The organism is Kribbella sp. NBC_01245 (assembly GCF_036226525.1).
GTDB lineage: Bacteria > Actinomycetota > Actinomycetes > Propionibacteriales > Kribbellaceae > Kribbella.
The window spans coordinates 3,279,828-3,336,825 of record NZ_CP108487.1; the positions used below are offsets into that span (position 1 = coordinate 3,279,828).

51 protein-coding genes and 2 tRNA genes (2 of these 53 only partly in view) are annotated in these 56,998 nt (G+C 67.6%); 22 read left to right on the forward strand and 31 right to left on the reverse strand.

The window, feature by feature from the left end; translation table 11 throughout:
* The 3 genes in view from OG394_RS14420 to OG394_RS14430 are tightly spaced (at most 13 nt apart) and all read right to left on the reverse strand, a layout consistent with a single transcriptional unit that may run on beyond the window.
* Positions 1 to 153, reverse strand: the 5' end (the start) of a protein-coding gene (locus tag OG394_RS14420) for a saccharopine dehydrogenase NADP-binding domain-containing protein (RefSeq protein ID WP_328995848.1). Its footprint begins 861 nt before the window's first position; 153 of the gene's 1,014 nt are visible here — the first part of the coding sequence; its start codon is at positions 151 to 153; its stop codon lies off the left edge, out of view.
* The gene (locus OG394_RS14425) at positions 150 to 7,343 is read right to left on the reverse strand and encodes a non-ribosomal peptide synthetase (RefSeq protein WP_328995849.1); all 7,194 of its coding nucleotides are present in this window, start codon (positions 7,341 to 7,343) and stop codon (positions 150 to 152) included. Before OG394_RS14425 ends, OG394_RS14420 begins: the two co-directional genes overlap by 4 nt.
* Positions 7,344 to 7,356: 13 nt before the next feature.
* Complete coding sequence (locus OG394_RS14430; protein ID WP_328995850.1) at positions 7,357 to 8,037, reverse strand: thioesterase II family protein; 681 nt, start codon at positions 8,035 to 8,037, stop codon at positions 7,357 to 7,359.
* Between the two features lie 344 nt (positions 8,038 to 8,381).
* Between OG394_RS14430 and OG394_RS14435 the strand changes: the two genes are divergently transcribed.
* From OG394_RS14435 to OG394_RS14455, 5 genes are all read left to right on the forward strand, one after another.
* Positions 8,382 to 9,920 (forward strand): ABC transporter substrate-binding protein, encoded by a 1,539-nt coding sequence (locus tag OG394_RS14435; RefSeq protein ID WP_328995851.1) that lies wholly within the window; start codon positions 8,382 to 8,384, stop codon positions 9,918 to 9,920.
* Positions 9,917 to 10,885 (forward strand): ABC transporter permease, encoded by a 969-nt coding sequence (locus OG394_RS14440; RefSeq protein WP_328995852.1) that lies wholly within the window; start codon positions 9,917 to 9,919, stop codon positions 10,883 to 10,885. Before OG394_RS14435 ends, OG394_RS14440 begins: the two co-directional genes overlap by 4 nt.
* A 146-nt stretch (positions 10,886 to 11,031) precedes the next feature.
* Complete coding sequence (locus tag OG394_RS14445) at positions 11,032 to 11,691, forward strand: ABC transporter permease (protein ID WP_328995853.1); 660 nt, start codon at positions 11,032 to 11,034, stop codon at positions 11,689 to 11,691.
* Positions 11,688 to 13,202: an ABC transporter ATP-binding protein gene (locus tag OG394_RS14450; RefSeq protein WP_328995854.1), complete on the forward strand. Its 1,515-nt coding sequence runs from the start codon at positions 11,688 to 11,690 to the stop codon at positions 13,200 to 13,202. The genes OG394_RS14445 and OG394_RS14450 overlap by 4 nt, the downstream gene beginning before the upstream one ends.
* A 167-nt stretch (positions 13,203 to 13,369) precedes the next feature.
* The gene (locus tag OG394_RS14455) at positions 13,370 to 14,365 is read left to right on the forward strand and encodes an asparaginase (protein WP_328995855.1); all 996 of its coding nucleotides are present in this window, start codon (positions 13,370 to 13,372) and stop codon (positions 14,363 to 14,365) included.
* 306 nt (positions 14,366 to 14,671) lie between these two features.
* Here the strand turns inward: OG394_RS14455 and OG394_RS14460 are convergent, their stop codons facing one another.
* Positions 14,672 to 15,910 (reverse strand): MFS transporter, encoded by a 1,239-nt coding sequence (locus OG394_RS14460; RefSeq protein WP_328995856.1) that lies wholly within the window; start codon positions 15,908 to 15,910, stop codon positions 14,672 to 14,674.
* Positions 15,911 to 15,981: 71 nt separating this feature from the next.
* On the opposite strand from OG394_RS14460, the gene OG394_RS14465 reads away from it, so the two are divergent.
* Entirely contained in the window at positions 15,982 to 16,668 is a 687-nt protein-coding gene (locus OG394_RS14465; RefSeq protein ID WP_328995857.1) for a TetR/AcrR family transcriptional regulator, read from the forward strand.
* Here OG394_RS14465 and rodA read toward each other — a convergent pair.
* Genes rodA through OG394_RS14490 form a run of 5 tightly spaced genes read right to left on the reverse strand, consistent with a single transcriptional unit; the run spans position 16,665 to position 22,356 of the window.
* Positions 16,665 to 17,828, reverse strand: coding sequence for a rod shape-determining protein RodA (gene rodA / locus OG394_RS14470; RefSeq protein WP_328995858.1), 1,164 nt, complete (start codon positions 17,826 to 17,828; stop codon positions 16,665 to 16,667). The two genes, OG394_RS14465 and rodA, sit on opposite strands and share 4 nt — an antisense overlap.
* On the reverse strand, positions 17,825 to 19,870 hold the full coding sequence (mrdA, locus tag OG394_RS14475) for a penicillin-binding protein 2 (protein WP_328995859.1): 2,046 nt from the start codon (positions 19,868 to 19,870) through the stop codon (positions 17,825 to 17,827). The genes rodA and mrdA overlap by 4 nt, the downstream gene beginning before the upstream one ends.
* Positions 19,867 to 20,391, reverse strand: coding sequence for a rod shape-determining protein MreD (mreD, locus tag OG394_RS14480; RefSeq protein ID WP_328995860.1), 525 nt, complete (start codon positions 20,389 to 20,391; stop codon positions 19,867 to 19,869). Before mreD ends, mrdA begins: the two co-directional genes overlap by 4 nt.
* Complete coding sequence (mreC, locus tag OG394_RS14485; RefSeq protein ID WP_328995861.1) at positions 20,391 to 21,320, reverse strand: rod shape-determining protein MreC; 930 nt, start codon at positions 21,318 to 21,320, stop codon at positions 20,391 to 20,393. Before mreC ends, mreD begins: the two co-directional genes overlap by 1 nt.
* Positions 21,321 to 21,330: 10 nt before the next feature.
* Positions 21,331 to 22,356, reverse strand: coding sequence for a rod shape-determining protein (locus tag OG394_RS14490; protein WP_328995862.1), 1,026 nt, complete (start codon positions 22,354 to 22,356; stop codon positions 21,331 to 21,333).
* Positions 22,357 to 22,584: 228 nt separating this feature from the next.
* On the opposite strand from OG394_RS14490, the gene OG394_RS14495 reads away from it, so the two are divergent.
* Positions 22,585 to 23,361, forward strand: a complete 777-nt coding sequence (locus tag OG394_RS14495) for a hypothetical protein (protein ID WP_328995863.1) — start codon at positions 22,585 to 22,587, stop codon at positions 23,359 to 23,361.
* Between the two features lie 9 nt (positions 23,362 to 23,370).
* Here OG394_RS14495 and ndk read toward each other — a convergent pair whose 3' ends face one another.
* Entirely contained in the window at positions 23,371 to 23,781 is a 411-nt protein-coding gene (gene ndk / locus OG394_RS14500; protein ID WP_328995864.1) for a nucleoside-diphosphate kinase, read from the reverse strand.
* Between ndk and OG394_RS14505 the strand changes: the two genes are divergently transcribed.
* The 3 genes from OG394_RS14505 to OG394_RS14515 all read left to right on the forward strand — a co-directional run bounded on the left by OG394_RS14505 (position 23,780) and on the right by OG394_RS14515 (position 26,724).
* Positions 23,780 to 24,730 carry a hypothetical protein gene (locus OG394_RS14505; protein ID WP_328995865.1) on the forward strand — a complete coding sequence of 317 codons (951 nt, stop codon included), beginning with the start codon at positions 23,780 to 23,782 and terminating at the stop codon, positions 24,728 to 24,730. The two genes, ndk and OG394_RS14505, sit on opposite strands and share 2 nt — an antisense overlap.
* A gap of 104 nt (positions 24,731 to 24,834) precedes the next feature.
* Entirely contained in the window at positions 24,835 to 25,833 is a 999-nt protein-coding gene (locus OG394_RS14510) for a hypothetical protein (protein WP_328995866.1), read from the forward strand.
* Positions 25,834 to 25,950: 117 nt separating this feature from the next.
* The gene (locus tag OG394_RS14515) at positions 25,951 to 26,724 is read left to right on the forward strand and encodes a hypothetical protein (RefSeq protein WP_328995867.1); all 774 of its coding nucleotides are present in this window, start codon (positions 25,951 to 25,953) and stop codon (positions 26,722 to 26,724) included.
* A gap of 9 nt (positions 26,725 to 26,733) precedes the next feature.
* Here the strand turns inward: OG394_RS14515 and OG394_RS14520 are convergent, their stop codons facing one another.
* Both OG394_RS14520 and OG394_RS14525 read right to left on the reverse strand, forming a co-directional pair.
* Positions 26,734 to 27,063, reverse strand: coding sequence for a DUF4233 domain-containing protein (locus OG394_RS14520; RefSeq protein WP_328995868.1), 330 nt, complete (start codon positions 27,061 to 27,063; stop codon positions 26,734 to 26,736).
* Complete coding sequence (locus tag OG394_RS14525; protein ID WP_328995869.1) at positions 27,060 to 28,400, reverse strand: bifunctional folylpolyglutamate synthase/dihydrofolate synthase; 1,341 nt, start codon at positions 28,398 to 28,400, stop codon at positions 27,060 to 27,062. The genes OG394_RS14520 and OG394_RS14525 overlap by 4 nt, the downstream gene beginning before the upstream one ends.
* A 63-nt stretch (positions 28,401 to 28,463) precedes the next feature.
* Here OG394_RS14525 and valS point away from each other — a divergent pair, with 63 nt between their 5' ends.
* Together valS and OG394_RS14535 are read left to right on the forward strand one after the other, a co-directional pair.
* Positions 28,464 to 31,025, forward strand: a complete 2,562-nt coding sequence (valS, locus tag OG394_RS14530) for a valine--tRNA ligase (RefSeq protein ID WP_328995870.1) — start codon at positions 28,464 to 28,466, stop codon at positions 31,023 to 31,025.
* Positions 31,026 to 31,185: 160 nt separating this feature from the next.
* Positions 31,186 to 32,304 carry a hypothetical protein gene (locus OG394_RS14535; RefSeq protein WP_328995871.1) on the forward strand — a complete coding sequence of 373 codons (1,119 nt, stop codon included), beginning with the start codon at positions 31,186 to 31,188 and terminating at the stop codon, positions 32,302 to 32,304.
* 68 nt (positions 32,305 to 32,372) lie between these two features.
* Here the strand turns inward: OG394_RS14535 and OG394_RS14540 are convergent, their stop codons facing one another.
* The 8 genes from OG394_RS14540 to OG394_RS14575 form a co-directional block, all read right to left on the reverse strand.
* Positions 32,373 to 34,031, reverse strand: coding sequence for an alpha/beta fold hydrolase (locus tag OG394_RS14540; RefSeq protein WP_328995872.1), 1,659 nt, complete (start codon positions 34,029 to 34,031; stop codon positions 32,373 to 32,375).
* 168 nt (positions 34,032 to 34,199) lie between these two features.
* The gene (gene clpX / locus OG394_RS14545; RefSeq protein ID WP_328995873.1) at positions 34,200 to 35,495 is read right to left on the reverse strand and encodes an ATP-dependent Clp protease ATP-binding subunit ClpX; all 1,296 of its coding nucleotides are present in this window, start codon (positions 35,493 to 35,495) and stop codon (positions 34,200 to 34,202) included.
* A gap of 179 nt (positions 35,496 to 35,674) precedes the next feature.
* On the reverse strand, positions 35,675 to 36,286 hold the full coding sequence (locus tag OG394_RS14550) for an ATP-dependent Clp protease proteolytic subunit (RefSeq protein WP_328995874.1): 612 nt from the start codon (positions 36,284 to 36,286) through the stop codon (positions 35,675 to 35,677).
* Positions 36,287 to 36,314: 28 nt separating this feature from the next.
* Complete coding sequence (locus tag OG394_RS14555; RefSeq protein ID WP_328995875.1) at positions 36,315 to 36,938, reverse strand: ClpP family protease; 624 nt, start codon at positions 36,936 to 36,938, stop codon at positions 36,315 to 36,317.
* A 79-nt stretch (positions 36,939 to 37,017) separates the two neighbouring features.
* Positions 37,018 to 38,322: a hypothetical protein gene (locus tag OG394_RS14560; protein WP_328995876.1), complete on the reverse strand. Its 1,305-nt coding sequence runs from the start codon at positions 38,320 to 38,322 to the stop codon at positions 37,018 to 37,020.
* Positions 38,323 to 38,332: 10 nt separating this feature from the next.
* Positions 38,333 to 39,268, reverse strand: a complete 936-nt coding sequence (locus OG394_RS14565) for a hypothetical protein (RefSeq protein ID WP_328995877.1) — start codon at positions 39,266 to 39,268, stop codon at positions 38,333 to 38,335.
* 120 nt (positions 39,269 to 39,388) lie between these two features.
* The gene (tig, locus tag OG394_RS14570; RefSeq protein ID WP_328995878.1) at positions 39,389 to 40,774 is read right to left on the reverse strand and encodes a trigger factor; all 1,386 of its coding nucleotides are present in this window, start codon (positions 40,772 to 40,774) and stop codon (positions 39,389 to 39,391) included.
* Positions 40,775 to 40,854: 80 nt separating this feature from the next.
* Positions 40,855 to 40,927, reverse strand: a tRNA-Pro gene (locus OG394_RS14575).
* 107 nt (positions 40,928 to 41,034) lie between these two features.
* On the opposite strand from OG394_RS14575, the gene OG394_RS14580 reads away from it, so the two are divergent.
* A tRNA-Gly gene (locus OG394_RS14580) sits at positions 41,035 to 41,105 on the forward strand.
* 36 nt (positions 41,106 to 41,141) lie between these two features.
* On the opposite strand, the gene OG394_RS14585 is transcribed toward OG394_RS14580, so the two are convergent.
* Positions 41,142 to 41,639, reverse strand: coding sequence for an AAA family ATPase (locus tag OG394_RS14585; protein WP_328995879.1), 498 nt, complete (start codon positions 41,637 to 41,639; stop codon positions 41,142 to 41,144).
* Between the two features lie 73 nt (positions 41,640 to 41,712).
* Here OG394_RS14585 and OG394_RS14590 point away from each other — a divergent pair, with 73 nt between their 5' ends.
* The 6 genes from OG394_RS14590 (at position 41,713) to OG394_RS14615 (ending at position 45,012) form a co-directional block, all read left to right on the forward strand.
* A complete protein-coding gene (locus tag OG394_RS14590; RefSeq protein WP_328995880.1) occupies positions 41,713 to 42,342 on the forward strand; it encodes a class I SAM-dependent methyltransferase in 630 nt (209 codons plus the stop codon).
* A 9-nt stretch (positions 42,343 to 42,351) separates the two neighbouring features.
* The gene (locus OG394_RS14595) at positions 42,352 to 42,819 is read left to right on the forward strand and encodes a nuclear transport factor 2 family protein (protein WP_328995881.1); all 468 of its coding nucleotides are present in this window, start codon (positions 42,352 to 42,354) and stop codon (positions 42,817 to 42,819) included.
* A gap of 24 nt (positions 42,820 to 42,843) precedes the next feature.
* A complete protein-coding gene (locus tag OG394_RS14600; protein WP_328995882.1) occupies positions 42,844 to 43,662 on the forward strand; it encodes an alpha/beta fold hydrolase in 819 nt (272 codons plus the stop codon).
* Between the two features lie 22 nt (positions 43,663 to 43,684).
* Complete coding sequence (locus tag OG394_RS14605; protein WP_328995883.1) at positions 43,685 to 44,227, forward strand: YciI family protein; 543 nt, start codon at positions 43,685 to 43,687, stop codon at positions 44,225 to 44,227.
* Positions 44,228 to 44,234: 7 nt separating this feature from the next.
* The gene (locus tag OG394_RS14610) at positions 44,235 to 44,621 is read left to right on the forward strand and encodes a hypothetical protein (RefSeq protein ID WP_328995884.1); all 387 of its coding nucleotides are present in this window, start codon (positions 44,235 to 44,237) and stop codon (positions 44,619 to 44,621) included.
* A gap of 100 nt (positions 44,622 to 44,721) precedes the next feature.
* Entirely contained in the window at positions 44,722 to 45,012 is a 291-nt protein-coding gene (locus OG394_RS14615; RefSeq protein ID WP_328995885.1) for a hypothetical protein, read from the forward strand.
* 37 nt (positions 45,013 to 45,049) lie between these two features.
* Here the strand turns inward: OG394_RS14615 and OG394_RS14620 are convergent, their stop codons facing one another.
* The 4 genes from OG394_RS14620 to OG394_RS14635 all read right to left on the reverse strand — a co-directional run bounded on the left by OG394_RS14620 (position 45,050) and on the right by OG394_RS14635 (position 48,538).
* Positions 45,050 to 45,652 (reverse strand): dihydrofolate reductase family protein, encoded by a 603-nt coding sequence (locus OG394_RS14620; RefSeq protein ID WP_328995886.1) that lies wholly within the window; start codon positions 45,650 to 45,652, stop codon positions 45,050 to 45,052.
* A gap of 174 nt (positions 45,653 to 45,826) precedes the next feature.
* The gene (locus OG394_RS14625; protein ID WP_328995887.1) at positions 45,827 to 47,053 is read right to left on the reverse strand and encodes a choice-of-anchor P family protein; all 1,227 of its coding nucleotides are present in this window, start codon (positions 47,051 to 47,053) and stop codon (positions 45,827 to 45,829) included.
* Between the two features lie 227 nt (positions 47,054 to 47,280).
* On the reverse strand, positions 47,281 to 47,688 hold the full coding sequence (locus OG394_RS14630; protein ID WP_328995888.1) for a hypothetical protein: 408 nt from the start codon (positions 47,686 to 47,688) through the stop codon (positions 47,281 to 47,283).
* Positions 47,689 to 47,752: 64 nt separating this feature from the next.
* Positions 47,753 to 48,538: a purine-nucleoside phosphorylase gene (locus tag OG394_RS14635; protein WP_328995889.1), complete on the reverse strand. Its 786-nt coding sequence runs from the start codon at positions 48,536 to 48,538 to the stop codon at positions 47,753 to 47,755.
* Between the two features lie 137 nt (positions 48,539 to 48,675).
* On the opposite strand from OG394_RS14635, the gene OG394_RS14640 reads away from it, so the two are divergent.
* Entirely contained in the window at positions 48,676 to 50,463 is a 1,788-nt protein-coding gene (locus OG394_RS14640) for an ABC transporter ATP-binding protein (RefSeq protein ID WP_328995890.1), read from the forward strand.
* Positions 50,460 to 52,286: an ABC transporter ATP-binding protein gene (locus OG394_RS14645; RefSeq protein ID WP_328995891.1), complete on the forward strand. Its 1,827-nt coding sequence runs from the start codon at positions 50,460 to 50,462 to the stop codon at positions 52,284 to 52,286. Before OG394_RS14640 ends, OG394_RS14645 begins: the two co-directional genes overlap by 4 nt.
* On the opposite strand, the gene OG394_RS14650 is transcribed toward OG394_RS14645, so the two are convergent.
* A complete protein-coding gene (locus OG394_RS14650; RefSeq protein WP_328995892.1) occupies positions 52,283 to 52,774 on the reverse strand; it encodes an NUDIX domain-containing protein in 492 nt (163 codons plus the stop codon). The two genes, OG394_RS14645 and OG394_RS14650, sit on opposite strands and share 4 nt — an antisense overlap.
* A 45-nt stretch (positions 52,775 to 52,819) precedes the next feature.
* Here OG394_RS14650 and OG394_RS14655 point away from each other — a divergent pair, with 45 nt between their 5' ends.
* Complete coding sequence (locus tag OG394_RS14655) at positions 52,820 to 53,998, forward strand: AAA family ATPase (protein ID WP_328995893.1); 1,179 nt, start codon at positions 52,820 to 52,822, stop codon at positions 53,996 to 53,998.
* A 158-nt stretch (positions 53,999 to 54,156) separates the two neighbouring features.
* Here OG394_RS14655 and OG394_RS14660 read toward each other — a convergent pair whose 3' ends face one another.
* From OG394_RS14660 to OG394_RS14680, 5 genes are all read right to left on the reverse strand, one after another.
* Complete coding sequence (locus OG394_RS14660; protein WP_328995894.1) at positions 54,157 to 55,047, reverse strand: hypothetical protein; 891 nt, start codon at positions 55,045 to 55,047, stop codon at positions 54,157 to 54,159.
* Between the two features lie 3 nt (positions 55,048 to 55,050).
* Entirely contained in the window at positions 55,051 to 55,800 is a 750-nt protein-coding gene (locus OG394_RS14665; RefSeq protein WP_328995895.1) for a CDP-alcohol phosphatidyltransferase family protein, read from the reverse strand.
* Positions 55,801 to 55,886: 86 nt separating this feature from the next.
* On the reverse strand, positions 55,887 to 56,327 hold the full coding sequence (locus tag OG394_RS14670) for a nitroreductase family deazaflavin-dependent oxidoreductase (RefSeq protein WP_328995896.1): 441 nt from the start codon (positions 56,325 to 56,327) through the stop codon (positions 55,887 to 55,889).
* Between the two features lie 64 nt (positions 56,328 to 56,391).
* On the reverse strand, positions 56,392 to 56,859 hold the full coding sequence (locus OG394_RS14675; RefSeq protein WP_328995897.1) for a nitroreductase family deazaflavin-dependent oxidoreductase: 468 nt from the start codon (positions 56,857 to 56,859) through the stop codon (positions 56,392 to 56,394).
* A gap of 51 nt (positions 56,860 to 56,910) precedes the next feature.
* A protein-coding gene (locus OG394_RS14680) for a hypothetical protein (RefSeq protein WP_328995898.1) crosses the window boundary here: on the reverse strand, positions 56,911 to 56,998 show its end. It continues 101 nt past the right edge of the window; the window shows 88 of its 189 coding nt (coding positions 102-189); its start codon lies off the right edge, out of view; it ends in the stop codon at positions 56,911 to 56,913.

The following is a 56,998-nucleotide window of genomic DNA, read 5'->3' on the forward strand; positions in this document are numbered from 1 at the left end:
GATGACGGTGCAGCCCTCGACAAAACGGTCTAGGGACTCTTCGTCAGTGACGTCGACGCCCGTGGCGCGGCTGCCAACGCGAAGGTCGTGCGCGGACAGCACCGCCGCAGCGGATTGGCCGACTTCGCCGGTGCCGCCGAGGATGCCGATCACAGGACGCCCTCCTCGGTGTCGTCGCCGAGCAACTCGGCGAAGGCCGCCGCGACGGCCGCGAGGGTGCGGGCCGTGAACATCTCGCGCAACGGCAGTTCCACGCCGAGGCGCTGACGGGCGTTCTCGATGAAGCGAGTGGCCTGCAGGCTGTCGCCGCCATGGTCGAAGAAGCTCTGCTGCCGCCCGAAGCTGGTGACGCCGAGCAGCTCGCACCACAGGGCAGCGATGGTCTGCTCGAGTTCACCCACCGGCTCGTCGATCGTCGCCTCCGGGCCCGGCTCGTCGGCCCAGAGCGCGGCGACGGCCGAGCGGTCGACCTTGCCGTTGGCGCTGAGCGGCAACCAGGACAGCACCTCGACGACCTCGGGCACCATGTGGGCGGGCAGCCTGGCGGCGACGTGTTGCGTGAGGCAGTCCAGCCTTACTGAGTGCGACTTGGTCGCTGCCAGCGTGACCAGGAACGAGTCGGCGATCGACTCGTGCCGGGCGTCGGTCCAACCGGCCTCGGCCAGCCGGTCGATCCAGCCCGCGCCGGGCAGCATCGCCGTACGGCCACGGTCGAGCAGGGCCGCGGTGAGCATCGCGACCGGGGTGAGTTCGACCCGCTCGACGCCAAGCAGGCGGCCGCCGGGTTTGACCAGGAGGGACGCGAGCGCCGGACCCTGGCTGTGATCCGGATAGCGGTGCAGCGCGTTCGCCACAATGACCGCGTCGAACGAGTGCAGCAGCTCCGCCGGCACGCGTCCATCCGTCTGGACGTGCGCCACGTCGTACCCCAAGGCCCCGAGCGCAGCCGCCGTACGCCCGTCGCCGTCGAGCTCAGCGATCACGTCGGACCGGTCCAGCTCCGTGGTCAGGTAGTCGACGAATGCCTCGGCGCCCTGGTCGGCCGCCGCGAGGTTCGACGGCGCGAGGATGTCGTCGTCCAGCAGGATCGACGCGTCCACGCGGCCCGCGAGGATGCCGCGGTAGTCGTCCAGCCGTTCCAGCAGACGCCGGTGCGCGCGGCCGATCAGACCTGCGTAACCGCCGACCGCCAGCGTCACCTCAGTGGCGCCGAGCTCCGGGCCCTCCGAGTAGACGTCATCCCCGTAGCTGAGCACCTTGCGGTTGACGAGCCAGTCCAGCCACATCCGCAGGACGGGTTGGAACTCCTCGATAGCGGTCGACGGCGCCGGCAGCTCGAGCATTTGAACCAGCACGTCTTCGACCGCACGAGCCTCCAACTCGCGAGCGGTCGAACGCCACGCCTCGGTCTTGCCCGACGCCTCGGTACCGCCGGCGGGCAGTGCCGGAGCGACAGCCGGTACGACGGCCGCGGCCAGGCGCCGAGCCGAACCCGTACCCGCCACGGTCACGACGGCCGAACCGACGGCCGGGTGATCGACGAGCGCCGCCTCGATTTCGCCGAGCTCGATCCGGTGGCCGCGGATCTTCACCTGCTGGTCGACCCTGCCGAGGAACTCCAGCGTGCCGTCCGGCCAATACCGACCGAGATCGCCGGTGCGATACCACCGACCGTTGTCCACGGCAACGAACTGCCGGGCCGTCTGTTCCGGGGCGCCGCGATACCCCTCGGCCACACCCGCGCCGCCGATCCAGAGCTCGCCCGCTACCCAGTCCGGGCAATCGCGACCGTCCGGCCCGACAACGCGGAAGGCTTGATTGCGCAGCGGGAAGCCGTACGGGATGGAGGGCCAGGCGGGATCGACCTCGTCCACCTCGAACGCGTTCGACCAGATGGACGCCTCGGTCGCGCCACCCATCGCGATGAACCGGCAGTCCGGCCAGAGCGCGTGCAACCGGCCGGGCAGGTCGAGCCCGACCCAGTCGCCGGAAACCAGTACGACTCTGAGGCGCGCGCTGTCGGCGTCGGCGACGACCAGCAGCATGTCGAGTAAGGCGGGCACGCTGTTCCAGATGGTGACGCCATGCCGGCTGACCAGGTCGAACCAGCGCCGCGCGTCGCGACGGCCGTCCTCCTCGATCGTGACCAGTCCCGCACCGGCCGAGAGCGGCCCGAAGATGTCGTAGACGGACAGGTCGAAGTCCAGTGCCGAGACGGCCAGAATCCGGTCGGCCGGCCCGACGCCGTACCGGTCGTTGATGTCGGCAACGGTGTTGAGCGCCGCGCGATGGCTGATCTCGACGCCCTTGGGCTCACCGGTCGAGCCTGACGTGAAGATGATGTACGCCAGCTGTGCCGGATCCACCTCAACCGGTCCGGAGAGAGGAGTGCCGCTCGGTAGGTGGTCGAGGACGGTGCGTACGCCTGCCAGCCGGTGGATGCGTTCCTGTCGTGCGGCGGGCTGGTCGATCCCGATGGGGACGTAGGTGCCGCCTGCCGCGAGGACGCCGAGTACGGCGACCACCTGATCCGGGCCCTTCGGCAAGGTCACCGCGATGGGCTCGCCGGGCCGGATGTCCAGAGCGCCTGCGACGGTCAACGCCTTCGTGGCGAGCTCGCCGTACGTCAGCTGACCGCCGTCCCAGGTGATCGCAATGGCGTCGGGATTGCTGCGTGCGTGGTCGAAGAACGCCTGGTGGAGAAGGCCGTTGGGTTGCGCCGCCGAGGTCGCGTTGACCGTCGTACGGATGGCACGTTGGGACGCCGGCAGCAGGTCCGGCACATCGCGAGTCCAGTCAGTCGAGGCCAGCCAATCCAGCAACTCGCCATAGGCGGCGAACATCGCGTCCAGCAGCCCGTCCGGGAACAACTCCTCAACGGCATCCCAGTTCAGGCTGATCCCGCCCGCGACCTCGGTCACCTGATGGTCGAGCCAGACCTGTGGCGTCTGCGAAACACCCCAAACCTGATCCGCGAACGGCGCTCCCGGCGCCGCCAGTTCGCCACCGGAAACGCCAAGGGCCGACGTGAAGACGACAGGAATCGTGAATCCGGTATCACCGGTCTTCCGGCCGATATCCCTTTGCACCTGCACCGCCGAGACCTCGCGATGGTCGAGCGCGGCCCAGAGCTCTCCCTGGGTACGACGTGCCGTGGCGAGCCACGATTCGCCCGCCTCGGGACGATGACCGACGAGCAGCAACGAGGTGAAGTCACCCATGACGCGCCCCACGTCCGGATGGACCTCGCGCCGGTCGAACAAGGTGAGGTTGAGCGTGAGCTCGCGGCTCGTGCTCCACCGGCCGAGGACTTCCGCGAAGGCGGCGAGCAGTACGCCCGACGGCGTCAGCCCGTGCTCCCGCGCCCGCTCGGTGATGGCCTGCCACCGCTTCGCGTCGAGCACGGTCTCGCGCCTGGTGAACCGTGGCGTGTTTACCTCGGCCGGGTCGATGCGCAACGGCAGACGAGGTGCGGGTGGCAGGTCCTCCACCCGGTCCGCCCAGTACGCCTGAGCGGCCTCGACGGCGGCCGGCTCGGGTGGTGCGCCGACGACGTAATCCCGGAAGGTCATGCCGACCGGTTCCAGGTCCTGGTTTGGCTTTTCGTAGAGCTCGGACAGTTCGGTGTAGAAGCGCAGGATGCTCAAGGCGTCGAGCACCAGGTTGTCCATGCCCACGGCAAGCCGAGTCCCCGCGACCTTGATCGAGAACAGCGGCCACTGCGCCGGATCGAAGACCTGATGCGAAGCAACCTCGCGAAGGCCTTCCACCGTGGTGTCGAGCACCTCGACCTTGAACGCCGGCACCTCCGGCAGCACGCACTGGTTGCCTTGGGCATCGAAAACCGCCCGCAGCATCTCGTGTCGTCGTACCAACTTGTCGACAGCGGCTTCGAGCCGGGCGACATCGAGATCCACCACGTCGTACTCGCGATAGAAGTGACAGCCGATGCCGCCAAGCGTGAAGCCCTCGCCACGACCGAGCCAGTACGCGCGCTGCACGTCGGTCGGCGGGAACGGCTCGTACCGCGACGCAGGATCGGCGACGAGCGCTCGCTCCGTCCGCGCCTGACCAAACCGCAGCGTGGCGGCGAAGTCCGCCAGCACGGGATGTGCGAACAACGCCGACAGCGTGACGCCTTCCAGACCAACCGCCCGGAGTTTGCCGACGAGGCGAGTGGCGAGCAGGGAATCGCCGCCGATCGCGAAGAAGTCGTGCTCCCGGCCGATGCCCGCGATACCGAGCAGGTCCGACCAGGCCGCCGCGACAACCGTCTCGACCGGACCGGCCGGCGGCGTGACGACCTCGTCGCCAAGGCCTAGCGCCAGCAGCACATCGCGCACGCCCGGCCGGTCGATCTTGCCGTTAGGGGTCAACGGCAACTTAGGTAGAACGGCGATGCGGTCCGGGATCATTGCCGTGGGCAACCGCTCGGCCAGGAACGCCTTCAGTTCGGCAAGATCGGGCTGTCCGGTGACCGCAGCGCCGAGAGTGCGTGGGCCGAGGGCCGAGGCGATGCCCTGGTCGACGGCCGGGAAGGCGCCGAGCGCCGACTCGATTTCGCCCAGTTCGATCCGGTGGCCGCGGACCTTGACCTGGTGGTCGGCCCGGCCGAGGAATTCGAGCGTTCCGTCGGTCCAGTAGCGAGCGCGGTCGCCGGTGCGGTACCAGCGCCGACCGTCGACCGTGACGAACCGGTCCGCGGTGCGCTCGGGATCACCGCGATAGCCGCGTGCAACGCCCGATCCGCCGATCCAGAGTTCGCCCGGGACCCAGTCGGGACAGTCCCGGCCGAGGGCATCGACCACGCGGCAAGCGACGTTGCTCAGCGGCACGCCGTACGGCACCGAGGTCCAGGGCGCCGGCACCTCGTCCACCTCGAGAACGGTCGAGTGGATGGCCGTCTCAGTGGTGCCGCCGAGGCCGACGAATCGGGCTTCGGGCGCGACGGCGTGGAGTCGGTCGGGCAGATCGATCGTGACCCAATCACCGCCGAGCAGCACCAGCTTCAGTGGCAACGGAGTGCCCTCGGCCGCGGTCAGGGTCATGTCGAGAAGAGCCGGAACGCAGTTGAGGACCGTGACCTCGAAGCGCTGGATCAGCTCGACCCAAGCGGTCGCGTCGCGGCGTTCGTGCTCGCGCGGGAAGACCACGGCACCGCCCGCGGACAGCGCACCGAACAGGTCGAACACCGACAGGTCGAAGTCCAACGCCGATACGGCCAGAGTTCGATCGTCAGCGGTCAGACCGAAGCGCTGGTTGAGATCCGCGATCGTGTTCATCGCGGCCGCGTGCGTCAGCTCGACGCCCTTGGGCTCACCCGTCGAACCGGAGGTGTAGATGACATACGCCAACTCGTCACCATCGCGCGGCGCCTTCAAAGGCTGACCGCTGACCGGCCCGTCCAGGACAAGGCGGACTCCGGCCGCCTTGCAGATGCGGTCCCGGCGAAGCGCAGGCTGGTCGACCCCGATCGGCAGGTACGCCGCCCCGGCCGCGAGGACGCCCAGAACCGCGACAGCCTGCTCCGGCCCCTTGGGCAGCGACACCGCGACCACTGAGCCGGGCTCGATGCCCTCAGCAACGAGATGCCCGGCAACCGCGAGCGCCTGCGCGGCCAGTTCGCCGTACGTCAGCGCGCCGTCGTCGCCCCACAACAACGCGGGCGCGGTCGGATTGGCCAAAGCATTACGGAAGAACCCGTCATGCAGGCGATCGGTGGTCTCCGGCGTGGAGGTGGCGTTGGCCTGCGCCCGTACGTCGGCCTGACGCGTCGGCAGCAGCGCGGCGACCGGAGCGGCCCAAGCCTCGGGACCAGCGAGCAGCCGGTCGAGCAAGGCGCTATAGGCCTCGAACATGGCGTCGAGCACACCCGGCGCGAAGGCGTCCTCGCGAGCATCCCAGTTGACCAGCAGACCGCCGTTCAACTCGGTGACCTGCGCGTCGAGCCAGACCTGCGGCCCCTGCGAGATGATCCAAGACGCCTCGCCGAAGCACTCCCGCACCTCCGCCGGGAACAACTCGCCAAGGCCGAGCGCGCTCGTGTAGACGACCGGCGCGAGCACCCGTTCCCCCTTGGTACGGCTGAGATCGCGCAGCACCTCGACCCCGGAGTACGACGTATGGGCGGCGTCGGCGTGGAAGCGTTCCTGCAAGCGCGCGGCCCGTTCCGCGAAGGTGCCAGGCGTGCCGCCGTCCCAGGCGAGCAGGACCGACGACGTGAAATCACCGACGAGTTGACCGGCCTCGGGATGAACGGGTTCCCGGTCGAAAAGCGGCAGGTTGAGTACGAAATCCGGCTCGGCGCTCCACGCGGTCAACGTCTCGGCGAAGACCGCCGCGAGCGCCATCGCGGGCGTCAAAGTGTGCTTGCGCGACAGGGTTTCCAGCCGGTGCAGGGATTCCGGGTCAAGCCAGCGGTGACGACGAAGAACCTTCGTGGCGTCGCTGACGTCGGACCGGACCGGCAGTTGCGGGGCGGGTGGCAAAGTGGCGAGGCGATCCTGCCAGTAGTTGCGGGCGGCAACCGACTCGCCGGCGCGACGATCCGCCTGGTATTGCGGATAGCTGTAGCTGATCGGCTCGACCGTCTCGCCCTGGTAGAAGCGCGCGAGGTCGGCAAGCAGCACGCGCAGGCTGAGCGCGTCGGCCGCGACCATGTCGAGATTGACGTGTACCCGGGTGGCGCCGCTAGGCAAGAGCGAGAGCTGGACGTCGAAAACCTCGCCCCTGGTGATGTCGAGCGAGCGATGCGACAGCGTCGTCCGCAACGTCAAGAGTGCCGCGTCGACGTCTGCGACTTCCCGCAAGTCGTGCAAGCGAAGGCCGGGCCAAGGGCTTTCCGGCATGATCTGCTGGCGACCGTCGTCGAGAACGCGCACGCGCAACATCCCGTGACGAGCCAGCACCTGCCGTACGGCCCGCTCCAGCCGATCCGGGTCCACCGCCGTGCCGTCGAACTCGTCGTAGAAGTGCGCGGCGACCCCGCCGAGCTGCTGCCCATCGGCCCGCCCGACCCAATAGGCGTGCTGCATGAGCGCCAGCTCGAACGGCACGAACTCGTCAACCGTCGGCCCCGCGACAACGTGTGACACCGGGATGGTTGCCTCTAGCAAGGACTGCCAGGCCGCCAGGGTCGGCGTACTCGCGAGATCGGCAAAGGCGATGTCGAGACCGGCCTTGCGCCAGGCGCCGGCCAGTCGCATCAGCGCGATCGAGTCGAGCCCCAACTCGATCAGGTTGTCCTCGGCACCGATCGACGCCGGCTCGAGATCGAGTACGGCGGCCAGCCGGGCCGGCAATTCGGTGATAGCGGTCGTGACGGCCTCACGTTCGTACGACAACGGTTTCCCCACCTCAAGAAGACGACGACATGACGAGATCGAGCACGGCGGCGCGCTCGGGGACCAGGTAGAAGTGGTCCCCACGGAACTGGTGGATCCGGATACCCCCGGGCGCGTGCTCGGCCCAGCGCTCGGCCTGGGCCGGCGTCACTTCCGGATCGGCATCCCCCAGCAAGACGGTCACCGGACACTCCGGCTCGGCACCGGGTGACCAGCGATAGGTCTCGGCCAACCGGTAGTCCGACCGGATGGCGGGCAGGAAGAACGCCCGCATCTCCGGCGAACTCAGCAGCTCCGGCGCCGTACCTCCGAGCCGGACCAGGTCGGCGACGAGGCCGTCGTCATCGCGACGATGCACCTCACCGGGGACGACCTCACCCGGCGAATGCCGGCCGGAGACGAAAAGGTGCGCGGGCCGAATCCCCCAGCCCTGCAGCAGCCTCGTCACCTCGTAGGCGACGGCGGCCCCCATGCTGTGGCCGAACAACACGATCGGCCGGTCGGCCAGCGGGCGGATCGCCCGGGCGAGGGCCGGTGCCAGCTCATCCATCGATTCGATACACGGGTCGGCGATTCGGTCGCCGCGGCCGGGGTACTGAACGGCCTGGACCTCGACCTCAGCCGGTAACGCGGCAGACCAATCGGAGAAGAAGCTCGCGGCCCCACCGGCGTGGGGCAGGCAGATGAGCCGCATCCGGCTGTGCGGACGCGGCTGCCGACATCGGAACCACTCAGAGCTGATCCACGATGTGCTCGAAGCTGTGGCGCGGGCAGGGGCGGGCGACATTTGGGCGACTCCTTGGCGGATGAATCGCGACGAGATCGCAGCTGGAACGGCCTCCCCAGCGTGAATTCCGGCCGTTCCATTGCGACGTTCTGGGACTTAGGCTAACCTAACTTTTTGTTGAACGGTGTGCAACCGTGGGGCGGTTGCGGCCACTCCGTGCGGGCTGCACCCTGGAGACTATAGGTTATGAAAACCATTATCATCTAGAGGTCGGCTTAGATCTCGCCTCTCCCCCGCCCTGGAGGTTCCCCATGTCGCTCACTCGACGTGAGCTGCTGCTGTCCGCTGGTTTGTCCGCGGGCGCCGGCGTGCTGCTGTCCGGATGTAACGCCTCCGAGCCAGGCAGCGCGCCCGTGCAGGCGAGCGGTTCCGCCACCCCGCGGCAGGGCGGCACGTTGCGGGCGGTGTTCACCGGCGGCGGTGCGACCGAATCGCTCGACCCGTTCGCGGGTGGCGCTCCGGTCGACCTGGTCCGCCATGACGTGGTGTTCGACTCGCTGTTCACCTTCCGGGGTAACGAGCTCGCGCCCGCGCTGGCGAAGTCGGCCACTCCGGCCAAGGACGGCCGCTCGTTCGTGCTGAAACTTCGCGAGGGTGTCGTCTGGCACGACGGCTCGAAGTTCACCGCGCAGGACGTGTTGGCGAGCTTCAAGTACATGTCCGCCCCGCAACGGCCGTACCCGAGCGAGCTCTCCGCGTACTTCGACTTCGCGGCAGCGAAGGTCGTCGACGAGCTGACGCTGCAGGTGCCGACCCGGCAGGCCGTGGGCGATCCCGCGCTGCTCCTGGCCGCCTTCCCGGCGAAAATCGTGAAGAGCGGAGTGACGGCGACCAAGGCGATCGGCACCGGGCCGTACCGGGTCGCCGCGTTCGCCGCTGGGCGGGAGACTCGGCTGAAGAAGTTCGACCAGTACTGGGATGGCCCGGCCTTCGCCGACGAAATCGTGCTGGCAAGCCTGACCGATCCCCAGGCCAAGGTGAACGCCGTACTGACCGGCTCGGCCGACTACACCGCCGACATCCCGTACACCTCGGCGAAAACCGGGACCAACAGCCCCGACCTGGAGATCCGGACCGCCGGGGATCTCGGCCGGGTCGGTTTCGGGTTCGTGCTGAACGCGACCCGGGCGCCGTTCCGCGATCCTCGCGCCCGCAAGGCCGTCCGGCTCGGCATCGACCGGCAGGCGCTGGTCGACAGCGTGCTGCTCGGGTACGGCGAACCGGCGAACGACCTTTTCGGGGCCGGTAGCAAGTACTTCTCCAACCGCGAGCCGCTCGCGCGCAACGTCGACGAGGCCCGCAAGCTGGTCAAGGACGCCGGGATCGAGGGCGCCACCGTCACCTTCCGGACGGCCGAGTACGAGATCGGCTACAACGCGTCGACCCAGCTCCTGGCCGAGCAGCTCAAGGACATCGGCATCACGGTCAAGGCCGACGTGGTCGGCGTGCCGGAGTTCTTCGACGTGAAGGCGCTCGGCCAGACCGACGGCATCGTCTTCTCGATCGGCGCCATCCCGCTGCTGGTCGCCTACACCCGACTTGCCGCCTATCCGACCCTCGGATTGCCGGACAACCAGCTGCGTGGCGCGGTCACGACGGCGCTCGCCTCGGTCGACGAGAAGGAACGGCAGCGCGCGTGGGTCTCGGTCCAGGACGTGATGGCCGATCGCGGTAACACCGTGGTCTGGGGTCTGGCCGACACCCTCAGCATCGCCCGGAAGAACGTGGCCGGAGTCGAGGTCCGCGGCCAGGCGAAATACCCGTATCTCGGCAAGGCCGGCCTGGCGTGACGGCGGCCCATCCGGTCCTGCGGCAGATCGCGGGCCGGCTGGTGACCGACGTGTTCCTGCTCGCTGGACTGTCGTTCCTGGTCTTCGTCGGCGTCGAGCTGCTGCCGGGTGATCCGGTCACCAGCCGCCTCGGCCCGACGGCGACCCCCGAACGCATCGCCGCCATCCGCACCGAGCTCGGGCTCGACCGCCCGGTCCTGGTCCGGTACGGCGATTGGCTGGGCGGGGTGTCGCACGGCGATCTCGGCAGGTCCTCGGTCGGACAGCCAGTCAGCACCTTGCTCAGCAGCCGAATCGGCAACTCCGCCTTGCTCGCCGGTCTGGCAATCGCCTGCCTGGTCCCGTTGTCGCTCGGGCTTGGCGTGCTGGCGGCGTGGCGTCGGGGCCGGACCACCGACCGGGTCATCTCGTCGGGATCCCTGCTGCTGGTGTCGTTGCCCGAGTTCGTGGTGGCGGGATTCCTGGTGCTCGTGCTCGCCGTGACCCTTCGGCTCTTGCCTGCCGTTTCGCTGATCCCAGCGGGCTCCAGTCCATTGAGTAGACCCGAGGTGCTGGTCTTGCCGGTGCTGAGCCTGCTGCTTGTCGGATTGGCCTACGCGACGCGGATTATCCGCGCGGCCGCGGCATCCACGTTGCGCGCGCCGTACGTCGAGTTCCTGCGGTTGAGCGGGCGCACCGAGGGCGAGGTGATCCGTACGGCGGTGGTCCCGTCGGTGCTGCCGATCGCCGTACAGGTCTGGCTGATGACCGGCGTGAGCATGGTCGGCGGCGCGGTGCTGGTGGAGAAGGTGTTCGGCTATCCGGGGGTTGGCGAGCTGCTCGTCACGTCGGTGCAGACCGGGGATCTGCCGGTGGTGCAGGCGTTGGTGCTCATCCTCGGCGCTGCGACGCTCGCGGTGCTGGTGTTAGCGGATCTGGCGGTGATCGCGTTGACGCCGCGGCTCCGGACGGGCGGGGTGGGATGACGCGCGTGCGGGGTTGGGTAGTCGCTGGCGGGTGGGTGTTGTTCGGCGTACTGGTTCTTCTGATTCTGGTCGGTCCCTTGATTGCGCCTGCGACCGCTACTCACCCAGTCGGGCCGCCGTTTTCGCCACCGTCTGGTGATGCTTGGTTGGGTACGGATCACCTGGGCCGGGATGTGTTGTCGCGATTGCTGCATGGCGGTCGGCCGTTGCTGCTGACGAGTCTCGTGGCCGCGTTGGCCGGGACTCTCGCGGGCACCATCGCGGGATTGCTGGCGGCGTTGACCTCTGCCGGACGCCGTTGGCTCGACGCGCTGCTGATGCGACCACTCGACGCCGTGGCCGCCGTACCGCCGATCTTGCTGCTCCTGCTCTGCCTCACCGTCTTGCCGAATCGGACCGGGTTGGTGCTGGCCGTCGCTCTGACGAGTGCGCCTTTGTCGGCGCGCGTTGCCCGATCCGCCGCGGCTCAGGTCACTGGTCGCGCCCATGTGGAGAACGCGATCGCGCGTGGGGAAAGCTGGGCGTGGTTGCTTGGACGGGAGATCCTTCCGTTGGTAGCAGGGCCGTTGCTTGCCGATCTCGGCATCCGGTTCGTGGCCGCCGTTTATCTGGTCGCGGCAGCGGGATTCCTTGGCCTGAGTACGTCGGACTCGGATTGGGGTCTGCTCATCGTCGAGGCTTTGCCCGGCGCGGCCCTGCAACCGTGGGCCCTGCTGATGCCGGTCGCGGGCGTCGCCTTCCTGGCCATCGCGGCCAACCTCATCTCGGACCGTGTGGCCCATCGATCGCGGGGGTTGCTCGCATGACGTTGCTAGAGGCAACCAACCTGCATCTTGTCGCCGGCGGCCGGTCGATCGTCGACCGGGTGTCGTTCGCGCTCGCCGCCGGGGAGGCCGTGGCGATCACTGGTTCGTCCGGATCGGGCAAGACCAGTCTGGCGATGGCCATCCTGGGACATCTGCGCGACGGCGTACGGCATGCCGACGGGTCGTTGCTGGTCGACGGCATCGCCTCGCTACCGACTCCGCCGCCCGGCTTGCGCGGTGGACTGATCGGGTACGTCGGCCAGGATCCGGGGTCGTCCCTCAACCCGTACGCGCGAGTTGGTGCAACGTTGCTCCAGGCAACAGGTCGCCGGGTGGCACGGCCTGCGCGAGCGGGCGTTGTCGCGGCACTGCTGGCGCGCGTCGGTCTGCCGTCAGACCTGAGCACGCGGTATCCCCACCAGCTGTCGGGAGGCCAGCAGCAGCGAGTGGTAATGGCCGCGGCCTTGGCCCGCGACGCGAAACTGCTCGTACTGGACGAACCGACCACCGCACTCGATCTGGTCGCGAAGGCCGAGGTCGTCGCCGAACTGCGCCGCCTTTCCGACGAAGGCGTCGCGCTGCTCTGGATCACGCACGACCTCGGCTCGGTCCGTACCGTGGTGGACCGGGTCATCGTGATGGACGCGGGCCGCGTCGTCGAGGATCGGCCCGTCGCGGACGTACTGGATCGACCGGTCTCGTCGGCCGCGAAGCACTTGCTGGTCTCAGCCTGTACGACGGCCTCGACCGGTGTGACGGGGCCGCCCGTATTGCGCGCGTCCGGCGTCGTCGCGGCGTACGGACGGCATACGCCGGTCTTGGCCGACGTCGATCTCGACGTACGGGCCGGGGAATGCCTTGCGGTATTGGGCGCGTCAGGCGTCGGCAAGAGCACGCTCGCGCGGACGTTGGCAGGCCTTCATCCGCCGCGGGCCGGAGAGCTTGTGCTGAAGGGCTCTGCGCTCGCGTGGGATGTCCATCGTCGGACGCGAGCCGAGCGTGCCGCCGTACAGCTCGTTGGCCAGAATCCGGCCGAGGCGCTGCATCCGCGGCAGACTGTGCGGACCGCCTTGGTACGGCCGTTGGTGCGCCTGCGGGGTTTGCCGGCCGCCGAGCATGCGGGTGAGGTGAAGCTCCTGCTCGACGCTGTCCGCTTACCGTTCGAGTTGGCGGATCGGTTGCCGGGTGAGTTGTCCGGGGGCCAACGGCAACGAGTCGCACTCGCCCGCGCCCTCGCCGCCCGTCCCGAGGTGATCGTCTGCGACGAAATCACCTCCGCCCTCGACACCGTCACCGAGTCGGACGTCCTGCGCATGCTCACCGAACTCCGCACCGAACTGGGACTCGCGATCGTCCTCATCACCCACGACCCCGACGTCGCCGCCACCGTCTCCAACCGCCTCCTGGTCCTGTCCGCCGGCCGCGTCACCCGCACCGGCCCAACCTCCGAACTCCTCCCGCCTTCAGAATCCCCAGAAGCCCGCGTCCGCCACCTCCTAACAACCACCTGACCCCAGTGGCGGCGACCCCCTCCCGCCGCTCATCGGGCCCTTGCAACCAGGCGTGTCCTAGCTCATCGGGCCCTTGTGACCAGGCGCGTCGCAGCTCATCGGGCCCTTGTGACTTGAGGGTCGAGGCCGTCGAGCGGCTCTGGTGGCGGGGATTTAGGCTGGCGGGCATGGCGAATCTCGGCGTACCCCGTCTCGACTCCGTCGCACAACTCGCGGAGGTGGTCCGGAACGGGTTCGTCGAGAGCCGTCATTTCGGCATGGCGGTAGCACTCTCTCCTTCCGGCGAGGTGTTGTACGGCGCCGGGGATTTCGACGGACTGGTGCTACCTCGATCGACGGCCAAACCCTTGCAGGCAGTCGGAAGTCTGGTCGCCGGCGCCGAACTCGACCTCCCGCAGACCGCGGTAGCAGCCGGGAGCCACACCGGCGAGGACCAGCACGTACGGGTCGTCCGCGCCATCCTCGCGTCGGTCGATCTGACCGAGGACGCTCTTGGCTGCCCTCCGGATTGGCCCGAGAACGAAGGCGTGCGCTTCGGCTTGATCCGCGGATTCGGCGGACCCGAGCGGATCCTCATGAACTGCTCCGGCAAACACGCCGCCATGCTCGCCGCCACCGTAGCCTCCGGCAACAACCCCACGTCGTACCTATCCCCAGCCTCCCACGTCCAGTCGGTCGTGCAGTCTGAGCTATCCCGCCTGTCCACCCCAGGCCCAGTGGAGTCCTTGGGATCTGCCGATTCGGCGGTGGTGACGGTTGATGGGTGCGGCGCTCCGCTGTACGCGTTGCCTTTGCGTGGACTGGCTCGCGCCTTCGGCCGCCTGGCCCTCGCCGCGCCGGGCAGCCCCGAGGCGCAGGTAGCAAACGCCATGCGGACCCACCCCACCTTGGTAGGCGGAACGGGCCACCTCAACAGCGAGGTAATGCGACTCCTCCCCGGCGTAATCGCCAAGGGCGGCGCCGAGGGCGTGCTGGCCATGGCGTCTCCCGACGGGCACGCCGTTGCAGTAAAGGTGATCGACGGCAACCCGCGCGCCACCACGGCACTAGCGCTGGCGCTGCTGGCAAAGACCGGCCTGGACGTATCGCCCGCCGCGGCACTGACCGAAGTCCCCATCTTCGGCGGCGGCACCCCTGTCGGCACCGTCCGCCCGACGCTCTAGCTGGCTCCGCGTCCCTTCTTCGTGAGCCTGCTGGACGTTTTCTGGCCAATAGACGTCCGGCTGACCCACAAAGACGAGGAGCAGCCCGGAAAGCCGGCGATCTGACGTATCTTGGCGGCCGCGCGCAGCTTCGTGAGCACACTGGACGTTTTCAGGGCCCGAAAACCTCCAGTCCGCTCGGGAAGATGCACCGCCGCCCATCCGTGACGGCCCCACTCGCCGCGGTAGCGCCACGCAGCCAGCAAACCCGGTCAGACTCCACCCATCCCCCTGATAGCCCGCCGCCCTTGGCCGGTTCGAAAGAACTCAGGGGGACGGGTGCCCCGCGACGACCTCCTCCTCGACCGCATCGCGCGAGCGCAGCGACGAATGCGCCAAAGCGAAGACCAGCAGAACACCCAACAACCCAGCCGCCAGCAAGTACGGCAACACCGGCCACACCTGGTAAAGCGACGTCCCCACCACCGGACCGAACACGAACGTGAGCGCAGTAGTCGCCCCCAGCAGCCCAGCCAGCCCACTCTGCTCGTTCCGCTCCACAAGCATCGTCGGCGCCGAGGTGTACCCAGGGACCGCCAACCCATAGCCAACACCAGTCAGACCAAGCCCAACCAGCACAGACCACAACCCAAACCCCGGAACGACCAGCAGGAACCCAAAGATCGCCACCGGAATCCCAACCCGCAGCATCCGCAACGGCGCCCACCCGAGCTTCGGCACCACCGCCGCCTGCATCACCAACATCGGCAACCCCGCACAAAGCAACGCGAACCCGGTAGTCCGAGCCGTCTGCTCAGAGGTCAACCCCAACCGATCCTGCAGCAGAAACCCGATCGTCATCTGCATCAACGCCAACGACAGGAACAGCCCGAACCCGATCACCAAGAACGGCCAGATCCGCCGATCGAACGGGCTCAACCGCGGCACCACCGGCCGCTCGGCATGCCGAGGCTCGGCCGGTAGGCGCAGAGCCACCAGCACGGCCAACGGAACCAACGCGGCCGGAGCGACGTACAGCGGGATCAACAACCCAAACCGCCCGAGCAAACCACCAATGGCCGGGCCAAGTACCAACGCGAGACCAGTCACCGCGCCGATCAACGACAAGCCGCGAACTCGGGACTTTTCGTCGGACGTCACGTCAGCGACGTACGTCTGCGCGGCGACCGGGATGGCTGCCATGAAGCCGCCGAAGAGGAAGCTGCGGCTGACCAGGATCAACCCGAACAAGACCGGCAACGACCAGCGTCCATCCAGACCGAACTTGGTCACGACGGCGAACCCGGTCAGGCCGAGGATGGCGCCGGCGAGGCCCATGACGATGACCGGTTTGCGGCCAAGGGCTTCGCTACGGCGGCCCCAGAACGGGCTGGCCAGGACGACGATCGCCGCGGCGACGGTCATCACCAGGCCTAGGTGGACCTCGCTGAGCCGGAGCTCGCGGGCGAGTGGCGGCAGGATCGGCATGATCATCTGCTGGCCGAAGTAGCCGCCGAAGACGGCGAGATAGACGAGCACGAGTGGGCGTCGGGCGGGCTGATTCATGGCATTCCTTGTACAGTGTTCAACGGGTTAGGTTGACCTTACCACCGGGAGACATGATTAGGTCTGGACGCATGACACCCAGTTCGCCCAAGTCGAGGACGGCGGCCGGCCTGCCGCCGATCACCGCGGCCAAGGTCGCGGCCGCCGCGACGGCTCTCACCGCGCGCAAAGGGCTGGACGGGTGGAGCGTGCGGGACCTGGCCGGCGAGCTCGACGTCTATCCCGCGGTCATCTACCACCACATCGGCGGCCGGGACGCCGTGCTGCACGCCGTCACCGAGCGGGTGGTCGCGCAGATGCCTTGCCCGCCGGCCGACTTGCCCTGGCGCGACTGGTTCACCGAGTTCCTCTGCGAGGGGCGCAAGGTGCTGCGGAAGTATCCCGGCGTCGCGCGCCGGCTCTACCTGGCCGGCCCGACCGTGCCGTCGGCGATGCGCATCATCGACCGGGGCGTGACGGTGTTGCAACGGGCCGGGTTCGGCGACGAGGCCGTCGACATCTACAGCTATCTCGTCGGCACCGGGTTCCTGCACGTCGACCTCGAGGACGAACGGGCCGAGCGCGTAGAGGAACGGCTTGCCGCCCGCGACGCGTTCCTTGCCCATGGCAACCGTGAGGACACTCCCGGCCTGGCGGCGATGGCCTCCCAGCTAAGCACCCGCGGGCGCACGCCGGCGCAGATCGTCAAGGACGACGAGCAGGCCTTCCGCTACATCATCGACCTCTGTCTGGACGGCGCCGAGACGCACCTCGGCTAGATCGAGTTGCTGCGCAGATGGATGTTCTGGAGCAAGCCGACCGCTAGTAGGCCGGAGAACATCGAGGAGCCGCCGTAGGAGACGAACGGCAGCGGCAGGCCGGTGACGGGCATGATGCCGAGGGTCATGCCGATGTTCTCGAAGGCCTGGAAGCCGAACCAGCAGACGACTCCGGTCGCGACCAGCCGGCCGAAGGCGTCGCGCGCGTTGACCGCGATGCGCAGGCCACGCCAGAGCACGATCGCGAACAGCACGATGATGCCGCCGGCGCCGATCAGGCCGAGCTCCTCTCCCGCCACCGTGAAGACGAAGTCGGTGTGCTGCTCGGGCACAAACGCGTTCTGCGTCTGCGAACCGTGGAACAGCCCTTGGCCGAAGACGCCGCCGTTGCCGATCGCGATGCGGGCCTGGTTCACGTTGTAGCCGATACCGCGTGGGTCCTGCGACGGATCGGCGAAGGCCGCGAACCGCGCGAGCTGGTAGTCCTTCAGCACGTGGAACTGGATCGCCAGCACGGCCGTCGTCGTGGCCACCAGCACCAGACCCACCAGCCAGCGCTTCGATACGCCAGACACCGCGATGATGCCGAAGACCAGGGCGCCGAGGACCATCACCGTGCCGAGGTCTGGTTGCAGTACGACGAGGGCGACCGGGATCGCCGCCACCACTAGGGACTGGGCGAGATCGATGGTGCGGGCCTCTTCGCGATGGTTCGTCTCACCCTTCTCCGCGATCAGCAGGGCCATCCCGACGATGACCGCGAGCTTGGCGAACTCGCTCGGCTGGATCGACAACCCGGGCAGGTGGATCCAGGAGCGCGAGCCGTTCACGACGGCACCAACGCCCGGCACGAGCACGAGGATCAGCCCGAGCACGGAACCGGCGTACACGAAAGGGGTGAGGATGCGGACCCAGCGATGCGGGATGACCGCGGCGCCGACGGCCAGCACCAGGCCGATGGCGAAGTTCATCAGGTGGCGCAGGAGAAAGTCGTACTGATCGCCGCCGGTGAGCGCATCGCGCTGATAGGTGGCGGACCAGATCAGCATCGCGCCCACCGCCGACAACGCGCCGACAGCCAGTACGAGCAGCCAATCGGCCTGCCGTAGGGGCCAGCGCCGATCCAGGCGCGACCGGCCGCCGCCGTACATCAGGCTCATGGCTTCTTACCTGGAGCCGGAGCCGGGACCTTCACGTTATAGAGCGCTTCCCAGACGTGACGGACGGCCGTGCCGGAGGCGCCCGAGCCCGAACCGGCCTGCGACAGCATCATCACGACGGCATAGCGTTCGTCGTACGTCGCGAGCCAGGACGTCGTCTGCTTGCCGTACACCTCGGCCGTGCCGGTCTTCGAACGGACCGGGTGCTTGTCCAGCGGGAAGCCGCCGAACTTCCACGCGGCCGTGCCGGTCCGAGTCGTCTCCTTCAGCGCCTTGTCCATGTACGCCAGCACCGACGGGGAGATGGGCAACCGGCCGGACGACTTCGACGGGATCGCCTTGACCTTGCCGCCCGGGCCGACGAGCTTCTTGCCGAGGCGCGGTTCCCAGAGCACACCACCGTTGGCCAAGGCCGAGTAGATCGTTGCCAGCTGCAACGGTGTGATGGTCGTATCGCCTTGCCCGATGGAGAAGTTGACCGCGTCGCCCGCGCGATACCGCCAGCCGTCCTCGCAGAACTCGCGCGAGAACTGCTTCAAGAACGCGGACGTCCCCGGCTCGGGATTGGCCGCCATCTTGCAGTAGTAGTCCTTCTGCGCGTCGTAGTACTCCTTCTTCCACTTGCGATCCGCGATCCGGCCGGCGGCCTCGCCCGGGATGTCGATACCGGTCGGACGGCCGAGCCCGAAGGCCTTCGCCATCTCGACGACCGGGTCCTTCGCGTCGACGTCACCGGAGTTGCCGCCCGCGCGCAGCCACAGGTCGTACGCGATCCGGTAGTAGAAGGTGTCGCACGAGATCGACAACGCCCGGTCGAACCCGATCCGCCCGTACGACGCGGACTCGTAGTTCTTGAACTTGCGATTCCCGACCTCGAAGTACGACGAACAGTCCAGCTTGCTCTTCAGCGAATAGCCCGCGTTGATCGCGGCCGCCGTGGTGATCGGCTTGAACGTCGACCCGGGCGCGAGCTGTCCCTGCAACGCGCGCGACAGCAGCGGCGTACCGGCCTTGGGCGAGTAGAGCGCGTCCAGCTCCCGCTGGGTGATGCCGCCGACCCAGACCCCCGGGTTGTACGTCGGCTGGCTGGCCATCGCGACGATCTGCCCGGTCTTCACGTCCATCACCACGGCCGCGCCGGAATCCGCGACGTAGTTGCGGCGAGTGTTCTTGTCGTACTGCTTTCGCGCGGTCAGCATCGCGCCGTACAACTGGCGCTCCAAGACAGACTGGATCCGCGAGTCGATGCTCGTGACGAGGGTCGACCCGGGCACCGGCGCGGTCTGCTTGGCCACGCCCGTGGTCAGGCCGAGGTTGTCGACGGTCACGCTCTTCACGCCGGGCGTGCCGCGCAGCATCGCGTCGTACGTGCGCTCGACGCCGGCCCGGCCGACCAGGTCCGACCGATGGGTGACCGGGTCCTGCCCGGCCTCCTCCATATCCTCCAGCTCACCGGTGGTGATCGGCGAGAGATAGCCGAGCAGGTGAGCCGCGTTCACCTTGTACGGCGCGGGGTAGGCGCGGAGTGCGGCCGATTCGGCGTTGACGCCCGGGAAGTTCTCCCGATGCTCCATGATCTCGATCGCGACCTGTTCGCTGACGTCCTTCGCCACCGGGATCGGCTGGTACGGCGATCCGTTCCAGCAGACGGGCGGTTTGCTCGCGCCGGGCTCGCCGCAGAGCTTCGTCCGGGCGGTGAGGTCGGCCGGGGTCTGCCGGAGGACCTTCGCCAGCCGGACCAGCACCTGTTTGGCCTGCGCCTCGGGCAGTTTCACCAGCACGGTCCGGTCGACGGTGATGACGAGTGAGACCCGGTTGCCGACCAGCGTCCGCCCGGCGGCGTCGACGATGTTGCCACGGGCCGCCGGGGTGAGCACCTCGCGGACCCGGTTCTGGTCGGCGGCGTCGGCGTAGTCGTCCCCGACCACCACCTGGAGCCACCAGAGCCGAGCGAAAAGCGTTATCAGCAAGGAGAAAACGAGCACGCGGATCACGAACAACCGCAGCCGCGGCCGCTCGGGGGCGGGGTTGTAACTGCTCACGACAGCACCCGCCTGCGCTCGCCTGGTGGCACCACCAGTCGCATCACCCACAACACCAGCGGGATCACCAGCACGGCCGCGAGGAGGTCGTACCCGGTGGCGATGCCGAGGCGCTCGCCGTACGACGACCAGTCGACAGATGGGTCATGCAGCAACGACCCGGTGGCGGTGAAGACGGTCAGCGAAAGCACTGTGCCGACGACCACCGTGACGGCCGTCGCCCAGGGACCGACGAAGCTCTCCCGCCGGGCCAGGCCCGCGACATACCCCGCGAGCGCGAACGCGAGTGCCCAGCGGCCGGCGGTGTGGTCGGCCGGTGGCGCGAGGTCGAGCAGTAGGCCGCCCGTGAAGCCCGCGATCGCGCCGAACTCCGGCCCGCGGGCCAGGCCGAGCGCGACGACGACCACCAGTGCGAGGTCACACGTCACCCCGGCGATGGCCAGTTGCGGCAGCGTCGAGAGTTGCAGGGTCACGGCGACCATCAGGAACAGCGCGGCGATCGCGACGCGCAGGCCCGCCATCAGCGCGGCCCCGGTAGCGGTCGGCGTGAGCTGCGGGCGGTCGGCCCGACGACCACGCCGACGGTGTCGATCCGGCCGGCATCGGCGTACGGCCTGATCAGGGCAGTGGACCCGAGCGTGCCGGTGGCGGGGCCGACCGAGGTGATGACGCCGATCGGCACGCCCGCGACGTACGGCGCGTTGCCGCTCGAGCCCCAGGTCATCACCTTCGCGCCGACCCTGGGCCGGGCCTTGAGGTCGACCAGCCGGTATTCCAAAGTGGCGTGCGAACCGAGCTCACCGCGGCCGGTGACAAAGCCGAGGGCCTGAGTGGTGTCGAGGCGCCCGCCGACGGTGGAACCGCGGTCGCCGATCAGCAGCACCGTCGCGGTCGACGCGGTGGCTCGCACGACCCGGCCGATCAGGCCGTCGCCGTTCAGCACGGTCATGTCGGCGCGAACGCCGTCCGCCGCGCCGGCGTCGATCGTGATGGTCTGGCTGAAGCTCTGCGCGGGCCCGATCGCGATCACCCGGGCGGGCGCGATCTTGTAGCCGACGTTGCTCGCGACCCGGAGCAGCTTGTCGAGCTCGACGGCACGCTTGCGGGCGTAGTCGGTGCTTCGCAGCTGACTCGTCAGTTTGCGGTTTTCCTCGCGGAGGCGCTCGTTCTCCGCGGTGAGTCGCTCGGCCGCGGCGAACTTCGCCTTGAGGTCGTCGACCGGTTTGCGGGCCGACGTCGCGCTCGACTGCAGCGGGCCGAAGATGCCGGCCGCGGTATCGCGCAACGGATCGACCGGCGACCCGGCTGAGCGGCGGGCGTCCAGGATCATCAGGGTGAGCGAGGCCAGCACGACCAGCGCGAGCACGGTCCGGCGGCGGCGGATGTCCTTGGGCAGCCCGGCGGACCGGACCACACCCCTGGTAGGCGGTGCGCCGAGATCTTTCAGCATTCGTCGGTCCTCAGCGGCGGTCGGTGACGAGGATGCGTTGCAGGGTCTCGATGTTGTCCACGCACTTGCCCGCGCCGAGCACGACGGCGTCGAGCGGGTTGTCCGCGACATGGATCGGGATACCGGTCTCGTGCCGCAGGCGCTCGTCCAGGCCCTGCAGCAGGGCACCGCCGCCGGTGAGCACGATGCCCCGGTCGACGATGTCACCGGCCAGCTCGGGCGGCGTCTTGTCCAGGGTGGCCTTGACCGCGTCGATGATCGAGGCGAGTGGTTCTTCGATCGCCTTGCGGATATCGGCCGCGGAGACCTTCACCGTGCGCGGCAGGCCGGAGACCATGTCCCGGCCGCGGATCTCGGCGGTCGGCTCCTCGCGGGCCGGGAAGGCCGAGCCGATGGTCATCTTGATCTGCTCGGAGGTGGCCTCGCCGAGCATCAGCGAGTACTCCTTCTTGCAGTACGTCTGGATGGCCTTGTCGATGGCGTCACCGCCGACCCGGATCGACTGGCTGGTGACGATGCCGCCGAACGAGATCACCGCGACCTCGGTGGTCCCACCGCCGACGTCGACGACCATGTTGCCGGTGGCGTCGCGCACCTCGAGGTTGGACCCGAGGGCCGCGGCCATCGGCTCCTCGATGATGTAGACCTTGCGGGCGCCGGCCATATAGCCCGCGTCCCGGACAGCGCGCTGCTCGACGGCGGTGATCCCCGACGGAACGCAGACGACGATCCGGGGTTTCGCGAAGTACCGACGGCGGTGCACGCGCTGGATGAAGTAGCGCAGCATCTGCTCGGCGGCGTCGAAGTCCGCGATCACGCCGTCCTTCAACGGCCGGATCGCGGTGATGTTGCCCGGCGTCCGGCCGATCATCTTCTTCGCCTCATGCCCGAAGGCGACCGCCTCGCGCGGTTCGTCGGTCCGGGTCGCGACCACGGACGGCTCGTTCAGCACGACGCCACGTCCGCGGACATAAACCAGGGTGTTCGCCGTACCGAGATCTACCGCCATATCGCGGCCGAGCATGCTGTTCGCCATCGCGCCGCCTCCCGCCCATTGCTTCGCTCCACAGGCTAGACGCGTTCCGGCCCCCGCCCGGCGACCGACACGTCACCGCTCAGCCACTCACGCATCGTATCCGACCGACTACCCCATGCCATCATCCGGGGTCCGGAGCCTCGTTACCGAACCGTGAAGGTCAACGAGCAACTCGCGGCGAAGTTGGTGTGTCACACATCACACCAGCTATTCCCTTGGGAGGGGACCATGAAACTGCTCCGGTTTGCCGTCGCACTACCCGTTGTCCTGGCGGCCGTCACCGGCACCGTCGGCACTCTGCCCGCGTCGGCCGCGCCCAGTCACCAGTGTCTGAGCTCGATGTCGCGGCTGCCCGCGATGGGCCAGGAGACCGGGTTCGTCGGCGTGACGCTGTCGCCGAACCACCGCAACGTCGTGCCGAACTTCCGGATCAACCCGGCGCTCTGCCAGGGCGCCGTGTTCGCGATCGGGATCAGCCGTCGCGACGGCAGCCAGTTCCGCAACGCCAACGCCAGCTTCGACCCGTCGACCGGCTGGGTGCGGGCCACTCACCGGCTGGGCTGGGCCGACACCGGCGACTGGACCATCCGGCAGATCGCCGTCAGCTGGAACGGGCAGGGCGCGGTGCGGTCGCTCGACCCGGCCAAGCAGACCTCGGTCGCGCGGGTGAAGCGCGCCTCGGTGCTGACGGCATACCCGACCGGCAAGTTCCAGGCCGACAACAACGACGTGTTGTGGGTAGGCGGCTACTTGAAGGCGTACAACAGCAAGGGTGGACTCTCACCACTGCCGTGGCAGCTCGTCGAACTGCAGGGCCGTCGCTACGGCTGGGGCGGCGAGTATGGCGTGGTGAACGACTTCGAGTCCACGTCCACCGGGCGCTGGGGCGGGGGGATCAACTTCGGCTACAAGTACCCGCAGGAGATCCGCGTGATCTTCCGCTCCCGCTACCAGACCATCGCCTCCGACTTCACCTACATGGGCGTCGGAATCGGCCATCCCTGATCTTCGGGCTCAGGGGAGGTCGGGGAACCAGAGCTTGATCTCGCGCTCGGCGGACTCCGGGGAGTCGGAACCGTGAACCAGGTTCTCGCGGTTCGACAGCGACAAGTCGCCACGGATCGTGCCCGGAGCCGCCTTGCGTCCGTCGGTGGCGCCGTTCAGCGCGCGCACCACCTCGATCGCCTCGTCGCCCTCGAGCACCAGCGCCACCAGCGGACCACTGGTGACGAACGCGCGCAGCGGCGGGTAGAAGTCGCGCTCGACGTGCTCGGCGTAGTGCTGGTCGGCCTGATCGGCGTCGATCGTGCGCAGCTCCATCGCGACCAGGCTCAGGCCCTTGGCCTCGAACCGGCCGAGGATGTCACCGACCAGGCCCCGCCGAACGGCGTCGGGCTTGAGCAGGACCAGGGTGCGCTGCGACATGTCACTCTCTCCGGGTGTTCAGGCGGAACCGACTGGGACGCTCAGCCTAGCGGGTGACGCTCCCGCGACCGGCTCGCAGGTCTGGCACAACCAACCGGTCGTTCTCCGCATCGTTGCTGGTGGAGGCGCGCTTCCCCGCGCCCCACCGACCTCGGAGGACCCGGCCAGCCAGCGGTTCGTCAGCCGCCCGGACGGTTCGAAGAAGCACGGCGTCGCGTTCAACTTCGGCATGGCTTCCGGTGGCAGCGACACCATTGCCTACGGCGACGACACCTATAGCTACGGCCCGGCCGACGCCGGCACCTGGATCCTGTACGACAAGGCCGGCAAGCCGTGGCGCCGGTACGCCGCGGTCTGGGCCAGCCGTTTCACCGCCCCGCCCGCGCCGCGCGTCGTCACGGCCGGCACCACCGTGACTGTCAACCACCAACTGCTCGGCTCGACCGCCACCACCGCGCTGGTCGGCGTACCGGGTAAGCGCACCGTGACACTCACTTCGCCGATGGGCGGCTACACCCACCTCACGGCGATCGCCGGTTCGACCGGAAAGACCACCGTGACCTACACCGCGACAAGCAACCGCGCAATCGACGCGTCGTACGACGGCCGCGCGACCTGCTCGTCGTACAACAACGCGGGCTCGGCGGTCCAGATCGTCAACGTCCGCCGCAAGATCACGCGGGCGGTCAGCGACAGCACGCCGGCCGTCGGTCAGTACGTGAAGGTCACCGGCACGGTCTACCCGGCGGCGAACGGCCAGAAGGTGTACCTGCAGCGCTGGGACGGCACGAAGTTCGTGAACGTCGTCGCGGTCAGCACCACCAGCGGTAAGTACACCGCCTACTTCAAGCCCGCCAAGAAGGGCACGCACACGCTGCGGCTCTACACCGCCGCGAATACCTGGAACGTGGCGAGCGTCTCCCCCAATGTGAGCGTCAGCGCTCACTAGCCATGCTCCAGTCGCCCGGTTCCGGCATCTCCGCCGGGACCGGGCAACCTTTTGTTCACCGGCTTCCGTCTTGCAGTCGTCAATGCCAATTCACGGAGGTCTTCATGATCGGAAGCACAGGGCGGCGGGCGGGTGCCACCGTCGCCGCGATCGCGCTGGCCGGCGCCGGCGCGCTCGCCTCGGCTCCCCTCGCGTCCGCCGAACCTGCCGCCTCGCCGCAGGCTTGTCTGGACAGCATCAAGAACGTGCGCTTCAACGACACCAACGGCCAGTTCCTGCTCGGCGGTTTCACCATCCAAAGCCTGGGTGTGTGGCAGGTCGGGGTGAAACAGGCCGAGGCCGTGCGCGTCTACACCAGCCAGAAGGGCGGCGGGGTGAGGTTCATCAGCAGGCTGGGGAGCAACTCGCTGTCTGCCTCGGCCGATCACGATGCTGTGGCCTGCAAGGGTGCGGTGATGACGTTCGGCTTCAGCAAGGGCGACGGCAGCGGATACCGCAACGCGTTCGCGCACAACCTCGGCGCCCGCTATGAACCGGCCCGGAAGATGGCCGACCGGCGATTGCCAGGTGGTTCGCTGACCGCCTGGTTGCCGATCACGCCGAAGGACACCGGCGAGTGGAAGATCCGGCAAGTCGCGGTCCGCCAGGGCGCCGAACTCGTGGTCAGGCCGATCGGTGACGTCAGCACCACCGTCCGGCGAGCGTCGTACTTGGGTGCGAACCAACGGCATTGGGTGCGGATGGACCACCAGCCGCTCGTCGCCATCGAGAAGACCCGCGCACGCGACGCCGACCGGACCCCGAGGTCATACGTGATCTGGAAGGGCGAGCTCGTCGGCATCACCGGCCACCTGACGACAATCTCGACCAAGGGCGCCATGGTCGGGCTCAAGGGCCAGCCCATCGTGCTGCAGGCGCGCAAGGGTGGCGCCAAGGGCTCGTGGCAGACCGTGCTGGTGGAGCAGAAGAGCACTCACGCCAACGGGTATTACCTGCTCCAGGTCAAGCGGGCCAAGGTGGCCGGCCACGAGCTCCGGCTGCACTACCCGTCGCCGTACCAGAGCATCGCCAAGTCCTATCAATACTTGGGCAAAGTGCGTTGAGCTGACGACAGCTCACCTGCCGCGTCCCGTCTCGGGGGACGCGGCAGGTGCCGAACTTTTCCCGGCCGGTGGCGTCTTACTGGCGTAGTCCGTAAGCATCCTCGGGAGGGAATCATCATGATCACCACCTTCGGCCGGCGCGCTGTGGCGGCCGTCGCCGGGCTCGCCCTGGCCGGCACCGGCTTGTTCGGCGCGACCACGGCCATCGCGACGACTTCGGCCGCCAACTCGGCTTTGGCTTGTCTGAACGCGTTGGAGCAGCCGACGTTCTTCGACAACTACGGCCAGACCATCATCTCGCCGGCCAATCACGCCATCCGGACGCTGACCCTGGTCAACAGCAACGCCTGCCAGGGTGCGGTTGCCACGGTCGGTATCAGCAAGCCCTACAGCAACAAGGTCTACAGCGCCTACGCGCGCATCGGCTATGACGGCGAGATGCATTACCTGGCATCGAAGCACCAGATCAGCCTCGCGGATACCGGCCACTGGCGAATCCGCCAGATCGCGGTCACAAAGAACGGCGTGACGAAGGTGAAGAACTACGACCTCGCCGATATCCGGACCACCTCGGTCCGCCGGGCGTCGATCCTCACCGGTTCGCCCAAGGGATCGATTCCGGTCAACCAGTGGTTCACCGGCTACCTCAAGGCGTACACCTCGACCGGTTCGATCGTGCCGCTGAAGGGCCGGACGATGGTGCTGCAGGCTTCGCGCAACGGCCTTCCATACAAGGACATCCTGGTCAAACCGAACGCGACGCACGCCAACGGCTATTACCTGCTCGGCCGCGACCTCTCGCCGTACCGTGGCCACAACGTGCGCGCCGTCTTCAAGTCGCCGTACGAAACGATCGCCTCGTCGTACGTCTATCTCGGCGTGGTCCGCTAGCGACCCGCGTCAGCCGGCTTCGGCCGCCGCCTTGGCCTCGTCGATGCGGCGGCCGAGTTTGATCGCCATCACCCAGAACCCGGCGAAAGCCAGCCCGAGCACGAACATCACCGGCACGATGAAGCCGAGGCCGACCGCGCCGACCTGGACGATCCAGCCGAGGACGTAGCCGACCTTGTGCCGCAGCAGGCCGGCCGCGACCAGCGTGAACAGGGCCAGCCCGAGGCAGACCGCCAGGGACACGCCCTTCGAGACGTCCGCGACGGAGATCATTACCGGGGTGACCAACGCCAGCACGATCGCCTCGAAGGTCAGCACAATGGCCGCCAGTGACCTCATCGGTTCGAGCCCTTCAGCAGCACCCGGGCCTCGCCCGCGGTGATGACGGACCCGGTGATCAGGACGCCACCACTGCCCATCGGGGAGTTCTCCTCGGCCAGCCGAACGCCCTCGCTGATCGCCTCGTCCAGCCGCGGCGCGACCAGCACCCGGTCGTCGCCGAAGACCTCCATTGCGATCTCACCGAGGTCCCGCGCCGACATCGACCGGTCGAACGAGTTCTGGGTGCAGACGATGGTCTCCATGATCGGTTCGTAGGCCTCGAGCAGACCGTAAACGTCCTTGTCCCGCATCACGCCGACCACCCCGATCAGCGGGGCGAACGCGAACGCCTCCGACACCGCCTCGGCCGTCGCCTTGGCGCCGTGCGGGTTGTGCGCCGCGTCCACGATCACGGTCGGGCTGCGGCGTACCACCTCGAGCCGTCCGGGTGAGGTGACGTCGTTGAAGCCGTTGCGCACCAGGTCGATGTCGATCCGGTCGTCCTGCGAGCCGGCGCCGAGGAACGCCTCGACCGCCGCGAGAGCCGTCGCCGCGTTGTGCGCCTGGTACTCGCCGTGCAGGGGGATGAAGATGTCCTCGTACTCCGCGCCGAGCCCGCGCAACCGGACCAGCTGGCCGCCGACCGCGACCTCTCGCGTCAGTACGCCGAACTCGAGGCCCTCGCGAACGATCGTGGCGCCGACCTGGGCCGCGCGGCCCATCAGCACCTCGAACACCTCGACGGTCTGCTGCGACGTCACGGCAGTGGCGCCGGACTTGATGATGCCGGCCTTCTCCCCCGCGATGCCGACCGGATCGTCGCCGAGCAGGTGGCTGTGGTCGACGTCGATGGGCGTGACCACGGCGACGACGCCGTCCGCGACGTTCGTACAATCCCAGGTGCCACCGAGACCGACCTCGATCACGGCCACGTCGACCGGGGCGTCCGCGAACACCGCGAAGGCCATCGCCGTGATCACCTCGAAGAACGACAGCGGTACGTCGAACTCGGCGTCGACCAGGTCGAGATACGGCTCGAGCTCCTCGTAGACCTCGACGAACCGCTCTTCGCTGATCGGCTCGTTGTCCAGCGTGATCCGCTCGCGCACGGTCTCCAGATGCGGGCTGGTGAACCGGCCGGTACGCAGGCCCGCCGACCGCAGCAGCGAGTCGATCATCCGCGCCGTGGAGGTCTTGCCGTTGGTGCCGGTGAGGTGGATGACCGGGTAGGTCCTCTGCGGGTCACCGAGCAGTTCCACCAGGCGCTGGACGCGCTCCAGGGTGGGCGAGATCTTGCTCTCGGGCCAGCGAGCCTGGAGCTTGGCCGAGACATCGGCGTACGAGGTGTTGGTCATGAGGAGACCCACTGTAGTTAATCCGGTCGGAAGCACACCTTGACGGGCACTAGGATTGCGTGCATGACCGAGACGTCCCGCGTTCCTGACAAGCCCACCCTCGAAGGCCTCGAGGAGAAATGGGCTGCCGTATGGAAGGAGCAGCAGACCTACGCCTTCGACCGGACGGCCGAGCGCGCTGACGTCTACTCGATCGACACCCCGCCGCCGACCGTCTCCGGTTCGCTGCACGTCGGGCACATCTTCAGCTACACCCACACCGACCTGGTCGCGCGGTTCCAGCGCATGCGCGGCAAGAAGGTGTTCTACCCGATCGGCTGGGACGACAACGGCCTGCCGACCGAGCGCCGCGTGCAGAACTATTACGGCGTCCGCTGCGACCCGTCCCTGCCGTACGACGCCTCGTTCGAGCCGCCGGCCAAGCCCGACGCGAAGAAGCAGATCCCGATCAGCCGGCAGAATTTCGTCGAGCTGTGCGGTCAGCTGACGCATATCGACGAGCAGGCGTTCGAGGCGATGTGGCGCCAGGTCGGCCTCAGCGTCGACTGGTCGTACCTCTACACCACCATCTCGGACGACTCACGGCGTACGTCGCAGCGGGCGTTCCTGCGCAACTTCGCCCGCGGTGAGGCGTACCTGTCCGAGGCGCCGACGATGTGGGACGTCACGTTCCAGACCGCCGTCGCGCAGGCCGAGCTGGAGGCCCGGGAGTATGCGGGCGCCTTCCACCGGATCTCGTTCCACGGTCCCGAAGGCCCGATCTACATCGAGACGACCCGGCCGGAGCTCATCCCGGCCTGTGTCGCGCTGATCGCGCACCCGGACGACTCTCGGTACCAGGGTTTGTTCGGCAAGACGGTCCGCTCGCCGCTGTTCGGTATCGAGGTGCCGGTCATCGCGCACGCCGCCGCCGAGCCGGACAAGGGCGCGGGTATCGCGATGTGCTGCACCTTCGGCGACCTGACCGACGTCCAGTGGTGGCGTGAGCTGCAGCTGCCCGTGCGTACCGTCATCGGCCGCGACGGCCGGCTGCTGCGCGACACCCCGGAGTGGCTCGAGGGCTCGGAGCTGTACGGCGAGCTCGCGGGCAAGACCGTCTTCAGCGCGCGCGAGCTGATCGTGGCCAAGCTGCGCGAGAGCGGCGACCTGGATGGCGAGCCCAAGCCCACCAGCCGGATGACGAACTTCTTCGAGAAGGGCGACAAGCCGCTCGAGATCGTCTCCACACGCCAGTGGTACATCAAGAACGGCGGCCGCGACGCTTCGCTCAAGGCGGAGTTCCTCGAGCGGGGCAATGAGCTCGGCTGGGTCCCGGAGCACATGAAGCACCGGTACATGAACTGGGTCGACGGGCTGAACGGCGACTGGCTGATCTCGCGCCAGCGCTTCTTCGGCGTGCCCTTCCCGGTCTGGTATCCGATCGGTCAGGACGGCGAGCCGGACTACGAGCACCCCCTGATGCCCGCCGAGGCGGACCTGCCGATCGACCCGACCTCGCAGTGCCCGAGTGGGTACGACGAGTCACAGCGCGGCAAGCCGGGTGGTTTCGAGGCCGACCCGGATGTGATGGACACCTGGGCCACCTCGTCGCTCACCCCGCACATCGTCTGCGGCTGGGAGCGCGACGACGACCTCTTCCGGCGTACGTTCCCGATGGACCTGAACACGCACGCGCACGAGATCATCCGGACCTGGTTGTTCTCCCGCGTCGTCCGGGCCAACTTCGAGAACGGCACGCTGCCGTGGGCCCGCTCGATGATCTCCGGATTCGTTGTCGACCCGGACCGCAAGAAGATGTCGAAGTCCAAGGGCAACGCGATCGTGCCGTCGGAGATCCTCGACAAGTACGGCTCGGACGCGGTTCGCTGGCGCGCGGCGATGGCCCGGCCGGGGATGGACTCGCCGTTCGACGAGTCGCAGATGAAGGTCGGCCGCCGGCTCGCGATCAAGGTCCTGAACGCGTCGAAGTTCGTGCTGTCGTTCGGCGCCACCGAGGAGAACCCGGCCGCGGTCACCGAGGCCAACCCGGCTGCCGTGACCGAGGCGGTCGACCTGGCGATGCTGCGCCGCCTGCGTCAGACCATCGACGAAGCGACTGCCGCTTTTGACGCGTACGACTACACCGGTGCGCTTGAGGTGACCGAGCGATTCTTCTGGACGTTCTGCGACGACTACGTGGAGCTCGTCAAGGAGCGCGCGTACGGCGGGCGTGGCGAGGCTGCCGCGTCCTCGGCGAAGTCGGCGTTGGCGATCGCGCTGTCGGTCCAGCTGCGCCTGCTCGCGCCGTACCTGCCCTTCTCGACCGAAGAGGTCTGGTCGTGGTGGCAGGAGGGGTCGATCCACACGACCTCCTGGCCGGTGCCGGACGTCGATGTCGCCGTCACCGAGCACGACCCGGAGGTGCTGGTCGCCGCCGGTGAGGTGCTCGCGAAGATCCGGGGCGCGAAGTCGAACGCCCAGGTCTCGATGAAGACCGAGGTCTCCATGATCGAGGTCAGCGGTCCGGGCGAGCGGCTCGAGCTGGCCGCCCAGGCCGAGGGCGATCTGCGCGCGGCCGGCCGGATCATCGGCGAGATCATCTGGAAGAGCGATGGCGACACCATCGAGGTTGTCGCGACGCTCTAGGGTCCCGACTCGACCATCGACGAGGTCGTCGCAACGCGCTAGCGTCCGGACTTGGGGCGCCGGCGCGGTACGCCGCACGGTGTCGCGGCCCCGGTCCTCGCCTGAATGTGCGAGCATCGGGGCGGCGCGAACGCGACGTACGTCCTGAGGAGCCAAACCGATGAGCGACCCCAAGACCCCGGCGGACCCGGTAGACCCGGCGGAGAAGCCGGCAACACCGGCCTCCCCGGCCTCCCCCGCTGAGCCTGAGACCCCCGCCAAGGCGGAAACTCCGGCCACCCCGGCGGAAACCCCGGCCAAGGCCGAGCCCCCCGCTGCGGAGGAAAAGCCGGCCGAGGGTGAGAAACCGGCGGAGGGTGAAAAGCCGGAGGATGCCGCGACCGCTGAAAAGCCGACGCCTGCCGAGGCACCTGCCGTCGCGGAGAAGAGCGACGAGAAGACCGAAGCGGAGACGTCTGCCGACGCGAAGGCTGACGAGGCGAAGGCTGACGAGGCGAAGGCTGACGAGGCAAAGGCTGACGAGGCAAAGGCTGACGAGGCAAAGGCTGACGAGGCGACGCCCGTCGACACGAAGGCCGACGAGGTGAAGGCCGAAGCGGTGAAGGCCGATGAGGCTAAGGCTGACGAGGCGGAGGCGGATGAGGCCGCGGTCGATAAGGAGGACACCGGGGAGATTCCGGTCGTGCCGCCTGCGCCGCCCACCGGAACGACGCCTGCCGAGACCGGTGGCGACGAGTCGAAGCCGGTGAAGCCGGCCAAGGCCAAGCGCAACCCCTGGCTGACCGTCGGCACGATCGCGGCGGTGCTGCTGGTGCTGGCCGGGTTCGGGTACTTCGCCGGCCTCGGCCCGATGAGCCGTCTGAGCACCACGCGCGAGATCAAGGCGCCGGAGAAGCTCGGCGGGTTGAGCCGCATCACGGATGCCGAGACGCGCAATCAGCTCCAGCTCGACACCACCCGCGACACCTTGAGCCGGGTCAACGACGGCAAGAAGACCGCCGTCGAGGCGTACGGCGATCTGACCGGCGACAAGATCTACATCGTGATCGCGCTCCGCGGCAAGATCGACCTGAAGAAGACCCTCGAGACCGACGGCGCCTCCCCGGACCAGGTCAAGAAGATCGGCGAAGCCACCTGCGTGCCGACCGTCGAGAACCTGATGACCCGGTGCTACCGCATCTCCAACACCCTGACCGTGATCGCGCAGGACGCCAGCAACAAGCTGAACGTCGACGCCGTCGGCCCAATCGCCAACGAGGCCTTCGAAGCAATGAAGTAGCCAGCAGAGACGAACCGCCCGGCCCCTTGCCATAAGGGACCGGGCGGTTCGTTTTCCCGGGATGACTCTCAGAAGCCGCCGAGCACCGGCAGTTGCTTGGCGGCAGTCGGCAGCGGGTCGAACGGTTTCCGGTCCTGCTCACAGTTCGTCCCGTCGGCCGGAGCCTTGCGGTCGACCAGGTAGTCCGTGATCAGACGGTCCGCGCACTGGCTCTTGAAGAGGGTGGTGTGCCCCCAGCCGTTGACCGTGACCGTGCGGGCGTTCGGCCAGAACCTCGCGTACGGCTTGGTCGCGCTGTACGGCGTGGCCGGGTCGTACTTGGTACCGATGACCAGCACGGGCTCCTTGGTCTGCTGCTTCCACGGGCCACGGAAGTCGTCGTGGTCGCGGATCGGCAGGAATTCGCACATCAGACCGAAGCCGGACCGCGCCCGGCCGAAGTGGGGTGCGACCTTGTCGGCGGCGTCGGCGGCCGCGCCGTACGCCAGCGGCTTGCCGGTTGCCGGCGACTCGACGCAGAACTGGAGTGACGAGCCGACGCTGGTGTACTCCTCCATCCGCTTGATCCACCGCTGTAGCGACTCGGACACGGCCCCGGCCGACCGCTTGGCCTGAGCCGGCTCGGACGCGAGCGACACCACGGCGAGGAATTCCGCCAGGTCGGGATACCCGATCGGGTCGTACAGACCGAAGAAGGTGTTCATGACAGCCGTCTGGTACGAGATCGGGACCTTGGTTCCGTCCGGCAAGGTCAGCACAACCGGCTTCGTCTTCAACCGCTGCAGCGTCCGCTCGGCCACGGTGGCGGGGTCACCGAGACCAGCCAGCACGCACTGCGCCGGGCCGGCCGCCTTGCACTGCCGGTTGAACTCCGCGAAGGTCTCGTGGCCGCCCTCGCCTTGCTTGAGGCGTACGCCGATCGGCGTGCGCTTGCTGCCGTCCGAGGCGGAGTACCACTCGGGCTGCAGCGTGCCGTCGAGCACGAGCGCGCGCACGTTGTTCGGGAAGAGCTTCGCGTACGTCGCGCCGAGGTAGGTGCCGTACGAATACCCGATGTACGAGAGCTTCTCGTCGCCGACGGCTTGCCGCAGCAGGTCCATGTCGCGGGCGACGTTCGCCGTGGAGAAGTGCGCGAGGCGGTCCGGCGAGGTCTTCGCGCAGCTTCGCGCCAGCTGGATGCTCGAGATCAGGTTCTCGCGCTCCTGCTCCTTCGTAAGTGGGAAGGCCTCCTTGCCCGCCCAGAACGCGTTCTCCTCGGCAGCGGTCGGGAAACACGTCGCAGGGTCCGAGAGTCCGACACCGCGCGGGTCGAAGCCGAGAACATCGAACCGGGCCCGAACCTTCGCGGTGTAACCGACCTGCCCGATCTGGCGCAAGGTCTCGACGCCGGGACCACCCGGCCCACCGAAGTTCGTGAACAGCGTGCCGACCTTGTGGGCCTGGTCGGACGCCGGGAGCCGGGTCAGCGCGATCGTCGTCGTCGCACCCCGGGGCTTGTCGTAATCAGTGGGGACCTCCACCGTGGCGCACTGGAAGGCCTTCAGCTCGGGCTTGTCGCCACAGCTCTTCCAGTTGATCTTCGGCACCACCGGGCTCTTTGGTCCGCGGGCCGCGTTCAGCTCGGCTGCATCTGTGGCCGCGATGGCCGTCGTACCGGTTGTCAGTAGCGGTACGACGACGGCGGCCGCGAGCAGCGTGGCCGGAAGTCGTCGACTCGGGCGTCGCATGTCACTCCAAGGTGTCGGGGACATCGTGAGGCCTCAGGCTATGAACGGCAGGCCACACTCCGCGTCAGCCGCTGGGCTGGCTTGCCGCCTCCCCCTAAAGGGGGTCACGAAATGAAGCGGGCCCCACACCGGATGGTGTGAGGCCCGCTGCAGCAGACTTTCCGCGTGTCAGGCGGTCTTCTCGCGGCGCTCGCGCTTGCGCTCGATCTGGTCACGCGGGATCAGCGTCGGGTTGACGTTGTCCAGCACGACCTCACCGTTGATGACCACCTTGGCTACGTCATCACGGCTGGGCACCTCGTACATCACGTTGAGGAGCACCTCCTCCATGATGGCGCGCAGCCCGCGGGCACCGGTGCCGCGCAGCAGCGCCTGGTCCGCGATCGCGTCGACCGCGTCGTCGGTGAACTCGAGCTCGACGTTGTCGATCTCGAACAACCGCCGGTACTGCTTGACGAGTGCGTTCTTCGGCTCGGAGAGGATCTTGATCAGGGCATCGCGGTCCAGCGGCGAGACCGTGGTGATCACCGGCAGCCGGCCGATGAACTCGGGGATCAGGCCGAACTTCAGCAGATCCTCGGGCATCACATCCGCGTAGCCGCTGGATTCCTTGATCTTCTCGTCGTCGCGGGCGAGCGTGAAGCCCAGCGTCTTCTTGCCGACGCGCTGCTCGACCATGTGGTCCAGACCGGCAAAAGCACCACCGACGATGAACAGCACGTTCGTCGTATCGATCTGGATGAACTCCTGATGCGGGTGCTTGCGGCCGCCCTGCGGCGGGACCGACGCCGTCGTACCCTCGAGGATCTTCAGCAGGGCCTGTTGCACGCCCTCGCCGGAGACGTCCCGGGTGATCGACGGGTTCTCGCTCTTGCGGGCGATCTTGTCGACCTCATCGATGTAGATGATGCCGGTCTCGGCCTTCTTGACGTCATAGTCAGCGGCCTGGATCAGCTTCAGCAGGATGTTCTCGACATCCTCACCGACATAACCCGCCTCCGTCAGCGCGGTCGCGTCGGCGATCGCGAACGGCACGTTCAGCATCCGGGCCAGGGTCTGGGCCAGATACGTCTTACCGCAACCGGTCGGGCCGATCAGCAGAATGTTCGACTTGGCGAGCTCGACCGCCTCGTCCTTCGCGTGCCGGCCCGAGCTGGCAGAGCTCTGACCGTCGCGGACCCGCTTGTAGTGGTTATAAACCGCCACCGCGAGGGCTTTCTTCGCCACGTCCTGACCAACGACGTACGCGTTGAGGAAGTCGTAGATCTCGCGAGGCTTCGGGAGCTCCGTCAGACCGACCTCGGAGCCCTCGTTCAGCTCCTCCTCGATGATCTCGTTGCAGAGATCGATGCACTCGTCGCAGATGTAGACGCCTGGACCGGCGATGAGCTTCTTGACCTGCTTCTGGCTCTTGCCACAGAACGAGCACTTGAGCAGATCTCCGCCGTCACCTATGCGTGCCACCGGGAGTGATCCCTTCTCTCAACAGTCGAGGCCGACCGGCGCTCCGGGCCGAACGCGGACCCAGTTCGACGGTACCGCGCCGAGGGGCGATTCGCCGCGCCAACCCACGCGTCGATCGCTACGCCGGTGGCGAACGCCCGCCCCTCTTGACAGCACCGTCGATAACCGGTCATCCGGAATCAGACCCCGGCCGGGACCGGTGCCTTGCGGCTCTCCAGGATTCCGTCGATCAGACCGTACTCCACGGCCTGCTCCGCGGTGAGGAACTTGTCCCGCTCGATGTCGTGTGAAACCTCTTCGATCGACTTGCCGCTGGCGTCGGAGATCATCTTCTCCAGCAGCGAGCGCAGGCGGAGGATCTCGTTCGCCTGGATCTCGATGTCGCTGGACTGCCCGTAGGTGCCCTCGGTGGCCGGCTGGTGGATGATGATCCGGCTGTTCGGCAGGGCGAGACGCTTACCCGGGGTGCCGGCGGCCAGCAGCACGGCGGCGGCCGAGGCGGCCTGGCCGAGGCAGACGGTCGCGACGTCGGCCTTGATGTACCGGATGGTGTCGTAGATCGCCGTCAGGGCCGTGAACGAGCCGCCGGGCGAGTTGATGTAGATGCTGATGTCGCGGTCGGGGTCCATCGACTCCAGGCAGAGCAGCTGCGCCATCACGGCATTCGCGATCTCGTCGGAGATCGGGGTGCCGAGGAAGATGGTGCGCTCCTCGAACAGCTTGGTGTAGGGATCGACCCGGCGCATGCCGTAAGACGTGCGCTCCTCCCACTGCGGGATGAAGTAGTTCATGCTGTGTCCTTAGTGTTCAGTGGGAAGGTCAGGAGTTCGGGCTGCCGCTGCTGAGCTGCGCGGCGCTCGCGACGACGTGGTCGATGAAGCCGTACTCCTTCGCCTGGTCCGCCGTGAACCAGCGGTCGCGGTCAGCGTCGTTCTCGACCTGATCCAGCGGCTGACCGGTGTGCTCGGCAATCAGCTTGAAGAGCTGAGCCTTGATATGCAACGACTGCTGCGCCTGGATCTTGATGTCCGACGCCGTTCCACCCATACCGCCGGAGGGCTGGTGCATCATGATTCGCGCGTGCGGCAGGGCGAAGCGCTTGTTCTTCGCACCGGCGCAGAGCAGGAACTGACCCATCGACGCGGCCAGGCCCATGCCGACCGTGGCGACGTCGTTCGAGATCCACTGCATGGTGTCGTAGATCGCCATACCCGAGTCCACCGAACCACCTGGCGAGTTGATGTACAGCCAGATGTCCTTGTTCGGGTCTTCGGCGTTCAGCAGCAGCATCTGAGCGCAGATCGCGTTCGCGTTGTCATCCCGGACCTCGGACCCCAGGAAGATGATCCGGTTGGTCAGCAGGCGCTGGTAGATGTGGTCGTCGAGTCCGCCTGATCCGTTGCCGCCGGCGGCGGTGGGGATGGCTGCGTTTGTCTGGTTCACGAAGCCGACATTACTGGGCCGCATCGACAGACCTAAGCGGGTCCGGCAAGTGTTCGCTCACGGCGCACTGTGTCTGCTGTCAGCTAAGACCGGAAAGCCGGTAAAGGCGGGCCTCCCCAGCTGCCAGCCGCACGTCGAATGCGCCCGCTATCGGCCGGTAATCCCCCGTCGCAGGGGCGAATTCCGCCACCTCGCGGCTGACCGTGACCCGGGCCGTAGTTTGCGCCTGGTGTGACCGGTTGGCCACCAGGAGCCATCGCTGCCCGTCTTCCACCGCCTGCCGAAACCGTCCGATGACCACCGAACCGCCGGTCACGCTCTGTACGACGGCGTCCGCGGCGAACGGTTTGGCGCCCAGCGGCAGCGGGTTCTCGTTCGCGTGCTCGACGGATTCGCTCACCAGGTGCTTGAGTTCCCGGCCGACCGGCGCCAGAAACTCCCGGTTGATCCTGCTCGCGTCGTGATAAACCTGCGTCGGCCGGAGGTCCTTGCCGATCAGCGCGGCGCCGAACTCGAAGTCCTCGCGATTGATCGGCGTCCAATAGGTGAAGTACTGGATCCCCTTGCAGCCATAGGCCAGGCTCATCGTGATCTGCCAGAAGATCTCCGCATAGTTGGGCCGTTTGATGTTCCAGTGGTCGACCGACTGGATGTACACCCAGGTGGGCCGATTCGCGGCCAGCCCCGCAGCGCGGACGAGCGCCCAGTTGAGGAAGTACGTCGACCGCACGGTCCCGTCGGTCAGCAACGGGTAATGGTCGAACGAGACGAACGTCGGATCGACCTGCTCGACGTACCGGCGAAGGTGTTCCTCGTACGCCGCCTGCGCGGACGCCGAATACACCGGCACGAGGTTGATATGCGCCAGGTGCTGGGGCGCGGCCGCTTTCAGTACGTCCGCGATCATCCGATAGCGCGGGTATTCGACCGGACTCGGCTCATCCGCGATCCGGAACCCCGCGAACGCCGGGTAGGCCTCGTACTCGGCCAACGCACGACGGATGCCGTCCTGCCAATTGCCGCACGTGGTGGCGTGCGAGATCCGGTTGTCCGTCGGCAGCGCGCGGATGCCGACGCCGTACGCGTGCTGCATCATCAACGCGTTCGCGTCGGTCTCGGCGAGTGGCGCCGAATCGGTCTTGTTGACGTCGTTGCCACCGCTCACCACGTTGATACCGGCGGCGGCCAGCTCGACGTACCGCTCATGCGTCGTCTCGGACTTCGGCGGCGGCCAGAACAACCCGATCGGGAAGACGTCATCGGTCAGGATCGTCGGCCCGTCAGCCGCACTTGCTGTTGCTGTCATCGGGCCCAGGTACGGCGCGAGGCCGGCGCCGGCGGCCAGTTGGAGGAGTAGGCGGCGGCTGATGCGCGAATCGGTCATGGCAGGCCTCTCAGATGGACCAGGACGCCGCTGCGGGCGAGGAGGTGAACAGGTCGTCGCCCATCGGCGCCCAGGCGCTCCAGGAGCCGCCACCGAGGTGGTAGCGCTGCCACATCCGGTCGTCCGTGCCCAGGGCGAAGAGGTTGAGGGTCTCCGGGGCGTGCGAGGCGGCTGCGGGCGACTCCTTGAACCGCTGCGGCCCATCGAAGACGTACCAGCCGCTCCAGGCGCCGGCGGTGAAGCGGTACCAGTTGTGCCAGATCCGCCCGTCGGCCGATCGTGCGAAGGCCTCGAGATGGCCTTTACCCCACGACGTGGCCGCGGGCGCCGAGTCGAACAGGTCGTCGCCCATCGCGCGCCAGGCGCTCCACTGGCCGTTGCCGAGGTGGGCGCGCTCCCAGATCCGGCCGTCCTCCCCCAGACCGAAGACGTTCAGCTTCTGCGCGTCGAACGAGGCTGCGGCGGGCGCGTACTTGAACAGCTTCGTGTCGGCGGCAAACGCGTACCAGCCGCTCCAACCGCCACCGCCGAAGCGGTACCAGTTGTGCCAGATGCGCTTGTCCGTACCGGTGGCGAACACCTCGAAGTGGTCGCTGCCCCAGGAGGCCGCTGCGGGCGACGCAAGGAACTGCTGGTTGCCGAGCTGAGACCAGTTGCTCCAGCCGCCAGTGATGCCTCCGGAGTTCACGAACGCCCTGTTCTTGATACGGCCGTCTATGCCGAGCGCAACCACGTGGACGATCCCAGGGTCGTGGGAGGCGGCTCCGGCGCCGTCGCCCAGCTCACCGCGCAGGCTCTGCCAGCAGGTCCAGCCGACGCCTGCTGCCCACCACCGGTGCCAGAGGGCGTTGTCGCCGCCGCGGGCGAACAGGTCGAGGCTCGGGGTCGCCGTGGCGCGCTTGGGGGCGGCGGGCACCTCGGCAGCGGGGTGCATCGTCGTACTCATGGCTGGTCCTCTCCAATCGGCGTGGGCGCGACGGTAGGAGAGGACGCTGGCACTTCACTGGCGGAATGCAGAACAGCGGCCGCCCTGACCGGGCGACCGCTGTCTGGAGTGCTGTTGAGGTCAGGCCTTGACGGGCTCTTCCTCGGCCGGAGCCTCGGCGGCGGCGTCGGCCGGGTCGCCGTACGAGCCGTCGGGCTGCAGGGTCTTGAGCTCGACCACGTTGCCGGAGGCGTCGGTGACCTTCGCGTTCTCGACCAGGTGGGCGAGGGCCTTGCCGCGGACGACCTCGGACACCAGGCTCGGCACCAGGTTGTGCTCGACGGCGTGCTGGGCGAACTGGTCCGGGCTGACACCGGAACGCTGCGCGTGCCGGATGATGTGCTCGGTCAGCTCCTGGTCGTTGACGCTCAGCTCCTGCTGCTCGGCAACCAGGTCCAGCACGAACTGTGCGCGAATGGCGTCCTCGGACCGCTTCTTCAGGTCCTCGTCGAACTCTTCCTCGGTCTGCTCCTCGGTCTCGAGGAACTGCGCGAAGGTCATGCCGGAGTAGCCGAGCTGCTGCTCGAGGTTCTCCCGGCGGGCGGCGAGCTCGTCGGTCAGCAGACCGTCCGGCACCGGCACGTCGACCAGGGTGAGGATCTTCTCGAGCACGGCGTCGCGGGCGTCGCCGGCCTGCTCGAGGCGCTTGCCACGCTCCAGGCGGGTCCGGACGTCGGCCTTGAGCTCCTCGGCGGTGTCGAACTCCGAGGCGGTCTGGGCGAAGTCGTCGTCGAACTCCGGCAGCTCCTGCTCCTTGACGGCGGTGACGGTGACGTCGACCTGCACGTCCTCACCCTTCAGCTCACCGCCGACCAGCTGGGTGGTGAAGGTGGCCGACTCGCCGGCGGACAGACCGATCACGGCCTCGTCCAGACCGTCGAGCAGCTGACCGCTGCCGACCTGGTACGACAGACCGGTGGCCTGCGCCTCCTCGACCTTCACGCCGTCCTTGCTGGCCGACAGGTCGAGGGTGATGTAGTCCTTGTCGGCGACCGCGCGCTCGACCGGGTTCAGCGAGCCGAAGCGCTGACGCAGCGCCTCCACCTGCTCGTCGACCTCGTCGTCGCTGATCGCGATGTCCTCGACCTCGGCCTCGATACCGTCGAGATCCGGCAGCGTGAGGTCGGGACGGACCTCGACCTCGGCGGAGAACTGCAGGCTCTCCTTGTCGTTGAACTCGGTCACGTCGACCTCAGGCCGGCCGATCGCCTTGACCTGGTTGTCCTGGACGGCCTGCGAGTACAGCTTGGGCAGCGCGTCGTTGATGGCCTCTTCGAGCACCGGACCCCGACCGACCCGCTGGTCGATGACCTGCGGGGGAACCTTGCCCTTGCGGAAGCCCGGGACGACGATCTGCTGGGCGATGCTCTGGTACGCCGCGTCGAGGCTCGGCTTGAGTTCCTCGAACGGCACCTCGACGATGAGCCGGACCTTGGTCGGGCTCACGGACTCGACGGTGCTCTTCACGGTGGCGGTTCTCCTTGGTCGGTGACGCTGATCGGTACTGCGCTCGCGCAGCCGTTTACACGGCTTCGCAGAGGGTTTTGTCGGGGCGACAGGACTCGAACCTGCGGTCTCCTGCTCCCAAAGCAGGCGCGCTAGCCACTACGCTACGCCCCGGTGGCGACCGCACGAGTCTAGTGGACGCAGAGCCATGCTCGCGCCCACCCCCCTCGACCAATCGATTTGAGCGTCGCCCCGGCCATGTGGAATCATGGGCGACGCCTGCGGGTGTAGCTCAATGGTAGAGCCCCAGTCTTCCAAACTGACTACGCGAGTTCGATTCTCGTCACCCGCTCAACCGAAGGCCCCGGCCACCTGGCCGGGGCCTTCGTCATGCGCCGGCCGCCGACGCCACGATCCGATCAGCGGTCTCGTCGGGGGTGAGGGCCGCGGTGTCGAACCACCAGCCGGCATCGCCGAGCTCCCGCTTCATCTCAGCCTCGAGCCCGTCGTACCCCTCGAAGTCGAACCGTTCCCGTGGATCCCTGATCGTGTTTCGGTACTTGCAGACCTCGATGCCCGGCGTGAGGACAACGAACAACACCTCGCGCGGCGCCAAGGATTCGAGGAAGAAATCCAGCTGCTTGCGGGAATGGACCAGGACGTCCATCACGGGGGTGAAGCCGGCGTCGGCGAAATTGGTCGCCAGCGTGCTCAGATTGCGGTGCAACAACTCCACTTGCCGCGCAGCCTCGTCGGCGGGCTCCCCCAGAGCCCACACAAACCCGCTGACAATCATCCGGTTGACCTCATCGCCATCGAGCCTCGCGGAACGCGACAGCCGCTCAGCCACCAGCCTGGTCACCGTCGACTTCCCAGCCCCCGGCATCCCCGTCACCCGCTCGACCGAAGGCCCCCGCCAGCCAGTGGCGGGGCCTTCGTCATGCGGACACACTGAGGGTGTGCCGGACCGGGTCCCCGCTTTCGCTCGTGATGCCGCGACCGCTGCCTACTACGAGCAGCGCGCCGAGGAGTACGACGAGTGGTATCTGGGGCAGGGCCGGTTCGCGTCGCTCAACCCGCCGGGCTGGCAGCTGGAGGTTTCGCGCCTGGTGGACCTGGTGGGCGGGTTGCCGGCGGCGCGAACTCTCGACGTCGCCTGCGGCACCGGGTTCTTGACGCGTCACCTTCACGGAGTCGCCATCGGGCTGGACCGGAGCCCCGCGATGGTCGCCCGAGCCCGATCGCGACTCCCGGCGGGCATGGTCATCGTCGGTGACGCCCTGGAACTCCCGTTCGCCGACGGAGCCTTCGACCGAGTGCTGACCGGCCACTTCTACGGCCACCTGGCGCTCGACGAGCAGACGGCCTTCCTGACCGAGGTACGGCGCGTAGCCGGTGAGCTGATCGTCATCGACACCGCCCTGCGGGCCGGAGTCGAGCCCGAGCAGTGGCTGGAACGGACGCTCAACAACGGCTCTCGGCACCGCATCTACAAGCGCTACCTGACGAGCACACAGCTCGCCGACGAACTGGGCGGCGAGGTGCTCTTCGAAGTCCGGAGCTTCGTCGCGGCCCGCGTGAAGTGGTGAGGAGGCCGAATGCCCATCGATGCGGAACTGCTGGCCAGGTTGAAGCGGCATTGGGAGTATTCCGGTAGAGACGAGGACATCTCTCACGAGATCTACCACGAGGACGCCATACTCGAGTTTCCCCAGTCGGGCGAGCGCTTCGAAGGCGTCGCGAACTTCCGGGAGTGGCGGCGTCGGTATCCGGCGTGGTTGCAGTTCCATACCCGGCGCATCACGCATCGCGGCGACCTGGTGGTGGTCGAGAATCTGATCAGCTACAACGGCGCACCGTGGATGGTGACTGTCAACCTGCTCGAGTTCCGCGGGGACAGGGTTGCCCACGAGCGCATCTACATCATGGACGCGTGGAAACCCGCGGATTGGCGTGCGCCCTGGCGCTCGAAGCAGCTCGCGGACCAGCCGCCTCCCCCTCCCGCGCCGCCGCCCACTCCCGCGCCGCCACCAGCGGCGACCGTCCCGGGGAACCAGGACCGCTGAAGATTGGCGACGAGGAGGCCCAACGTGGAATCGCGTCGCGTATCTGTTGGGGACGCGGAGTTGGAAGTCGATGTTCGCGGCGCTGGTGAGCCGGTGGTGCTGATCCAGACCGCGTTGACGGCCGACGAGTTCCTGCCCCTCGCCCGTCATCCCGACCTCGGCGACAACTATCAAGTCGTCCTGTATCACCGGCGCGGCTACGCGGGCAGCAGTCCCGTCGAGGGTCCGGGGTCAATCGAACGCGATGCCGCCGACTGCCGGCAACTACTCGCGGCTCTCGGCATCGAGCGCGCGCACGTGATGGGAGTGTCGTACAGCGCCGCTGTGGCGTTGCAGCTGGCCGCCACGTCACCGGAGTGTGTCCACAGCCTGTGCGTGATCGAGCCACCGCCGGTGCACATCCTGCGCGCCGATGAGTTCTTCGCCGCGAATAGGCAACTCCTCGAGGAGCACCGGCGACTTGGTCCTGCGTTGGCCCTCGGGCGCTTTCTGGGCCGGATCGTCGGACCCGACTGGCGGCGCGATATCGAACAGCACGTTCCAGGCGGCGTTGCTCAGACTGAACGAGATGCCGAAACCTTCTTCGCCACCGACATCCCCGCACTCATGACCTGGCGCTTCGCCGCAGAAGACGCACGCCGCATCAGCCAGCCGGTCCTGTGCGTCGGTGGCACGGTGAGCGGAGCGTGGTTCGAAGAGGAACTGCAAGTCGTCCTGGGCTGGCTCCCGCAAGCTGAACAAATACTCATCCCCGGCGCCGACCACTCCTTGGCCCTAACCCATGCAAGAGACCTCGCGGCCGCTACCAACGCGTTCCTGCGCCGCCATCCCTTCGTCGGCTAACGGGCCACTAGAGTGACCGGTCGTGGAGTACTTCGTATACGGCCGCGACCTGCCCGGCACCGCCGAACTCAAGGCGAAACTGACCGAGGAACACTGGGCCTTCATGGACGGGTACGGCGAACAGCTCATCGCCCGCGGCCCGACGTTGACCGGCCAGGACGACGACGCCGAATCGACCGGCAGCATGCACATCGTCGGCCTTCCGGACGTGGAGGCGGCCCGCGCGTTCGCCTTCGAAGAGCCGTACTACAAGGGCGGCGTCTTCGAGTCGGTCCAGCTCTACCGCTTCCACAACACCCTCGGCCGAACCATGTGGGACTTCACCGACGCCGTCGACAACTACGGCCGGTACCTCCTACTCACCCTGGACGAGTCCACCCCCGCGCCGACCCCGTCGAAACACCTGATCGTGTACGGCGACCTGCTCGCCATCGACACCGACGTACGACTCGGCCGCGCCGTCCTCGCAGAAGCGCCGGACCGCGAAACCGCCGCCACCCTCCTCCCCGCAGGCGCCAACACCCCCACCGAAGTCCACCACTGGTCCTTCGGCGGCCGCCGCTAACGCCCAAATGAAGTTCAGTCCCGAGGAACTCGCACAACCCGCGCCCGACCTCAGGTACGCACCGAACAAGCTGCACGGTGATGAGATCCAGGCCGGCGACGGTACGACGTACCAGCCAGCGCAACCGGACGAGTGGCTCGACGGCGACGAGGTCGAGGCGTTCATCAGGCGCTCCCCCGCGATCGAGCTGCTCCTCGTCGACGACACGGCCAACTACCCGCCCCCGGTCTACAGGATCGCGGGCAACACGACGGCCGCCTGGACCCGGCGATTGTCCAGCCTCTACCTCTCGGACGACGGCCTCCCGGACCCAACGACCGGCTGGGGCCTAGAAGCCCGGCGATGGACTACAACCGACGGTCGCGACGTACTGGTCTTCCGCGTCAGCTGCTAGTCCGCACCTCTTCGAGCGCGGCCGTCGTACGGCGACTCGAGCCCCAGCGCGCCCGGTGAGGGGTTTGGGGGTTGGGTTGGTGGGGCGGGAGGATGCGGGGGTGACGAGGATCGAGTTTTGGCCGGATTATGGGCCGGGGCCGTTGTGGGATGACGGTGGGCGAGCGGTGGACCTCGACGGGCTGGGGTTGGCGCCGGGGCTGGTCGAGCGGATCCGGAGTTGGCACGCCCGGTACGAGGAGGACCGGATCCCGGCCGAGGGGCCTGGTGATCCCGTCTGGCTGGCGGAGGGGCGGGAGTTGCTGGCCGAGATTCGCGCCGCCCTGCCCGATTTCACCGTGGTGGTCGACGAGCCGTGGTGGGACGAGCCGCCCAAACAAGCCGCCCAATAACGAGCCTAGAAACAACCCGCCTGAAGTCGCCCGCTGATCACCGATTGCCGTGGAGGACGCGGTAGTGGAGGTGGGTTACGCCGGCTTCCCCCGTGAGGACGCGGGTGCGTTCCAGCTCGCTGGGGCCTAGGTGTTCGAAGAGGCGGGTGCCGTCGCCGAGGAAGACCGGGATCAGGTGGATCTCGAGTTCGTCGAGGAGGCCCGCGGTGAGGGCGCGTTGCGCGATACCCGATCCGTGCACCAGTACGTCCTTGTCACCGGCGGCGTCCTTGGCGTCCCGAATGGCGGCCTCGAGATCGCTCACGTAGTGCACCAAGGGCCAGTCCGCCGCCCAATCAGGTGCCGGGTTGCGGCTGAGGATGTAGATCGGTACGCCGTCATGGTGGTCGCCGCCCCAGCCGCCCGCCGGTTCGAAGGTCGCCCGGCCGGCCACCACGGCCCCGGTGGACATGAACTCGTCGTAGAGCTGGCGATTCACGCCTTCCAGCCGCTGGACGGCCGTCTCGAAATCGTCGCCGCCCGCGAGGACCCACTCATGCAGCCGTTCACCGCCGTCGCCGAGACCGTTGTCCGGGCGGACGTTGGGCCCCGTGATGAACCCGTCGAGGGACATTGACATGTACAGCACGGTCGAGCCCATCGCTCCACTCCCAAAGGTCGAGGTGATCTCGACATTGTCCCAGCGAGATCCGCTCAGAGGGGGCGGTTGGCGAGGAGGCGAGTGGCGAGGGCGGTGACCTACGCAATCTCAGCCGCGCGAGTCGGCCCGCCCAGGGAGGCTGGGCGGGCCGACTCGCGACCTGGGTGGTCCGGGTTAGCCGACTATGCCGGAATCGGCGTGGGAGATTTGGATGGTGGTGTTGAGGGCGGTGATGCGGAGTTCGACGGCGGTGACCGAGACGAAGCCGGTCTTGCGGCTGAGCTTGTTGAAGGTCAGCGTGCCCAGGCCGGCGACGTTGAGCTGCTGGTTGGGTGCGGTCGGGATCGGGACGGACTGCCCGTTGATGACCAGTGAGCCGATCGACGTACTCCAGGCCGTGTAGTACTTGCCGCCGGTCTTCGTGGCGGCCGTCCGGGCTGTGACCGCGGTCAGTTTGACCTTGCCGTTGCCAAGGTTGACCGAGGCAACCGATGCCGACATGTTGCCGGTGGCAATGGTGGGCCGCAGCGAACCGGCTTGGGTGGTGGTCAGACCGTTGACGGTGGCAACGTTCGGCACGGTCAGACCGGCCACGTTGACCGTTCGCAAGGCGCCGTTGGTGCCGAAGCAGGTGGTCTGCAACGACGTCGGGCCCGAGGTGATGACGTTGCCGACGTTGACCTGGGTCGTGTACGCCTTGCCGCGGAGCAACGCCGTACTGGGACCGCCAACCGAGGCGCTGGTCAGCAGTAGAGCCACTGTCGCGCCCTTCGGCAGGTACGGGTTCGACACGGTCGAGTGGATCAGCACCGCGACCGAACTGGCCGTCGCGCTCTGCGGCGTCTTGGTCTTGATCGTCCGGTTCAGCTGCAGGAATCCCAGCCCTGGCACGGAAACGGTCGTGTTGGGAGCAGGGTTCGCCAGCCCGGGAACCGGGACACCCGCGATCTTGACCGCGGCGAAACGCGAGCCCGCGACGGTCTGGAACGCGCCGTTCTTGTACACCGCCTGCGAGTAGCTCTGCGCGCCTACCAGCTCGAACAGCAGCCCGAGTTTGATATTCGCGGCAGTGCCGAAGCTGGTGGTGCCGTCACCCCGGGAATCGTTGTGCGTATAGGTTTTCGTCGCCACGGTGTGCGCGAACGTCTGACCATTCACGACTGCCGACGCCGCCGTGTTCGCCCGGTAGAGCGATACTTGCCTGGTGCAACCGAAGAAGCTCGCGACCTGAGGGCCGGAGTTCACCAGTCCACTGGCGACGAGTGTGCCGTGCGAATAGCCGCTGTACCCGAAACGGGTGGAGGCCTGCGCCGGCAGCGTGCCCGCGACCAGACTTGAGCCCGCGACCACCAGTACGACGGTTGATGCGACGACTGCCTTGAACCTGGTTCTGAGTGTCATGGCGTGCCAACTCCTTATGGAGCAATATGTGCAGGCCCCACGCACGAACCGGGTGAGTCCGGTCCGTGGCACGGTGAAATCCCCGACGCAGCACTGCTCTGCTGCTGAGTGACACCCGCACTGGCAGCGCGAAGTGTCAGGAGCCCCGTTCGCTGAGCTTATCGCAATTCCGACACGAATCGTTACAGAGTGTAACGATTCGACTGTCACTCACGCCTGAAAACTGGTCAAAGCGGCCTATTCGCCAGCAATCGAGTGGCGAGGGTGGTGATCAGCGAGCCGAGGGTCATGCCGACGGCGATCATGGCGGCTCCGACGACCCAGAGGCCCGAGTCGTCGCCGCCGACCGCGTCGATGGACCAGGCGGCCGTGAAGACCACTGCCATCACGGCGACCACTGTGACCAAGTGCAGCCGGAACGACGCGACGATGGCCACGGCCACCAGAGTCGCCAGGCAGCCGACTACCTGCCAGGGCTCGTACGGCCCCGTGGAGTGCTGCGTGATCGGGTCGATCGTCCGCTGCGTATCCCATCCGAGCCAGCCGTACCACGTAGCTCCAGTAGCCACCGCGAGGGCCAACGCGCCCGCGAGCTCAGAACCAGCCTTGCGCTTCGCAACTGTTGTCGTGTTCATACCCACAACCCTGCGGCTCAGGCATCCCTCGGCACATGAGTAGCACTACGCAACCTCACGACGATTACTGGTTCAGAACCCACGCGAGTACGGCGCCGAGGCGGTCGGCGGCGGCAGCGGCTTGGGCGACTACCTCGTCCGGGTCGATCACGTCGCCCATGCCCTCGCGGACGGTGACGACGGACAGCCCGAACAGCTCCAGGTCGAGCGCCCGGGCGGCGAGGGCCTCGACCACAGTCGACATGCCGACGATGTCCGCACCGAGAACGCGCAGCATCTTCGTCTCGGCCAGCGTCTGGTACTGCGGCCCCGGCAACATCACGTAGACGCCCTCGGCCAACTCCGGAAAAGCATCCAGTACGGCGTTACGCAGCCGCGGGCTCCACGCGTCGGTCAGGTCGACGAACTCCGAGCCGGTGAGAGGCGTCGCGAAAGTCGGGTTGAGGTGATCGGAGATGACCACGCCCGTGCCGGTGTTCCACTCCGGCCGCAGCGAGCCATTCGCGTTCGTGAGTACGGCGAGTCGCGCGCCGAGGGCCGCGGCCGTCCGGATCGGGTGGGCCACCGCGGCCGGTCCGTGCCCCTCGTACAAGTGGGTCCGGCCGAGGAACGCGAGCACCGAGCGAGAGCCGACCCGATAGGCGCGAGCCAATCCGGCATGGCCGTCGGCCACCGGCGGATGGAACCCCGGCAGCTCCGCGACCGGCACCTCGCCGAGCACGTCGCCGAAGGCTGCCGCGGCGCCGGTCCACCCCGAACCGAGCACCACCACCGCGTCGTACGACTGGACTCCTATAGCGGTTCGCAATGAGTCCGCTGCGGTCTGAGCGAGCTCCGAGGCCTCATTCATCACGGCGCGAGTCTGCCAGATTGCAGCTAGTGGAAATGTCGGGACAAGCGCTTACCTCGTAGGCGATACTGGAAAGTGCGCCGTTTTCCGGTCGCCGATCCCCACTGCCGAGCATGATGGGAAGTGCGCCCCTCCAGATGCCGTCTGAGCAACCAGCCCACGCGCCGTCGATCCGACCCGTCTCCAACCGAACCCCTCGCCGCAGCCGCAATCTCCTCCGGCTCACCCCCTACCTCCGGCCGCACAAGTGGCGGCTGATCACGATGTTCAGCACCGCCATCGTCGGTGTTGGTGTCAGCCTCTCGATCCCCCTGGTCACCCGGGCCGTCATCGACGGACCCGTCAGCCGCCGGGAGATCGACCTCCTCCTCCCGCTGGGCCTGCTGGCCCTCGCCCTCAGCCTCGCCGAAGTCCTCCTCGTCCTGATCCGCCGCTGGGCGCAGTCCCGGGCCGTCAGCGACCTCGAAGCCACCCTGCGCCACGACCTGTACGTGCGGTTGCAGGCCCTGCCGATGGAGTTCCACACCCGCTGGCAGAGCGGGCAGCTGCTGTCCCGCGTCACCGTCGACCTGTCCACCATTCGCCGGTTCATGGGTTTCGGCCTGCTGTTCCTGGTGATCAACATCCTGCAGCTGATCGTCGTGACGATCCTGCTGCTCAACCTCTACTGGCCGCTCGGCATCATCGTGCTCGCCGCGGCCGTGCCGATCATCGTGATGTCGCTCCGCTTCGAGAAGAAGTACCTGGCCATCTCCCGGCGGGTGCAGGACCAGCAGGGCGACCTGGCCACCTCGATCGAGGAGTCCGCGCTCGGCTTCCGCGTGATCAAGGCCTTCGGGCGGCGCGAACACGTGAAGTCGCAGTTCAACGACGGCGCGGTCAAGCTGTACGGCACGTCGATCGAGAAGGTCCGGCTGGCCTCGAGGTTCTGGACCTTCCTCGAGGTCATCCCGAACCTGACCCTGGTGATCGTGCTGCTGCTCGGCGCCCTGGCCGTCGGCAACAACACCATCACCTTGGGCACGCTGGTCGCGTTCATCACGCTGATGCTGTCGCTGATTTGGCCGGTGGAATCGCTCGGGTTCATCCTGGCGATGGCCCAGGAGGCAATGACCTCGGCCGACCGGATCACCGAGATCCTCGACACCGAATCCACCATCACCTCCGGCCCGGACGAACTGACCGAGCCGCACGGGCACCTTCGCTTCGAAGGCGTCGGCTTCCGGTTCGCCCCGGACTCCCCCGACGTACTGCACGACATCAACCTCGACCTGCCACCCGGTACGACGCTCGCCCTGGTCGGCGCCACCGGCTCGGGCAAGACCACCCTGACCGCCTTGATCCCCCGCCTGTACGACGTCACCGCCGGGCGGATCACCATCGACGCTCACGACGTGCGGGATCTGACGCTGACCTCGTTGCGGTCCGCGGTCGCCTCGGCGTTCGACGACCCGACGCTGTTCTCGATGAGCGTCCGGGAGAACCTCACCCTCGGCCGGCCCGACGCGACCGACGAGGACATCCAGCAGGCTCTGGAGATCGCCCAGGCCACGTTCGCCAACGAGCTTCCCTGGGGCCTGGAGACCCGGGTGGGCGAGCAGGGCATGTCCTTGTCCGGTGGCCAGCGGCAACGACTTGCACTGGCCAGAGCGGTTCTGGCGCGTCCTGCCGTGCTGGTACTGGACGACACGCTCTCGGCGCTCGACGTACACACCGAGGCACTGGTCGAGGAGGCGCTTCGCAACGTGCTCTCCGAGACCACTGGCATCGTGGTGGCGCATAGAGCGTCCACGGTGATGCTTGCGGATCAGGTCGCGCTGCTCCAAGGCGGGACCATCACGCATGTCGGGACCCATGCGGAACTACTCGCCACGGTTCCGGCGTACAGGACTCTTCTTGCGGCTGAAGAGGAGGTCCTCGCATGACGCAGACGGCAGAGCAGGCTTGGCGCGGTTATGCCGAGGAGAACGGCGATGACCTCCCGCAGGCGGCGTCGCTCGTACTGAAAGAGCAGTCGCGCAAGCTGCTTGGAGAGCTCCTACGCCCTTACAAGAAGCTGATCTGGCTACTAGTACTCATCGTCGTCATAGAGAACGCTGCCCGTCTTGCCGTGCCGTACCTGGTGCACCTCGGCATCGACAACGGCATCCCGCCGATCCTGGCAGGAGAAGGCGCTACCACCCTCATCACGGTGGTGAGCTTCGTACTGGCTATGGCGCTCATACAGGCCTTTGCCCGGCAACTGTTCCTTATGCGGTCGGGGAAGCTCGGGCAGACGATTCTGCTCGGACTACGCCGTAGGGTGTTCGACCACTTCCAGCGGCTCAGCCCGTCGTTCCACGACAAGTACACGTCTGGCCGGGTCATCTCGCGTCTGACGTCTGACGTGGACGTAATCGACGAGATGCTGGAGACCGGGTTCGACGGTCTGGTGACGGCACTGCTCACGCTGTTCGGTACAGCGATCCTGTTGCTGACGCTGGACCTCAAGCTCGGGCTTGCCGCACTACTGTCGTTCCCGATCCTCTTCATGATCACGGCCTGGTTCCGGCGCCGTTCGGCCCAGGTCTACCGGCGGACGCGCGAGGCCGTCGCACTCGTCATCGTGCACTTCGTCGAGTCGATGACCGGTATTCGCGCGGTGCAGGCCTTCCGCCGGGAGCCGCGCAACGAGGAGATCTTCCACGGGGTCAACGACAAGTACCGGGCGGCCAACCTGGAGTCGTTCCGGATCAACGCGATCTTCATGCCGTCGGTCAAAGGCGTCGGCAACATCACGATCGTCGCGATCCTGGTGTACGGCGCCTGGGAGGCGTACCACGGACGGGTGACGGTCGGCGTACTGACGGCCTTCACCTTGTACCTGCGGCAGTTCTTCGAGCCGCTGCAGGAGATCTCGCAGTTCTACAACACCTTCCAGTCGGCCAGTGCGGCGCTGGAGAAGCTGTCGACGGTGCTGGCGGAAGAGCCGGACGTGCCCGAGCCGGTTGAGCCGGTCAAGCCTGGTCGAGCCCGCGGGCACCTGGAGATGCGCAATGTGCGTTTCTCGTACGTCGACGGAGTGGCGGTGCTGCCGGGGCTCGACCTGGAGATCCCGGCGGGTCAGACGCTCGCCCTCGTCGGTACCACCGGCGCGGGTAAGACCACCATCGCCAAACTGGTGGCCCGGTTCTACGACCCGACCGGCGGACAGGTGCTGCTGGACGGTATCGACCTGCGCCGGTTGACCGAAGACGACCTGCGGGAGCGGGTGGTGATGGTGACGCAGGAGAACTTCCTCTTCACCGGATCCGTCGCGGACAACATCCGGTTCGGCAAACCGGACGCGACGATGGCCGAAGTGGTCGACGCGGCGAAGGTGATCGGCGCGCACGACTTCATCTCGGCGTTGCCAGACGGCTACGACACCTCGGTGGAGAAGCGCGGTTCGCGGTTGTCCGCCGGCCAACGGCAGTTGGTCGCTTTCGCTCGGGCCTTCCTCGCGGATCCGGCCGTATTGATCCTGGACGAGGCAACGTCCAGCCTGGATATCCCGAGCGAGCGGCTGGTCCAGCGCGCGCTCCGGACCATCCTCACCGACCGGACCGCCATCGTCATCGCGCACCGGCTGTCCACGGTCGAAACGGCCGACCGGGTGATCGTGCTCGAACACGGCCGCATCATCGAGGACGGTTCGCCGGACGACCTGATCGGCACGGGCGGGCAGTACGCCGGGCTGCACCAGGCCTGGGTCGATTCGCTGGCCTAGAGGCCTAGTTTCCGTGGCTCTGCCGGGACGCCTTGTTCGAGGTAGTCCCGGTAGAGCTGCGGAAAGGCCCGCGGGGAGAAGAACGCGTCTCCGTCGTACTCCTCGAGCTCTTTGAGCGACCACCACTTGAGCTCGGTGAGGTTCTCCGCGGCCAACTCTTCGTCGGTCAGCGCGCCACGCGGTTCGAATCGTGGCACCCGGACCAGGAAGTACGTGTTGACGACGCCGTCATATCCCTTGGCGTACCGCGGGCCCTCCGCCTGCTGGCGCCAGAGCGGCTGCGGAACCAGATCCCGGAGTGACAGGCCGACCTCCTCCATCAGCTCCCTCGCGAGGGCGTCCTGGAGGGACTCTCCCAGTTCGATTCCACCGCCGGGAGAGGTGAGGATGACCTTGTCGGCGTGATCGGTCAGTTCGAGCCGGCAGAGCAGGACGTGGTCGGACTCGTCGACGATGAGGGCGCGGACAGCGTGGCGGAAGGTTGGCACTCGGTCACTCTAGAACTGTCGGAGGGCCTGTGTACGTTGCTTTTCATGCTCACCACGTTGGCGATCGAGAACTACCGGTCACTCCGGCGGCTGGTGCTGCCGTTGGGCCGGTTGAACGTGGTGACCGGCTCCAACGGCACGGGGAAGTCGAGTTTGTACCGGTCATTGCGGCTACTCGCGGATGCCTCGCGCAACGGTGCGGTGGCGGCGCTCGCGCGGGAGGGCGGGCTGCCGTCGACGTTGTGGGCCGGGCCGGATGTGATCAGCAAGGCCGTACGACGTGGGGAGCATCCCGTGCAGGGGACAGTCCGCGCCGGGCCCGTGTCTTTGCGGATGGGGTTCGCGTCGGACGACTACGGCTATTCGGTCGACTTCGGTCTGCCGCGACCACCGGCCGGCGCCTTTTCGCTGGATCCCGAGATCAAGCAGGAGGTGTTGTGGGCCGGGCCGTTTCTGCGACCGGCGGCGCTGCTGGTCGAGCGGAAAGGCGGGCGCGTTCGGATCCGCGGTGAGGACGGCGGGTGGACGGATGGCGGGCATTTGCTGCAGACGTTCGACAGCATGCTGAGCGAATTCGCCGATCCGCAGCGGGCGCCGGAGCTGCTGACACTGCGGGAGCGGATCAGGTCGTGGCGGTTCTACGACCACTTGCGGACGGATGCCGATGCGCCCGCGCGACAGGTGCAGATCGGGACTCGTACGCCCGTGCTCGGGCCCGAGGGCGCTGACGTGGCGGCGGCGCTGCAGACGATCCGGGAGATCGGGCCGCCGGGTGCGCTGGATGATGCGATCGAGCAGGCCTTTCCTGGCAGCCGGGTGCAGATAACCACCGACAGCGGGCGTTTCGAGGTTGCCTTTCACCAGCACGGATTGCTTCGACCGTTGTCGGGCGCCGAGCTGTCGGATGGCACCCTGCGGTACCTGCTGTGGGTCGCTGCGCTGCTCACACCACGACCGCCGGCGCTACTCGTACTGAACGAGCCGGAGACGAGCCTGCACCCGGATCTCCTGCCTGCGTTGGCGAATCTCGTCGTCACCGCGGCCAAGGACACCCAGGTCATCGTGGTCACGCATTCCCGCCCGTTCCTGGCCGCCCTCCAAGGCGGATCGGACGAACTCGGCATCGACCTTCGGCTGGTAGAGCTGATCAAGTCATTCGGCGAGACCACCATCGACGGCCAGCGCCCCTTGGACGAACCACCTTGGAAGTGGCCGACCCGATGACTGGCGCCACCCTCGACTATGCGACGAGTGGACGCGTTGTGCACCCGTTCCAGAGCCGGGTGGACTTCTGCGCCGGGGTATTCCCGGTGCGAGTTGGGGTGCACAACGCGTCCACTCGTCGCATAGTCGGCCCCGGGCCCCGCAGGGTCGAGGGACCGCTAGGCCGGGGAGCCGGCTTCTGCGTCTGCTCCGTTGTCGGCCTCATCTGGTGCCTCGTCGCGGACGCGTTCGAAGCGGACGAGGATCAGGGCGCCGGCTGCGGTGATGGCGAAGCCGGCGATCGCGCCGACGGCCCAGCCCGGGCGGATCTCGTCGCTCAGGAGCAGTACGCCGACCGCTGCGGGCGCCACGGTCTGGATCGCGATCATCGAGGCAGTCGCGACCGTTACCGTGCCGCGTTGCAACGCCATCGAATACAGCAGGAAGGCCAGTGCCGCGCTGATCGGCATCGTGTAGGCCGTGGGCCCCCGCACGATCTCCGCGAGCCCGCCTTCCGGGAGCAGCCGCGCCGAGATCGCCACGCCCGCGAAGCCGAAGCCCGCGAGCACTCCCAGCACTGCGGTCGCGATCGCGTGTAGCGAGCGGCTGACAACAAGCCCGAGCACCGCGATGACGATCAGACCGACCACCAGACCAACGATCAAACCAGTGCCGGCCGTGTCCACACCGGCATCACCCGAGGAGGCAGCCAGGAGAGCCAGGCCAGCGCACATGCCGACGACGGCCGACCATTCGACCGCGCTCAGGCGATCGTGCATGACCCGGGTGGCGAGCAGTGCGGTGACCGCCAGGCTGCCCGCGATACCGGCCTGCGCGAGATACAGCGGGAGGTGCCGCAACGCCACGAAGTGCAGGCCGAAACCGGCCAGGTTCAACGCGAGCGCGCCCAGGAAAGCAGGTTGCCGCAGCAACTGCCCGACGAACGCGACCAGGATCCGCGGGTCCAGCTCGGAACCGGTCGGCACCTTGCGCGAGCCGATGGCCTGCAGGATGGCCGCCACTCCGAACAGAACGGCGGCCCCCAATGCGGCGCCAAGTCCCAGGACCACCGGTCAGTCGCCCGCCATCGCCGCCTGCGGCTCGCGCTTTCTCGAAGCACGCGCGGTCAGATAGAGGCTCAGCCCCGCGTAGTACGCGAGGTAGGCCAGGGAGATCGCGATGACGATGGTGCTCGGGTCCGGCATCTGGGTCAGCAGTACGGCGTACGCGATGAGCCAGACGCAGGTGGTGAGCAGGTTCAGCGAGCGGAAGGCCTTGGTCCGCGACGGATAGACGTACTTGACCGGGACGAAGACCAGCACCGAGCAGACCAGCAGGATGATGCCGGTGGCGGTCGGGCTGAGGCTGAGGATCACCACGTAGAAGGCGACGACGTTCCAGTAGCTCGGGAAGCCGAGGAAGAAGTGGTCATCGGTCTTCGCGTCGACCCGGCAGAACTGGTAGCTCGAGGCAAGCAACGGCAGCGCCGCCAGCACGGCCCCGATCCAGCCTTCCGGCAGGTAGTCCCCGGTCCAGAGCAGCACGATCGGCGCGAACGCGTAGGTCAGGTAGTCGACGATGTCGTCCAGCCGCGCGCCGTCGAACCAGGGAATGGTCTCCTTGACCCGCAACCGACGGGCGATCATGCCGTCGGTGCCGTCGATGATGAGCGCGGCCAGGCCCAGCCAGAGGGCCCGGACCGCGTCACCGTCGATGGCCGCGATCACGATCAGCAGTGCGAGCACCGAGCCGCTCGCGGTATAGGCATGCAGGGCGAGCCCGGCCAGTCGCAGTCTCGTCGAGACGGCGAACGGTTCTTGCACCGCGTCGTGTGTGGTCAGGAGGACTCCCAGATCTCGGTCGACGCCGTGCGCCGGACTACGCTTCTCAGCGTCTCACATGGGTGAGCTCAGCCCTTGGCAGGCTCCAGCACGAAGACCGGGATGATGCGATCGGTCTTCTTCTGGTACTCGGCGTAGTCCGGGTAGGCCTCGACACCACGCTCCCACCACAGCTCGCGCTCTTCGCCGAAAATCTCCCGCGCGACGAACTCGCCGATGTTCGGGCCGTCCTGCAGCGTCACGTTCGGATCGTTGACGAGGTTGTTGTACCAAACCGGGTTCTTCGGGGCGCCGCCGAGCGAGGCCACCGCCGCATAGACACCATCGTGCTCGACCCGCATCACCGGAACCTTGCGGATCGCGCCGGTCTTGGCGCCCTTCATAGTGAGCAGTACGACACCCATGCCGTTGAAGCCGGTGCCCTCGGTACCGCCGGAACTCTCGATCGCCTCGACATTGTCCCGGACCCACTTCTCCGGGCTGGGAACGTATTCGTTTTGAGTGGTCATACGGGCTGCAACACCTGGCCATGGCGAAGTGTTCCAGGGCAGCACTACCTGCTCAATCAGGCATCTACTCCGGGGACTCCGACTCGCTGGGCTCCATAGGCTCCAGCAGAAACACCGGCAGCTCGCGCGCCACCTTCTTCTGGTAACCGGCGTAGTAGCGGAAACCTTCCACGGCCCGCTCCCACCACTCGGCACGCTCGTCGCCGGCCAACAGCCGCGCAACTACCTCTAGCCGCTCAGGCCCGTCCTGCAGGGTCACGCGTGGTCCCGCCAGCAGGTTCGCCACCCAGGCCGGGGGTTTGACGGAACCGCCGTTGGACCCCACCGCGACGTACCGCCTGTCGTGCTCGATCCGCATCAACGGGACCTTGCGGATCAAGCCGGACTTGGCACCGCGCATCGTCAGCAAGATGACGGGCTTGCCGCCTGCGCTTGTCCCCTTGGTGCCGCCGGATTCCTCTATCAGGCGAACCTGGTCGCGGACCCACTTCGCCGGGCTGGGCTCGTACTCGTTCTCGTTGTCAGCGGCCATGCCGCCAGCATTTCGGCCAAAGCGGCCAGCGCCGGTCCGCTACTGCCACGCTCACGCTGCGGCGGCCTCGCGGGTGGCTTTGGCGCGGGCGACCTTGGCGGCGCGCTGGCGTTTGAGCTGGATGCGCGGGTCGAGGTGG

Bases quoted from the DNA above. Each gene is read 5' to 3' on its own strand.
- OG394_RS14430 (WP_328995850.1), bottom strand. From the start codon at position 8,037: ATGCGGCTCATCTGCCTGCCCCACGCCGGTGGGGCCGCGAGCTTCTTC.
- OG394_RS14435 (WP_328995851.1), top strand. From the start codon at position 8,382: ATGTCGCTCACTCGACGTGAGCTGCTGCTGTCCGCTGGTTTGTCCGCG.
- OG394_RS14450 (WP_328995854.1), top strand. From the start codon at position 11,688: ATGACGTTGCTAGAGGCAACCAACCTGCATCTTGTCGCCGGCGGCCGG.
- OG394_RS14455 (WP_328995855.1), top strand. From the start codon at position 13,370: ATGGCGAATCTCGGCGTACCCCGTCTCGACTCCGTCGCACAACTCGCG.
- OG394_RS14460 (WP_328995856.1), bottom strand. From the start codon at position 15,910: ATGAATCAGCCCGCCCGACGCCCACTCGTGCTCGTCTATCTCGCCGTC.
- OG394_RS14465 (WP_328995857.1), top strand. From the start codon at position 15,982: ATGACACCCAGTTCGCCCAAGTCGAGGACGGCGGCCGGCCTGCCGCCG.
- rodA (WP_328995858.1), bottom strand. From the start codon at position 17,828: ATGAGCCTGATGTACGGCGGCGGCCGGTCGCGCCTGGATCGGCGCTGG.
- mreD (WP_328995860.1), bottom strand. From the start codon at position 20,391: ATGGCGGGCCTGCGCGTCGCGATCGCCGCGCTGTTCCTGATGGTCGCC.
- mreC (WP_328995861.1), bottom strand. From the start codon at position 21,320: ATGCTGAAAGATCTCGGCGCACCGCCTACCAGGGGTGTGGTCCGGTCC.
- OG394_RS14490 (WP_328995862.1), bottom strand. From the start codon at position 22,356: ATGGCGAACAGCATGCTCGGCCGCGATATGGCGGTAGATCTCGGTACG.
- OG394_RS14495 (WP_328995863.1), top strand. From the start codon at position 22,585: ATGAAACTGCTCCGGTTTGCCGTCGCACTACCCGTTGTCCTGGCGGCC.
- OG394_RS14505 (WP_328995865.1), top strand. From the start codon at position 23,780: ATGTCACTCTCTCCGGGTGTTCAGGCGGAACCGACTGGGACGCTCAGC.
- ndk (WP_328995864.1), bottom strand. From the start codon at position 23,781: ATGTCGCAGCGCACCCTGGTCCTGCTCAAGCCCGACGCCGTTCGGCGG.
- OG394_RS14510 (WP_328995866.1), top strand. From the start codon at position 24,835: ATGATCGGAAGCACAGGGCGGCGGGCGGGTGCCACCGTCGCCGCGATC.
- OG394_RS14515 (WP_328995867.1), top strand. From the start codon at position 25,951: ATGATCACCACCTTCGGCCGGCGCGCTGTGGCGGCCGTCGCCGGGCTC.
- OG394_RS14520 (WP_328995868.1), bottom strand. From the start codon at position 27,063: ATGAGGTCACTGGCGGCCATTGTGCTGACCTTCGAGGCGATCGTGCTG.
- OG394_RS14525 (WP_328995869.1), bottom strand. From the start codon at position 28,400: ATGACCAACACCTCGTACGCCGATGTCTCGGCCAAGCTCCAGGCTCGC.
- valS (WP_328995870.1), top strand. From the start codon at position 28,464: ATGACCGAGACGTCCCGCGTTCCTGACAAGCCCACCCTCGAAGGCCTC.
- OG394_RS14535 (WP_328995871.1), top strand. From the start codon at position 31,186: ATGAGCGACCCCAAGACCCCGGCGGACCCGGTAGACCCGGCGGAGAAG.
- OG394_RS14540 (WP_328995872.1), bottom strand. From the start codon at position 34,031: ATGCGACGCCCGAGTCGACGACTTCCGGCCACGCTGCTCGCGGCCGCC.
- OG394_RS14550 (WP_328995874.1), bottom strand. From the start codon at position 36,286: ATGAACTACTTCATCCCGCAGTGGGAGGAGCGCACGTCTTACGGCATG.
- OG394_RS14560 (WP_328995876.1), bottom strand. From the start codon at position 38,322: ATGACCGATTCGCGCATCAGCCGCCGCCTACTCCTCCAACTGGCCGCC.
- OG394_RS14565 (WP_328995877.1), bottom strand. From the start codon at position 39,268: ATGAGTACGACGATGCACCCCGCTGCCGAGGTGCCCGCCGCCCCCAAG.
- OG394_RS14585 (WP_328995879.1), bottom strand. From the start codon at position 41,639: ATGCCGGGGGCTGGGAAGTCGACGGTGACCAGGCTGGTGGCTGAGCGG.
- OG394_RS14595 (WP_328995881.1), top strand. From the start codon at position 42,352: ATGCCCATCGATGCGGAACTGCTGGCCAGGTTGAAGCGGCATTGGGAG.
- OG394_RS14610 (WP_328995884.1), top strand. From the start codon at position 44,235: ATGAAGTTCAGTCCCGAGGAACTCGCACAACCCGCGCCCGACCTCAGG.
- OG394_RS14620 (WP_328995886.1), bottom strand. From the start codon at position 45,652: ATGGGCTCGACCGTGCTGTACATGTCAATGTCCCTCGACGGGTTCATC.
- OG394_RS14625 (WP_328995887.1), bottom strand. From the start codon at position 47,053: ATGACACTCAGAACCAGGTTCAAGGCAGTCGTCGCATCAACCGTCGTA.
- OG394_RS14630 (WP_328995888.1), bottom strand. From the start codon at position 47,688: ATGAACACGACAACAGTTGCGAAGCGCAAGGCTGGTTCTGAGCTCGCG.
- OG394_RS14635 (WP_328995889.1), bottom strand. From the start codon at position 48,538: ATGAATGAGGCCTCGGAGCTCGCTCAGACCGCAGCGGACTCATTGCGA.
- OG394_RS14640 (WP_328995890.1), top strand. From the start codon at position 48,676: ATGCCGTCTGAGCAACCAGCCCACGCGCCGTCGATCCGACCCGTCTCC.
- OG394_RS14645 (WP_328995891.1), top strand. From the start codon at position 50,460: ATGACGCAGACGGCAGAGCAGGCTTGGCGCGGTTATGCCGAGGAGAAC.
- OG394_RS14655 (WP_328995893.1), top strand. From the start codon at position 52,820: ATGCTCACCACGTTGGCGATCGAGAACTACCGGTCACTCCGGCGGCTG.
- OG394_RS14670 (WP_328995896.1), bottom strand. From the start codon at position 56,327: ATGACCACTCAAAACGAATACGTTCCCAGCCCGGAGAAGTGGGTCCGG.
- OG394_RS14675 (WP_328995897.1), bottom strand. From the start codon at position 56,859: ATGGCCGCTGACAACGAGAACGAGTACGAGCCCAGCCCGGCGAAGTGG.